The 57671-nt window shown below is 50.6% G+C and carries 43 protein-coding genes (2 of these 43 cut by a window edge); 36 read left to right on the forward strand and 7 right to left on the reverse strand.

Annotation, left to right across the window (positions count from 1 at the left end; genetic code table 11):
* The 30 genes from DP091_RS15150 to DP091_RS15300 all read left to right on the forward strand — a co-directional run.
* Nucleotides 1-902, forward strand: the 3' portion of a protein-coding gene (locus tag DP091_RS15150; protein WP_113059080.1) for a glycosyltransferase. Its footprint begins 238 nt before the window's first position; the window shows 902 of its 1140 coding nt (coding positions 239-1140); the start codon falls outside the window, past its left edge; it ends in the stop codon at nucleotides 900-902.
* 1 nt (nucleotide 903) lies between these two features.
* Nucleotides 904-2280, forward strand: a complete 1377-nt coding sequence (locus DP091_RS15155; protein ID WP_113059081.1) for a sugar phosphate nucleotidyltransferase — start codon at nucleotides 904-906, stop codon at nucleotides 2278-2280.
* A gap of 34 nt (nucleotides 2281-2314) precedes the next feature.
* Complete coding sequence (locus tag DP091_RS15160; protein ID WP_113059082.1) at nucleotides 2315-3652, forward strand: UDP-glucose dehydrogenase family protein; 1338 nt, start codon at nucleotides 2315-2317, stop codon at nucleotides 3650-3652.
* 74 nt (nucleotides 3653-3726) lie between these two features.
* On the forward strand, nucleotides 3727-4713 hold the full coding sequence (gene gmd / locus DP091_RS15165; protein ID WP_113059083.1) for a GDP-mannose 4,6-dehydratase: 987 nt from the start codon (nucleotides 3727-3729) through the stop codon (nucleotides 4711-4713).
* On the forward strand, nucleotides 4710-5696 hold the full coding sequence (locus tag DP091_RS15170) for a GDP-mannose 4,6-dehydratase (protein WP_113059084.1): 987 nt from the start codon (nucleotides 4710-4712) through the stop codon (nucleotides 5694-5696). The genes gmd and DP091_RS15170 overlap by 4 nt, the downstream gene beginning before the upstream one ends.
* 49 nt (nucleotides 5697-5745) lie before the next feature.
* Nucleotides 5746-6918 (forward strand): nucleotidyltransferase domain-containing protein, encoded by a 1173-nt coding sequence (locus tag DP091_RS15175; protein ID WP_113059085.1) that lies wholly within the window; start codon nucleotides 5746-5748, stop codon nucleotides 6916-6918.
* Between the two features lie 111 nt (nucleotides 6919-7029).
* On the forward strand, nucleotides 7030-7320 hold the full coding sequence (locus DP091_RS15180) for a lasso peptide biosynthesis PqqD family chaperone (protein ID WP_113059086.1): 291 nt from the start codon (nucleotides 7030-7032) through the stop codon (nucleotides 7318-7320).
* 2 nt (nucleotides 7321-7322) lie between these two features.
* Nucleotides 7323-7826: a lasso peptide biosynthesis B2 protein gene (locus DP091_RS15185; protein ID WP_071219236.1), complete on the forward strand. Its 504-nt coding sequence runs from the start codon at nucleotides 7323-7325 to the stop codon at nucleotides 7824-7826.
* Entirely contained in the window at nucleotides 7823-9628 is a 1806-nt protein-coding gene (locus tag DP091_RS15190; protein ID WP_113059087.1) for an ABC transporter ATP-binding protein, read from the forward strand. Before DP091_RS15185 ends, DP091_RS15190 begins: the two co-directional genes overlap by 4 nt.
* Before the next feature lie 396 nt (nucleotides 9629-10024).
* Complete coding sequence (locus tag DP091_RS15195) at nucleotides 10025-10225, forward strand: cold-shock protein (protein ID WP_006207692.1); 201 nt, start codon at nucleotides 10025-10027, stop codon at nucleotides 10223-10225.
* 100 nt (nucleotides 10226-10325) lie between these two features.
* Nucleotides 10326-10568, forward strand: a complete 243-nt coding sequence (locus tag DP091_RS15200; protein ID WP_071219234.1) for a cold-shock protein — start codon at nucleotides 10326-10328, stop codon at nucleotides 10566-10568.
* A 65-nt stretch (nucleotides 10569-10633) separates the two neighbouring features.
* Entirely contained in the window at nucleotides 10634-10861 is a 228-nt protein-coding gene (locus DP091_RS15205; RefSeq protein ID WP_113059088.1) for a helix-turn-helix domain-containing protein, read from the forward strand.
* Between the two features lie 351 nt (nucleotides 10862-11212).
* Entirely contained in the window at nucleotides 11213-11671 is a 459-nt protein-coding gene (locus DP091_RS15210) for an Hsp20/alpha crystallin family protein (protein ID WP_113059089.1), read from the forward strand.
* Between the two features lie 156 nt (nucleotides 11672-11827).
* Nucleotides 11828-12532 carry a PspA/IM30 family protein gene (locus DP091_RS15215; protein WP_181469822.1) on the forward strand — a complete coding sequence of 235 codons (705 nt, stop codon included), beginning with the start codon at nucleotides 11828-11830 and terminating at the stop codon, nucleotides 12530-12532.
* 27 nt (nucleotides 12533-12559) lie between these two features.
* A complete protein-coding gene (locus DP091_RS15220; protein WP_113059091.1) occupies nucleotides 12560-13591 on the forward strand; it encodes a TFIIB-type zinc ribbon-containing protein in 1032 nt (343 codons plus the stop codon).
* Nucleotides 13588-14376, forward strand: coding sequence for a TPM domain-containing protein (locus DP091_RS15225; protein ID WP_113059092.1), 789 nt, complete (start codon nucleotides 13588-13590; stop codon nucleotides 14374-14376). The genes DP091_RS15220 and DP091_RS15225 overlap by 4 nt, the downstream gene beginning before the upstream one ends.
* A 21-nt stretch (nucleotides 14377-14397) precedes the next feature.
* The gene (locus tag DP091_RS15230; protein ID WP_113059093.1) at nucleotides 14398-15447 is read left to right on the forward strand and encodes an SPFH domain-containing protein; all 1050 of its coding nucleotides are present in this window, start codon (nucleotides 14398-14400) and stop codon (nucleotides 15445-15447) included.
* 482 nt (nucleotides 15448-15929) lie between these two features.
* Nucleotides 15930-18155, forward strand: coding sequence for an AraC family transcriptional regulator (locus DP091_RS15240; RefSeq protein ID WP_113059095.1), 2226 nt, complete (start codon nucleotides 15930-15932; stop codon nucleotides 18153-18155).
* A 174-nt stretch (nucleotides 18156-18329) separates the two neighbouring features.
* On the forward strand, nucleotides 18330-19265 hold the full coding sequence (locus DP091_RS15245) for an ABC transporter permease (protein WP_113059096.1): 936 nt from the start codon (nucleotides 18330-18332) through the stop codon (nucleotides 19263-19265).
* Nucleotides 19266-19449: 184 nt separating this feature from the next.
* Nucleotides 19450-20316, forward strand: a complete 867-nt coding sequence (locus tag DP091_RS15250; protein ID WP_113059097.1) for a carbohydrate ABC transporter permease — start codon at nucleotides 19450-19452, stop codon at nucleotides 20314-20316.
* Nucleotides 20317-20422: 106 nt separating this feature from the next.
* The gene (locus tag DP091_RS15255) at nucleotides 20423-21967 is read left to right on the forward strand and encodes an extracellular solute-binding protein (protein WP_113059098.1); all 1545 of its coding nucleotides are present in this window, start codon (nucleotides 20423-20425) and stop codon (nucleotides 21965-21967) included.
* A gap of 309 nt (nucleotides 21968-22276) precedes the next feature.
* On the forward strand, nucleotides 22277-25177 hold the full coding sequence (locus tag DP091_RS15260) for a DUF4855 domain-containing protein (RefSeq protein WP_113059099.1): 2901 nt from the start codon (nucleotides 22277-22279) through the stop codon (nucleotides 25175-25177).
* 369 nt (nucleotides 25178-25546) lie between these two features.
* Entirely contained in the window at nucleotides 25547-25735 is a 189-nt protein-coding gene (locus DP091_RS15265; protein WP_076322526.1) for a hypothetical protein, read from the forward strand.
* A gap of 366 nt (nucleotides 25736-26101) precedes the next feature.
* Nucleotides 26102-27208, forward strand: coding sequence for a BMP family lipoprotein (locus tag DP091_RS15270; RefSeq protein ID WP_113059100.1), 1107 nt, complete (start codon nucleotides 26102-26104; stop codon nucleotides 27206-27208).
* A gap of 389 nt (nucleotides 27209-27597) precedes the next feature.
* The gene (locus tag DP091_RS15275; RefSeq protein ID WP_113059101.1) at nucleotides 27598-29130 is read left to right on the forward strand and encodes an ABC transporter ATP-binding protein; all 1533 of its coding nucleotides are present in this window, start codon (nucleotides 27598-27600) and stop codon (nucleotides 29128-29130) included.
* Nucleotides 29123-30178 carry an ABC transporter permease gene (locus DP091_RS15280; protein WP_113059102.1) on the forward strand — a complete coding sequence of 352 codons (1056 nt, stop codon included), beginning with the start codon at nucleotides 29123-29125 and terminating at the stop codon, nucleotides 30176-30178. The genes DP091_RS15275 and DP091_RS15280 overlap by 8 nt, the downstream gene beginning before the upstream one ends.
* Nucleotides 30179-30184: 6 nt before the next feature.
* Nucleotides 30185-31138 carry an ABC transporter permease gene (locus DP091_RS15285; RefSeq protein ID WP_113059103.1) on the forward strand — a complete coding sequence of 318 codons (954 nt, stop codon included), beginning with the start codon at nucleotides 30185-30187 and terminating at the stop codon, nucleotides 31136-31138.
* Nucleotides 31139-31320: 182 nt separating this feature from the next.
* Nucleotides 31321-37587 carry a 5'-nucleotidase C-terminal domain-containing protein gene (locus DP091_RS15290; RefSeq protein ID WP_113059104.1) on the forward strand — a complete coding sequence of 2089 codons (6267 nt, stop codon included), beginning with the start codon at nucleotides 31321-31323 and terminating at the stop codon, nucleotides 37585-37587.
* A 428-nt stretch (nucleotides 37588-38015) separates the two neighbouring features.
* Nucleotides 38016-38504 carry an RNA polymerase sigma factor gene (locus tag DP091_RS15295; RefSeq protein WP_113059105.1) on the forward strand — a complete coding sequence of 163 codons (489 nt, stop codon included), beginning with the start codon at nucleotides 38016-38018 and terminating at the stop codon, nucleotides 38502-38504.
* Nucleotides 38505-38572: 68 nt separating this feature from the next.
* The gene (locus DP091_RS15300; RefSeq protein ID WP_258394536.1) at nucleotides 38573-39490 is read left to right on the forward strand and encodes a hypothetical protein; all 918 of its coding nucleotides are present in this window, start codon (nucleotides 38573-38575) and stop codon (nucleotides 39488-39490) included.
* 137 nt (nucleotides 39491-39627) lie between these two features.
* On the opposite strand, the gene DP091_RS15305 is transcribed toward DP091_RS15300, so the two are convergent.
* Nucleotides 39628-39879 carry a helix-turn-helix transcriptional regulator gene (locus DP091_RS15305; RefSeq protein WP_258394537.1) on the reverse strand — a complete coding sequence of 84 codons (252 nt, stop codon included), beginning with the start codon at nucleotides 39877-39879 and terminating at the stop codon, nucleotides 39628-39630.
* A gap of 101 nt (nucleotides 39880-39980) precedes the next feature.
* Nucleotides 39981-41897, reverse strand: a complete 1917-nt coding sequence (locus DP091_RS15310; protein ID WP_113059107.1) for a beta-N-acetylhexosaminidase — start codon at nucleotides 41895-41897, stop codon at nucleotides 39981-39983.
* 388 nt (nucleotides 41898-42285) lie between these two features.
* On the opposite strand from DP091_RS15310, the gene DP091_RS15315 reads away from it, so the two are divergent.
* Nucleotides 42286-47244, forward strand: a complete 4959-nt coding sequence (locus DP091_RS15315) for a pullulanase (protein ID WP_113059108.1) — start codon at nucleotides 42286-42288, stop codon at nucleotides 47242-47244.
* 217 nt (nucleotides 47245-47461) lie between these two features.
* Here the strand turns inward: DP091_RS15315 and DP091_RS15320 are convergent, their stop codons facing one another.
* The 4 genes from DP091_RS15320 to DP091_RS15335 are packed head-to-tail and all read right to left on the reverse strand — an operon-like array spanning nucleotide 47462 to nucleotide 51898.
* Nucleotides 47462-48238 (reverse strand): PHP domain-containing protein, encoded by a 777-nt coding sequence (locus DP091_RS15320; RefSeq protein ID WP_113059109.1) that lies wholly within the window; start codon nucleotides 48236-48238, stop codon nucleotides 47462-47464.
* Between the two features lie 34 nt (nucleotides 48239-48272).
* The gene (locus DP091_RS15325) at nucleotides 48273-49082 is read right to left on the reverse strand and encodes an energy-coupling factor transporter transmembrane component T family protein (protein WP_113059110.1); all 810 of its coding nucleotides are present in this window, start codon (nucleotides 49080-49082) and stop codon (nucleotides 48273-48275) included.
* The gene (locus DP091_RS15330) at nucleotides 49057-51015 is read right to left on the reverse strand and encodes an ABC transporter ATP-binding protein (RefSeq protein ID WP_113059111.1); all 1959 of its coding nucleotides are present in this window, start codon (nucleotides 51013-51015) and stop codon (nucleotides 49057-49059) included. The genes DP091_RS15325 and DP091_RS15330 overlap by 26 nt, the downstream gene beginning before the upstream one ends.
* Nucleotides 51008-51898, reverse strand: coding sequence for a DUF8171 family membrane protein (locus DP091_RS15335; RefSeq protein ID WP_113059112.1), 891 nt, complete (start codon nucleotides 51896-51898; stop codon nucleotides 51008-51010). Before DP091_RS15335 ends, DP091_RS15330 begins: the two co-directional genes overlap by 8 nt.
* Before the next feature lie 195 nt (nucleotides 51899-52093).
* On the opposite strand from DP091_RS15335, the gene DP091_RS15340 reads away from it, so the two are divergent.
* The 4 genes from DP091_RS15340 (at nucleotide 52094) to DP091_RS15355 (ending at nucleotide 56895) form a co-directional block, all read left to right on the forward strand.
* Complete coding sequence (locus tag DP091_RS15340; RefSeq protein WP_113059113.1) at nucleotides 52094-52936, forward strand: MurR/RpiR family transcriptional regulator; 843 nt, start codon at nucleotides 52094-52096, stop codon at nucleotides 52934-52936.
* Nucleotides 52937-53371: 435 nt separating this feature from the next.
* Nucleotides 53372-54115 carry a hypothetical protein gene (locus DP091_RS15345; RefSeq protein WP_113059114.1) on the forward strand — a complete coding sequence of 248 codons (744 nt, stop codon included), beginning with the start codon at nucleotides 53372-53374 and terminating at the stop codon, nucleotides 54113-54115.
* A 15-nt stretch (nucleotides 54116-54130) separates the two neighbouring features.
* Entirely contained in the window at nucleotides 54131-55819 is a 1689-nt protein-coding gene (locus DP091_RS15350) for a vWA domain-containing protein (RefSeq protein WP_113059115.1), read from the forward strand.
* A 53-nt stretch (nucleotides 55820-55872) separates the two neighbouring features.
* Nucleotides 55873-56895, forward strand: coding sequence for a toxic anion resistance protein (locus DP091_RS15355; RefSeq protein ID WP_258394538.1), 1023 nt, complete (start codon nucleotides 55873-55875; stop codon nucleotides 56893-56895).
* On the opposite strand, the gene DP091_RS15360 is transcribed toward DP091_RS15355, so the two are convergent.
* Nucleotides 56876-57076, reverse strand: a complete 201-nt coding sequence (locus tag DP091_RS15360) for a hypothetical protein (RefSeq protein WP_258394539.1) — start codon at nucleotides 57074-57076, stop codon at nucleotides 56876-56878. The two genes, DP091_RS15355 and DP091_RS15360, sit on opposite strands and share 20 nt — an antisense overlap.
* Nucleotides 57077-57140: 64 nt before the next feature.
* On the opposite strand from DP091_RS15360, the gene DP091_RS15365 reads away from it, so the two are divergent.
* On the forward strand, nucleotides 57141-57671 hold the 5' portion of the coding sequence (locus DP091_RS15365; protein ID WP_258394540.1) for a phosphotransferase enzyme family protein. Its footprint extends 417 nt past the window's final position; 531 of the gene's 948 nt are visible here — the first part of the coding sequence; the start codon lies at nucleotides 57141-57143; the stop codon falls past the right edge of the window.

Raw genomic sequence — 57671 nt, forward strand, 5'->3', positions numbered from 1 at the left:
TACGGTCTATAAACGTGAAGAGCTACGATCTTATTCTTAGTTCCAGTAGTGCTTATGCGAAGGGGGTTCGGAAGGGTAGGCAGAGTCTTCATGTCTGTTATTGCTATACACCGATGCGCTTTGTCTGGGATTTCGATACGTATATGGAAAGCATTCAGGTACCCCGTTTGGTTAAAAGAATTGCGAAATGGCTGATCTATCCTTTGAAGAGATGGGATAAGAATAACTCTGAACACGTGGATCGTTTGATCGCTATTTCCACAATCGTGAAGGAGCGGATTAAACAGTGTTATGGAGTAAATGCTCCAATCATATTTCCTCCGGTAGAAGTTAGCCGATTTAGCGTCAAGGAAGGGGAGCCGGAGGATTATTTTCTTGTCGTCTCTCGATTGGTGTCTTACAAAAAAATAGACTTGGCGATTGAGGCGTGCACACAGAGCGGGAAGCGTCTGATCGTAATTGGAGATGGACCGGATCGGCAAAGGCTGGAGCAGCTTGCTGGAGATACGATCACTTTTCTTGGAAGAAAAAGTGACGAGGATGTTGTCCGCTACATGCAGAATTGCAAGGCATTGATATTTCCCGGTATTGAGGATTTTGGCATAACTCCTCTTGAAGCCAATGCGTGTGGCAGACCGATTATTGCCTACTATGGAGGCGGAGCGCTGGATACCATTATAGCTGAACAGACAGGATTATATTTCAAGGAACAGTCGATTAACTCCTTGAAGAGTACGATTAACCGATTTGATCAATATAATTGGGACCCACAGTATATAAGGCAGCATGCAGAACAATTCAGCGAATACATATTTATCGAACGGATGCAATCCATTATTGAATCTTCGTTGAAATCAAGAGAGATCAATTCGACCATTCCAGAACCGGAGGGAAGTTATTAGCATGCATATTGTTCTATTGTCAGGAGGCAGCGGAAACCGATTGTGGCCGTTGTCTAATGAGACACGTTCCAAGCAGTTTCTTAAAATATTGAATAACGCAGCTGGCCAACGTGAATCGATGGTTCAGAGGGTATGGAATCAGCTTGGCAAGATGAACTTAACTCAGACCGCTGTTGTCGCAACCGGTAGATCGCAAGTTGAGCTGCTTCAAAACCAGCTTGGACATGAGGTGGAAATCATCGTTGAACCAGAGCGAAGAGATACGTTCCCGGCTATTGCCTTAACTGCCGGTTATTTATACTCCGTGAAGGGTGTCAGTCTGAATGACGTTGTCATTGTGCTTCCTGTTGATCCTTTTGTTGAGGATCATTTCTTTGAGAAAGTAACGGAGCTGGAAGCATTAATGCTTGAAACGGAAGCTGATCTTGGATTAATTGGGGTTTCGCCAGATCATCCCTCCTCGAAATTTGGTTATATCATACCGCAGTCTGTATCGCAGTTAAGCAATGGGATGGAATATTACAGGGTTAGCCATTTCGTTGAGAAGCCTGAAGAACAACACGCTGTTCAACTGATGGAGCAATCAGCCCTTTGGAATTGCGGTGTGTTTGCTTTTCGGCTCGGTTATCTCATCAATCATCTCATAGAGCAGTCTCTTCCCATTCAATACGATGAATTACTTCTGCAGTATAAACGAATGCAAAAAACGAGCTTCGATTATGCTGTAGTGGAGAAAACAAACAATATTGTGGTTATGCCTTATAGCGGCTTGTGGAAAGACTTAGGCACATGGAATGTGTTGACAGAGGAAATCAAAAACCCATTAGTTGGGCGGGGCACATTGAGCGAGGATTCTTCCAATACACATATTATTAATGAGCTGGATATACCAATAACCGTCATAGGTGCTCATAATTTGATCGTTGCTGCTAGCCCGGACGGGATTCTTGTATCTGAGAAGAATGCCAGTATGCGGCTTAAAGAGGTAGTCAAATTTGGAGATCAACGGCCCATGCATGAAGAGCGCCGCTGGGGACGCTATCGTGTACTGGACTATACTAAATATCCGAATGGGTGCGAAGTATTAACGAAGCGCATTTGTATTCTGGAAGGGCAAAATTTAAGCTATCAATACCATATGCTGCGCAGTGAAGTGTGGACGGTAATATCCGGAGAAGGTGAAATGATACTAAATGATGATGTCCGCCATATTAAAGCTGGCGATGTCATTGTCATTCCGATCGAAGCGAAGCATAGCATAAAAGCCCTAACAGAGCTTGAGATAATTGAGGTTCAGTCAGGTAGTGAGCTCATTGAAGACGATATTGTAAGACTGGCCACTAGGTGGGAGGAAATCATTCATATTGTTTCTGTGTAACATGGATTTTCACTACGCATTGGAGTGATAAGAGATGAAATTAACAGTAGTTGGAACCGGGTATGTCGGATTGGTCTCGGGCGTATGCTTCGCTGAGCTTGGGAATGAAGTTATATGCGTCGATAAAATCGAACAGAAGATCATGCAGCTTAATCGTGGAGAGGTACCCATATATGAACCAGAGCTTCAACAATTAATCGTTACGAACCAAGCAGCAGGCAGATTAAACTTTACAACAGACCTAAGTGAATCGGTCAAGAGCTCGGATATTGTAATTATTGCAGTAGGAACGCCTTCCCTTCCCAATGGTCATGCTAATCTGAGTTACATCGAACAGGCAGCCAAAGAGATCGGTCGAGCCATGAATGGTTACAAAATTATCGTAACGAAAAGCACGGTTCCAGTTGGCACCAACGAGAAGGTTCGGGAGATCATTTCGGAATACACGAATGAATCGTTTGATATCGCATCTGTTCCTGAATTTTTACGTGAAGGAACAGCGGTCTACGATACGTTGAATCCCGATCGTATCATCATTGGCACCGACAGCGAAAGAGCGGAAAGACAACTGGTTGAGCTTCATAAAACGTTAACCTCGGATATCATCGTAACCGATATTCGAAGTGCCGAGATGATTAAATACGCCTCGAATGCTTTCCTGGCAACCAAAATATCTTTTATAAATGAAATTGCGAATATATGTGAAAAAGTTGGAGCTGATGTGACGAAGGTAGCCTCTGGTATGGGCTATGACAGACGCATCGGCTCTTCATTTTTGAGAGCGGGCATTGGTTACGGTGGCTCTTGCTTCCCTAAGGATACACAAGCACTTATTCAAATAGCGGGACAGATGGATTATGATTTCAAGCTCTTGAAGTCCGTTGTTGAAGTTAATCGTGATCAACGATTTAATGTGGTCCGAAAGCTCGAGACCTTACTGGGTGATTTATCAGGTGCGACAATCGGCATTTGGGGGTTAGCGTTCAAACCGGAGACGGATGATGTTCGCGACTCTCCCGCATTCGAAATTATTGCTGCCTTGCAGGAACGGGGAGCTAGAATTAAAGCTTATGATCCTATTGCATCCGACAATTTCAGGAATCACTCAGATTTCAAACAGATCGTTTATTGTCAGGAAGCGAAGGAAGCGGCTTGGCAGGCAGACGCACTCTGTATTCTGACCGAATGGAAGGAATTTGAGCGTATCTCGTTAACCGACATTGCCACATGGTTGAAATCACCTTACCTGATTGATGGAAGGAATATATATACAGAGGAGCAGTTGGCCAATACCCAGCTTGTTTATTACTCGGTTGGCAGGCCCAATATGCGGGGTGGGATTAAAGAGAAGGCACCCTCCCTTGCCCTGTAGGTCAATGATTGTATGTAAAACACATGTACTCACCATCCGTAATTATAAATTATTGATAAAGGGGAAGATTTATCGTGACTAAGAATGCACTCGTTACTGGAATAACTGGACAGGACGGCTCTTATTTGGCGGAATTACTGCTGGAGAAGGGCTATAAGGTTTATGGACTGCGTAGAAGAACCAGTACACCAATCATGGAGAATATCGAACATATTAAGCATGAAATTGAATTTATCGATGGTGATTTATTGGACCAGGGTTCACTAATGAATGCGGTGCGCATTTCGAATCCGGATGAAGTTTATAATTTGGCAGCCCAATCCTTCGTAGGCACTTCCTGGATTCAGCCTGTACTGACAGGACAATCAACAGCGATTGGTGTCACGAATATGCTCGAGGCTGTACGCTACGTTAAGCCAGAAGCAAGATACTATCAGGCATCAAGCAGTGAGATGTTTGGTAAAGTGGTGGAAACACCTCAGAAGGAGACAACACCATTTTATCCGCGCAGCCCTTATGGTGTAGCGAAGGTGTACGGGCACTGGATAACAGTTAATTATCGTGAAAGCTATGATATGTATGCTTGTTCCGGTATTTTGTTCAACCATGAGTCCCCTCGCAGAGGTGTCGAATTCGTTACTAGAAAAGTAACAGACGCGGTTGCAAGAATTAAACTGGGTCTCCAATCCGAACTACGACTGGGTAACCTGGATGCCAAACGTGATTGGGGATTTGCAGGCGATTATGTAAAGGCCATGTGGCTTATGCTGCAGCAAGACAAGGCTGAGGATTTTGTTATTTCAACAGGAGAAACCCATACCGTAGAGGAGCTTGTCTCTATTGCCTTTAGTCATGTGGATCTCAACTGGAGAGATTATGTTGTAATCGATGAAAAGTTTGTTCGACCGGCTGAGGTGGATTTATTGCTAGGGGATTGTTCAAAAGCGAAAGAGAAGCTGGGTTGGAGGTTGGAGGTAGGATTTGAGCAAATGGTTAAGATGATGGTCGATAACGATTTGCAGAAGATCTCCAGCAACAATAATTTACTGGTACATCGATGAGAGCCTTAATTACTGGAATTAGCGGTTTTGTTGGCAGGTACCTAGCGCAAAACCTAGTTGACCATGGTTATGAAGTATGGGGCACATCACGCGAGGTGCCTTCTTCCATGCTAGGTGAAGTGAATATCTTTAAGATGGATTTCTCTAATAATGAAATGATAACGAAAGTTATGGAACAAGTAAAACCGGATGTCATCTTTCATCTATCCGGTCAGAGCTCAGTCCAGTATTCATGGAGCCATATTAAAGAAACTTTTCAATCGAATGTGATGGATGCTATTGGACTATTTGAGGCTGTAAAGGATTCCTCCATAAGAAGCAGAGTAAGAATTATATCGATAGGCTCATCGGAAGAGTACGGATTGGTTAAAGATTTACCCATTGTGGAGGACGCAGATACGAATCCTGGCAATCCTTATGGGTTGTCCAAACTTACTTTGAGTAAGTTGATACACTCATATTGCAGCATTCATGAGATGAATATTATTCACGCCCGAGCCTTTAATCATATAGGTCCAGGCCAAGCCCTTGGTTTCGTGACAAGTGACTTTGCCAACCAGTTGATTAAGATAGAGCTGGGTAAAGCTGAGCCGGTAATCGCAGTAGGAGATTTGAGCAGTAAACGAGATTTTACAGATGTAAGAGATATCGTAGAGGCGTACCGGTTGCTTGTTGAAAAAGGTAAAGCGGGAGAAATCTATAACGTATGCTCCGGTAAATGTGTCTCCATCCAAGACATCCTTACGTTACTCGTATCTTTTTCTTCTAAACCCATTGAAGTTGTCGTAAACAAAGACAAATTAAGACCGAATAATGTACCTGAGTATTATGGCTCAAACCATAAGTTGATGGAGACGACCGGGTGGACCCCTTCCATCTCATTAGAAAATAGCTTGAGAGATATTTACATGTACTGGAGGAAACAGCACTTAGATATAACTTCTGATGAAGTACAACTGACATTAGATAGTCGGCAGATCTGATTCGAGGACTATACGACGAACAAATTTACAAAGATAGGGGGTGGATACCTTGATTATTGAAGATGCCGTTAAGCTGGATTTGAGTGATATCTCCAAAGAACTATCTTTTTTACTTTATCTTCTCCGTAATAACACGCATGAAGAAATTCTCATAAAGCAATATGCATCGGATATCGATTGGGAACTTTTCATGAAACTCGCGCTGCACCACCGGGTTTATCCCCTTGTATATCTGCGGCTTAAAGGGATGAATGAATCACTGATTCCGTCTGATGTTATGACATCTCTCCAGCATCATTATCATAACAACGTGATGAAAATGCTGCATTTAAGCAGGGAAATGAGTCAGCTTTGCGAGGCGCTCAAGGATAATGGGGTGCGTACACTTTTGCTAAAAGGCCCAATACTAGCCACTCAGCTCTACGGGGATCTGGCACATAGGACTTCGAAGGATTTGGATATCTTGGTGGATGTGGATGACGTGGAGAGAGTTGAACGGGTGTTGGGGCAGCTTGGGTATGAGTTGCAGGATGAGCGTATATTGGAAAATTGGAAGAAAACAAGCCATCACTTCTCCTACGAACATAAGAAACATTCGACGCAGATCGAAGTTCACTGGCGTCTTAATCCTCATTATAATAAGTCATTTTCCTTTGATTTGCTGTGGGAGCGCAGGAATGATGTAATGCTGTCCCATCAGATTTATCATTATTTAGGAAATGAGGATTTGCTTAACTATTTGGCCGACCATGGCGCCAGGCATGGTTGGTTCCGGCTGCGTTGGCTGATGGATATTGCAAGACTGCTTCCCATGATAAACAGCAGCGATATGAAGGCCCACTTAGAGCGGTATGGGGGACAGCAATATGTAGGGCAGGCCTTCATTCTTTTATCACGATTGTTCTCGGTCGACATTCCGCACGATTTGACTGTATTGACGATGAACTCCAAAGCCCATCGCCTTGCACAAAGCGCTCTCTACTATATTAAAAGGATCGTCAAATTGAACCCGGTTCCGGAGAAAAGCGTGGCATGGCGTTATAACCGTTACCTTTTCTCGTTAATGACGAGAAAACAGAAGATTTTGTATATCTTGAATAAGTTTCTGCCTAATTCGCGGGACGCTTCGGTGCTGCCACTACCAAAGTCACTGCATTTTCTGTATTATCCGCTTCGGCCATTTCTTTGGTTCTGGCGTCGTATGAAACAACCGTCGATTTAAGGGTGCGCATTATCGCTTTTAACATTGGATCGTAAACCATTTCGTATAAGAGAGTAGCATCAGAATATTGCTCAGACCAGCTTATATAGCTGAAAAAAGGGGGTTCTAATCATGAGTACGGAATTAATCACGACAGACGCGCTTGTTGTGCAATCCGAAGGTTTCCTGGTCAGTGATATGGATGGCGAGAAGGTGATGCTGAGCATCGAAAACGGCAAGTATTATAATCTGGGACGGATTGGCGGGCGGATATGGGAACTTATTTCGTCTCCCGTTACGATCTCCAATATGGTGGATCAATTGGTGATGGAGTATGAAATCGAGCCGGAGCTCTGCGAGCAGCAGGTCCGATTATTTCTCAAGCAGTTAGCCGCGGAAGGCCTTGTTCAGGTGGATAAATAGCAATGAGCCTTTACCGGAAAGCACGCCGATTCATGTCTTATCCTGTTAGCATGAAGCTGATGTTGGCAGAAGCTTATGTTTATCTGGCCTGGGGAAGGGTGTTCAAGCTATTTCCTTTCCAAAAGGTATCTCCGTCTCTGGGAGAACATATGAAGGAGACGCCGTATGTGGGCTATACGGAGCAGGAGCTTTCGCTTGTCCGCCAAATCTCAAGAGCCGTACATACCATGAGCCGTGTCACATGGTGGGAAAGCCAGTGCCTGGTTAAAGCCGTTGCGGCGATGAAGATGCTGGAGCGAAGAGGAATTCCGAGTACGCTTTATCTGGGGAGCGGAAGGGACGATAAAGGAATGATGGTGGCCCATGCCTGGCTTCGCTGCGGCTCTTATATTGTAACGGGGAGAGAAGGTCACGAACGGTATGCCGTCGTCGGTATATTCGGTAAGGATACGAGGGCCGGAGACTTGAACTTGAAGCGGTCATCCGATAAGGAGTTTTTACATTGAAGGATCTCTTATATTTTATCCGTAAAATGCATGGGATGGCCGGGTTTAAGCTCTACCTCAATATGAGTATGATTCTGGTCATCAGTGTCCTGGACGGCATCGGCATCTATTTGATCGTCCCGCTTCTCGGGGTCATTGGCGTATTCGAGGCCGATTTGAGCGGGGTGCCGCTCGTCTCAACCTTGATGGACCTTGCGGGTTCATGGTCATTGCAGCTCAATCTGCCGATGGTGCTGGCCCTCTATGTTGTGATTGTGGGCGGGCAGGCCTTGCTGCAGCGCAGCCAGAACCTGTTAAATGCAAAAATACTGCAGCGATTCATTCGCAAACTGCGCATGGAAACGTATCAAGGGCTGCTGCATGCCAAATGGGAATTTTTCCTGCGCCACCGCAGGTCGGATTTCAACCATGTCATGACTAATGAGCTCGGGCGCGTGAATCAGGGCACGTTTCTGTTCCTGCAGATGGTCTCGTCTTTCTTGTTCACGGTTATTCAGATCGGTCTTGCCCTATGGCTGGCTCCGCTACTGACTCTCATCGTCCTGTTGAGCGGCGGGCTCCTTGCCCTGTTCGGACGCAGATTCATCCGGCGCTCGAAGCGGATCGGCGAGCAGACGACAGAGTTATCAAAATATTATTTTGCAGGCATCAGCGAACATTTCAACGGCATCAAGGATATCAAGAGCAACCGGTTGGAGCCGTTTCATATGAACTGGTTTGACAGGCTGTCGCGAAAGATGGAGCATAACTTCATCCAATTTGGCAAAATCAATTCCTTGTCCCAGCTGATTTATCGGCTCTCGTCCGTCTTGCTGGTTGCCGGATTTGTGTATTTGGCGCTGGAAGTGCTGCGTACGCCTGCCGAGCAGCTGCTGATGATCGTACTTATCTTTTCGCGCTTATGGCCTAGATTTATCAGCATTCAATCGAGCACGGAGCAGCTCGTGTCGAATTTCCCGGCCTTCCGGGCGATTCGTGAGCTGCAAGCGGAATACGAGGAGGACAGGGAAATCGCCGGATTGGTTCCGATGACAGACGCCCAGCGACTTCAGCTGCAGCGTGGAATCGATTGTCATCATGTGGACTATCGGTACGATGCCTCTAGCCCCGTCTATGCTTTACGAGATATCAACCTACATATTCCGGCCAATCGCATGACGGCCATCGTCGGCAAATCTGGGGCGGGCAAGAGCACGCTAATCGATCTTCTTATGGGACTGATCCAACCGGAGAGCGGTCAAGTTCTTGTGGACGGCGTGTCTATGGAGGACGAACGTCAGCTGATGTCACTCCGAGGGGGGATTGGATATGTGGCGCAGGATCCTTTTCTGTTCAATGAGAGCATTCGGGATAACCTGAAGCTGGTGGCTCCCGATGCCTCGGATAACGAGCTGTGGGAAGCGCTGAGGTTTTCAGCCTCCGATGAATTCGTACACGGGCTTCCGCTAGGCCTCGATACCGTCATCGGTGACCGAGGTATCCGGCTGTCCGGGGGAGAACGTCAGCGGATTGTGCTGGCCAGGGCTATCTTGAAAAAGCCTTCGATTCTGGTATTGGACGAAGCGACAAGCGCGCTCGACAGTGAGAATGAGCAGCGGATTCAGGAAGCGTTGGAACAGCTGAAAGGGAGCATGACGATTATCGTGATTGCTCACCGGCTGTCCACCATTCGCCATGCGGACCAGGTCATCGTGATGGAGCAAGGGCGGGTTATCCAGCAGGGAGGTTATCAGCAGCTGTCCCAGGATCAAAAAGGCACTTTCCGGCAGCTGCTCAGTTATCAGACAGGTGCTCAGATGTAACCCCTGATGGGACCGCATAATAATGCTGGTTCACAATACGTGTTAGAAGCTGCAATTTTCGGCCATTTCCCGGTATTCTGCCGGGGAATGGCCTTTTTTTGCGTAAACATGTCTCTTAGCTAGCAGATTAAACTGACCACCGGCCTTATCATCAATCTCCCCATTAGTGGGCATCGTTTAAATTTATTTTATCCATGTCTTTTCTTTATTTGGACTTTTAGAAATAGACGTTTGCTATTTTGGATCGATTGGGGTATAATAAGTTTATTGGGATTTTGACCTGAGATTCACATATTGCAGAGGGTTATTATTTTGATTAGGAACCTTGTGCAATATGTGAATTTTTTGTTTTTTAACCAAAAATGAGAAAATCATATAAATTTAGGAGGTGTTTCTATGCAAACAGGAACAGTAAAATGGTTTAACGCAGAAAAAGGCTTTGGTTTTATCGAGGTTGAAGGTGGCGAAGACGTATTCGTACACTTTAGTGCAATCACTGGTGACGGCTTCAAGTCGCTTGATGAAGGACAACGTGTTGAATTTAACGTAGTTCAAGGCAACCGCGGACAGCAAGCCGAGAACGTTGTAAAACTGTAGATTCGTGAAAAGATCCCCAAACGTACCGTTTGGGGTTTTTTTTATAATAGAGCTCAAGCAGCATGAAGGCGTTAAAAATGTAGCTAAAGGGGGAAGTTCATTGTCTTATTCTTGGAATAAACCACTGGAAAATCTGCCGGAAGAGATGACCGCGATCTGGTCTTGTACGAAGGAAGGGTGTAACGGTTGGATTCGAGATAGCTTCTCGTTCAAGGAAGTTCCCATTTGTTCACAATGCGCGTCGTCCATGGTCAGCAGCAACAAAATTCTACCGATTCTTGTTTCGTCGGATCAGCAAATAAAGCTTTACCGTAAGAATCAGCGCAAGGATACTAAATCGTAGGGAGCAGCTCTTACGGCTCCTTAACCATTTTGTTATTCGTTGCGTTAAAGAAAGGTTGAGATCTCATGCAGGTGTTCGAAGATTGGAATTTAAAGGTGAAAAAAACGTTTAATGCAACCAGTAATGAAGAAGTATTAACCGTTTCTGAGGCAGGTCAATTGTTGGGTTTGTCCAAAGATCAAATGAAAAGCTATGTCGATCAGAATAAGCTGACCAAAGTTCCGATCATGAGAAGCGTGCATCGATACCTTTTGTTGAAAAGTGAAATCGATCGTATTGTGAATAAACGGTAACCTCAGCTGTTTGCTGCTCTGGCAAAAGACGGTGTCGAGGCAATCTTTCATGATGTATCGACTATCCTCAGGCTCCCATATATATAATGTGAAAGGCACCCTAAGGGGTGCCTTTTTCATGCTACGAAGATTCGCTACGATCCGGGCTGCTTGATGACGGTAGAAACAAAATAGTCCAAAGGTCAAAAAAGGTCAAATCAAAAGATCGAAACCCATTCATTCAAAAAATCGGCTGAAAATACGCTATTTTAGTCCTGATTTCTTCATAATCGGTTTTGGCATTAATGCGTGCAAGGCATATAATAAAGGTGTAAGGTCAAACAAGGTCAAATAAGAAAGGGGAAATCTATGATGTTTGATTTGATGCCATTTGGAAAGCGCAGAGAGGATGCCTTCGGACAGTTGGTGAAGTCATTTCACGATGTCTTTCACGATGCGTTTCAAGATGAGGTGTTTGCACCGTTCAAAGGTTCGATGATGTCATTCAAAACAGACGTTAAAGAGACGGAGCGCGCTTATCTGGTTGAGGCGGAGCTTCCAGGCTTTCAAAAAGACGACATCGAAATCAGCTACGCTGACCCTTACTTAACGATCAAAGCCATTCGCAAGGAGGATAACAGCGTAGAGGATACGAAGCAGCAGATCGTCCGAAAGGAACGCCGTTATGGCGAGTATGTGCGCAGATTTTACGTGCAGAACATAGCCGAGGACCAAATTGTCGCTTCCCTGAAGGATGGAGTCCTTAAGCTTGACATACCGAAGCAGCCGAATCCCGGTAAGAAGCGTATCCAGATTCGGGATGATTTCTAATATAAACACCCTCCGATATTGGGTCGGAGGGTGTTTTTTTTGTTAGACATAGCAATAAATTTACATATATTCCATCGAATTTCGGCAATTGAAACCTTTTGTCGGTATATAGGGTATTATAGGTTAAATGTAAACTTTTCGAGGGGGACACTCATGGTGGGAATCTTATCGAGGTTTAAGGATGTTATGAAGGTGAATGTGAACGCGCTGTTGGATCGGACGGAAGATCCGGAGAAAACAGTTGATACTTATATGCGCAGCTTGAATACGGACTTGGGTAAGGTGAAAGCGGAGACTGCTTCCGTGCTCTCGAATGAGCGAAGAGCGAAGCGGGCGCTTGATGAGTGTAGTAGCGAGATCAAGAAGCTGCAGCGATATGCGGAGAAGGCCGTGGAAGCGGGAAATGAAGGCGATGCCCTGAGGTTCCTGGAACGAAAAGCGGCTCAGGCCGAAAAGCTTAGCGAACTGCAGGCAGCCTACGAATCGGCTTCCGCAAACGCCGTCAGGATGAAACAAATGCAGGATAAACTGGTGTCGGACATGAGTCAGCTGGAAGCTCGTTATGTGGAGTTGAAAGGGAAGATGGCGGCTGCCAAAGTCCAGCAGAATATAAACGCCGGCCATGCATCCTCGGGCGGTGCGAATGCGGCATTCAACACGATGGAAGAGAAGGCAAACCGTGCCTTGGATGAAGCGCTGGCCCTGGCCGAGCTTCGCGCCGGAGCGAAGGAAGACGATCTGGACGATCTGATCGCTGAATTGGAGAAGAATATGAAGAAGGACGGAGCTGCTCCAATGGAGACTCCCTCTGCCCAGGATGAACTGGAAGCAATCAAAGACAAGCTGAAAAAGAAGGAATAATCATTTCATTGTTATCGAGGTGAAGAAATGCCGGTTATCGAATATAAATGCCCGAACTGCGGCAGCAGCATGGTTTTTGACGGCGATACAGGAATGTTGTCTTGCTCGAGCTGCGGAAGAAAAGATAATATCGAGGAAATTCCCGACCCGCTGAAAAAGCAGGTTTTCGTCGAGAACGAAGTGAAGGAGTATCACTGCAACAGCTGCGGGGCCGTCATCGTGACAGAGCCCGAAACCAGCGCTACGACTTGCAGCTTCTGTGGATCCGCCGTTGTACTCAGCGACCGGCTGAGCGGTGAGTTGGCTCCGGTCATGGTCATCCCGTTCTCGATTACCAAGGAAGAAGCGATGAAGGCTTTCAAGAAATGGTGCAGGAACGGTCTTCTGACGCCAAGCGGATTTATGACAGCGAATCGGATCAAGGAAATTACCGGGATCTATGTGCCCTTTTGGCTATATGAGTTACATAATCGGGTTGAAGTTCATGGCCACGGCACCAAGGTGAGAACCTACACACAAGGAGATTACCAGTACACGGAGACCCAGCATTTCGATATCTACCGGAAGATTCGCTTGAACTATGTGAAGGTGCCGATCGATGCTTCGGAGAAAATGAATGATGAACTGATGGATAAGCTGGAGCCTTTCCCCTATCAGCAGCTGAAGGAATTCAAGACGCCTTATCTCGCCGGGTATATTGCCGAAAAATACAGCCATGATGAAGAGCAGCTTCTTCCGCGTGCCAAGGATAAGATCAGCTCCTACATTGATTCGTATATTTCGTCCGCGGTGTCAGGATATACAACCGTGAATTATACCAACAAGCGAATCGATACCACCTTGAAACAGGCCGATTATGTCCTCCTTCCGGTATGGATGGTGCACTATGATTACAATAAATCGGAGCATACCTTTGCGATGAATGGCCAGACGGGAAAAGTGGTCGGCAAACCGCCGATTAGCAAAGCAAAAGTGGCTGCGTGGTTTGCAGGCATTTCGGGCGTGTCGTTACTGTCATTGAAGCTGATCTCCTGGGCGATGGGAGGAGGTTTCCTGTGAGAAGACGATATGTGGTAGGGGCTGTTCTGTTCTTCCTGGTTGCCTACCTGATGGTTTCGGCCTTGATGGTCAAAGCTGCGGATGATAAGCCATTGATCTTTGATGAAGCCAATCTGCTCAGCCCGGAAGAACGGGATGAGCTGAATGCGATGGCGAATGAGTACGGTGCTGAACGTGAGACAGACTTTATGATACTTACGGTTAACAGCGTTTCGAATGACGATTATGAGACATGGACGGAAAACTTTTACGATGAGTATGCACCCGGGTATGACAGGCGGCACGGCAATACCGCCATTTTGACTATAGTACTGGATACGCGTGATGTTCATTTGGAAGGTTATTATAAGGCTGAGGAGTATCTGGACGCTGGTAGGCTGACCAAAATACGTAGTAAGATTACGCCGGACTTGTCCAACGGCAATTATAAGCAGGCTTTTGAAAAATACATCAAAACCGCTCATCGGTATATGGGCTTTGAGCCTGGCGTGAACCCCGATAATATCCTGTTTAACATTTGGTTTCAGCTGGGAGCTGCCGCTGCCATCGGCGCGATCGCCGTGGGAGTCATGGCTTACCGTTCCGGCGGACGGGTGACGGTCGATCGTCGAACTTATGAGGATACCAGCACATCGAGGATACTGAACCAAGAGGACCGTTATATTAGAACAACGGTAACGAAGCGGAAGATCGAGCGCAACACGAGCAGCGGCTCGGGCGGCGGAGGCGGAGGCGGCGTCAGCAGTGGTGGCCATTCGCATAGCAGCAGCAGCGGGAAATTTTAAGGGAAGGGATGGATAACATCGATGGGATTTTTCAAGAACCAATTCTCTAATGTGGTGGAATGGGAAGAGTTTAGGGACGATATGATTTTCTGGAAATGGAGCAACCGGGAGATTAAAAAAGGAAGCAAGCTGGTCATTCGCTCCGGCCAGGACGCGATTTTTGTCAATAACGGCAAGATCGAGGGGATTTTTGAGGATGAAGGCGTATATAACATCGACTCGGATATCATTCCGTTCCTTTCTACTTTAAAGGGATTTAAATTTGGCTTTAACAGCGGGATGCGCGTAGAAGTCCTGTTCGTTAACACGAAGGAATTTACTGTCCGATGGGGGACGCAGAATCCGGTCCTCATTCCGACGCCGCAGCTTCCGGGCGGTATGCCGATCCGTGCCAACGGCACGTTCAATTTTATAGTGAATGATTATGTGACGCTGATCGATAAAATAGCCGGGATGAAAGAAAGCTACTTAGTTGAGGACGTTAAGATCCGGATCACTTCGGTGCTCGATCAATTGTTGATGAAATGGATCAGCCGCGAAGGCAAGGACATGTTCAATCTGCAGGCGAACGCCTCCGATATCGCGAGAGGGATTCAAGAAGACCTTGATATGGAAGTGATGGACAATGGGATCACGATCACCGGCTTCCAGGTGATGAGCTTCAATTATCCGAAGGAAATTCAGGATATGATCACCAAGACGGCTTCCCATGAAATGATCGGCAATCTGCAAAAATACCAGCAGGTGAGCATGACGGATGGGATCGCATCCGGCAAGGTGCAAGGCGGCGGCGCGGCTTCGGATATGGCCGGCATGATGATGGGGATGAACATGGCCAATGAAATGATGAAAAATATGAATCAGAACCAGGATCAGAATAATCCAAACCAGAACAATCAGAACCGGAACAACCTGAATCAAGGCCAACAACCTCCGGCCGAGAAGGAGCCAGCCGCTCCCGCGGCCGCATCCTCTTCTGAAGGAAACAAAAAGCCCAACTTCTGCCCGAACTGCGGCGCGAAGAATGAAGGGGCGAACTTCTGTCCGAATTGTGGGCAGAAGCTGAGTTGAGTTGAGTTCAGCAGCATGAATAGATAGATGCGCAACTTTGGGATTTGACATCAAATTGATGTCACGGTCACGGTTAAAATGATGCAAATGGTCGGTTTCTTCTACTGAATATGAATTGCCCATAAGCAGCACTCCTCGCTCATAAAGCGGAGGGTGCTGTTCTTTTATGTACGCTCTATCCGTTATCGAGTTATGTATCTACCTTTCCGCAGATGAAATTGTCTATGGGACTCATCCCCTTCCGGACTATATAGAGATAAATGGACCGCACTTCAAGGCCCAGTTCGTGAGTGCCGTTATGCGGGTTGACGGACATCAAATCCCTTATTCCTTGGGCAGAAAACTAGGTGCTGCAGCGCGAATCCGGAGAAATAGAACTTGACGGACAAATGAGAACTAGGCAAACGGAAAAGGGGTGCATTATGATAGGACATATTGGTCGTAAGAGAACTCCTAAAGACGAAGGGGGACAGGGGGATACTATGTTCAGATCGACATCCTGGCGCATATTTGTGATAAGCGGCATCTTTTTTGCAATCACCATCATACCGTTCTCGTTGTTTCTGGCCAACCGATTTTCTCATTTCGCTTATTCCCAGGTGGGGACGTTCAATCAGGACCGCATTAACGAAATGGCGGAGCGGGTCGAGTACATTTTGGCCAAGCTGAAATGGTACAGTCTGACCATGTACGAAGACCGTACCGTGCAAAACTGGATGTATGCTTCCCCCGACAATCTGCTGCAAAACGCCAGCACGATGGGGGTGTTGACGAAATATTTATCTAATGAACCTTATATTGAAACCGCTTACTTATTTAGCTTCCGTAAACGTGAGGTGATCGACTCCAAAGTTGGATTACTTTCGTTCGAGGAATTTGCCGATCAGCCGATGCTGCAGCGGATTGAGCGTACGCCAGGGACCTTCCTGCGCTATTTTGATCACCAGATAGGAAACAACACGTATTTGGCGCTTCAGCTTCCTTCGGCTCCTGTGCAGAAAAACCGCGACGGGTATCTTGTCGTCCTGTTCGACAAGAAGGAGCTGCAGAAGCATTTGATCTCAAACGATGAAAGAGCGGATACGCTGCTTTCGATCGTGGATGATCGAGGAAGATTGATTCTGGGGGAACAGGATGAGCGGCTCGAGGAGTCCATCGATAACATCCAACCGGGGCTGAAGCAAGGTTCATTCGAGTTGAACAGAGCGGGAGGGGCAGCGTTCGTTAACTATGCTCGGATGGAATCGCCAGAATGGACCATTATATCTGTTACTGAAATGAAGCAATTCCGCGAAAAGGCAGGGGCGTTCAAAACAGTCATCATCACCTGCTCGCTGCTGCTGCTTATCGCGCTGCTTCTGGTCGCCTATTGGAATTCGCGCCGTTTCGTCGGGCCGTTCCGCCGGCTGGCGGATCAACTGCAGCGGAAGCTTGGCGTGAAGGGGGAGAACGATTACGGTGTCATCGAGCAGGGCGTCGTTATGCTTCGCGATCACTATCCGCTGATCAAGACCGAATATTTGCGGCAATGGCTGCTGCAGGGACGGCTGACCGACAGCGCCAGAGCGGCGCTTGTCCGCGAATCGTGCCTGCTTGACTATGATTGGCTTCGATTGGCTGTGATCAAGGTCGATTCTTATTACGAGATATCCGAGCGGTACGATTTCGTCTCTCGCAAGCTGCTTAAGTATGCAATCGGCAATATCGCAGAGGAGCTGCTCGGCACACCTGAACGGCCGATTGAGGTGGTCGATTTTGGCACGGACCATCTGGTCGTGCTGGTTGGCGCCGCAAGCTCCTCCCCTGATCCCGAGTTGACCAAAGAGTTGAAGGAGCTTAGCCGTCAAGTCACCCGTTACGTCAAGCTGGACGTGACGATCGCCGAAAGCACAGCGCGGCACGTGCATGACGATTTGCGCAAAGTATACGACGATATGAACGAGCTGACATTATTCAAGTTTGTCAGCGGTGATGACAAAATCTACGTCGAACAAGACTTTGAACGGTATGCCGATTTACAGGCGCCGATCGACTCCGCCGTGCATGAAAGCTTGATCCAGACGATTCGAAGCGGCCAAGAGGAGAAGGTGCTGGCCATGCTGGACGAGGTGTTCACGCGCCTGCAGACGATGAAATATACCGAGTGCCAATTCCAGCTGAAGCTCCTTCTGTTTGCGATCGTCAAGTCGTTCAGCAAAGTGATGTCGATCCAGAGTGTTGAAGGGATTGAGCGCCACTTGAGGCAGTTCGTTACGCTTACTGATGTTCATGGATGGTTGAAGGAAGAGACCGGGCGGATGATCCGGCAGCTTAGCGATCAAAAGGGATTCAATCGCAAGGAAAAGCTGGTCAGGGAAATCATCGAGTACGTCCGCTACCATACCCATGACCCGATGCTGTCGGTAGACGATATCGCTGACCATATCGCTTTGTCGGCGAAATACGTCCGGCAGCTGTTTCACGAACATTATGGCATGCCTCTATCGAATTTCATCTTGAACGAGCGGCTCGGGAAGGTTAAGGAGCTGCTGGAGCAGACCAGCATGCAGGTCACCGAGATTGCAGAGCAGTCCGGTTTTCAGACGAAAAGCCACTTTTTCACTGCATTTAAAAAAGCGACCGGTATGACGCCAAGCCAATACCGCGATAGCAAAGCGGGCGAGCGGATGGAGCGGACGCGGGAGATAGCCGGGAACTCTGCGAATTAGAAAGGTCAGCGGGCGATTGAGAACCGGCCAGACCAATAACAACCGGCCTAACGCTCGCGAATCGGCCGCGCGAGAACCGAATCCGGCCAATGAGAACTAGGCAAGCAGAAGCCGTGAATGCTACGATGGCTCCGTTCGAATCCTGCAAGCCGCACAAGAAAGGAGGGACGCTCTTTGGAGCGACGTAGAAGGTTCGGCGGGTCGTTTGTGCGCGAGCTGTCGCGGAACCGGTATTTATACTTGCTGGCGCTGCCCGGCATTGCGTTTCTGGTCGTATTTGCGTATATGCCCATGGCTGGTCATCTGCTCGCCTTCCAGGATTACCGGCTATCCGATGGAATATGGGGGAGCGAATGGGTCGGATTTAAGAACTTCGAGTTTTTTTTCAATGGGAAAGACTGGCTGCGGGTGACGCTGAATACCGTTTTCCTGAATGCACTGTTTCTCGTAACCGGTCTCGGCAGCGCGGTCGTGCTGGCTATCTTTCTGAACGAAATTCGTAACCGACTGTTCAAGCGAATCACGCAATCGTTTATTTTTTTACCGTATTTCATTTCTTGGCTTGTCGTCAGCATGATGACGTTGACGCTATTCAGCACATCCGAGGGGCTCATTAACCGCGCGCTTGCCGCCCTTGGCTACGAGGGAGTGGACTGGTATTTGACGCCTGGCGTATGGCCGTATATCTTAACCGTCATTAGCGCCTGGAAGATTGCCGGCTATAATTCCATTATTTTTTTGGCCGTCATTACGGGTATCTCCTCGGAATATTACGAGAGCGCCCGAATAGAAGGCGCCAGCCGGATGCAGCAGATGCTCTACATAACGCTGCCGTTGATGCGGCCGACCGTGATGATATTGGCGCTGCTTGGCATTGGTCGTATTTTCTACGGCGATTTCGGCATGATTTACGCGATCATCGGAGATAACGGCATACTTTTTCCAACGACAGATGTCATCGATACGTATGCGTTTCGTGCGCTGAGGCAGCTGGGGAATTTCAGCATGTCCGCTGCTGTTGTCGTGTACCAGTCCTGCATGGGGCTTGTCACGATTCTGATCTTCAATGCGATCGCGCGCAAGGTGGACGCGGATTCAAGACTATTCTAAAAGGAAGGTTGGGCGAGTTGGCATGAGGCCGGATTCGGGCTTTTCGATCGCTGTTGTTCCCGAATCGTTATGATCGTATAGGCTCGTTAAGCGGATACATTCGGGAACAAAGGTGACCACCTGCGTTTCTCCAGCTCCGAACCGGCCCTTTGCTTCAGTCCCAGCCAGTTAAGGTGTGATCGAAGTGAGAGAACGGTTGTTTCTTGTTTTGATGTACGCGGTGCTGGGCGCTTTTGCGCTGTTTTGCTTCATTCCGTTCTGGATTGTGTTCATCAACTCGTTCGCCGATGAATCGCTTCTGCAGACGGCGGGGTACCAGTTGCTGCCGAGCAAATTCAGCCTCCATGCGTACAAATTTTTGCTTTCCGGCAAGCAGGTGCTTCTAAGCTACGGCATTACGATTATCGTGACGATCGCCGGCACGGCCCTGGGCGTACTCTTGACAGCTGCCTATGCGTACACGCTAAGCCACCGGAAAGTGAAGTACCGCCATATTTTATCGTTTTTAACCTTTCTGACGATGTTGTTCGGCGCAGGACTTGTCGGCTTTTACATGCTGATCGCCAACTGGCTGCAGCTGAAAGACTCGGTCTGGGCGCTCATTTTGCCCTATCTGCTTAATCCGTTCTATGCCTTCATTCTTGTCTCTTACTACCGGACGCTGCCGTATGAATTGAATGAAGCTGCGACTGTGGACGGCGCCAATGATCTCTATATTTTCTTTCGCATCATCTGGCCGATTTCGCTGCCTGTTATTGCCACGGTGAGCCTGTTTTACGCGCTGCAATATTGGAACGACTGGTACTTGTCATTGCTGTTTATCGACAATCACAAAATGCTGCCGCTGCAGATGATGATCCGCCAGCTTATGTCCAATTTGAATGTTATGGCTTATGTGAGCGGGAGCCAGACGCAGTACAACGTCGTCGTGCCGACCTATGGCATGCAGCTGGCGATCGTCTGCGTTACCATCGGCCCGATCGTGTTCGTCTATCCCTTCATCCAGCGCTTCTTTATTAAAGGTTTGACGCTTGGTTCGGTAAAAGGGTAGAGCGGCAAACGTGAAGGCGTTTGGCCGGTTCGAGCTTTCAATCGCTGCAGTTTATGAACCGGCTCATCTGCCTATTTTCTCTATTATTGATTCAGGGGGAATGACTATGAAAAAGCTATTGCCCATCGTGCTCGTGTTGTTGATCGCGCTCATCGCGATTGCAGGTTGTTCGGGCAAGAACGAAGGGGAAGGGAAGACGCCCGGACCGTCGGCCCATACCGGAGACAGCGCCGGCGGTGACGCCAAACTTGAAGAGGTGACCCTGAAAATCATGATTCCCGGCGATCGGCCGTCGGATATGGATATGGTCATCGCCGAAGCAGAGAAGCGAATGAAGGATACGATCAACGTCAAACTCGACGTCGTCTTCGTACCCTGGTCCGATCTGGCGCAAAAGACACAGGTGACGCTTGCTTCCGGCGAAAACATCGATCTCATCTTCGATGCGCCATGGCTGCATATCAACCAAATGATCGCTAACGGATTCTATGAACCGCTGGACGACCTGTTGGCCCAGTACGGCCAAACGGTGCTCGAGAAACGGCCGCAGCAAATGTGGGATTACAACAAGTACGGCGGCAAAATTATGGCCGTTCCGCTCGGCGTCAGCTACATGTCCGGCAATTCCTACATGGTGCGCAAAGATATTCGCGAGAAGCTCGGCGTACCGCCGATTAAAACCTATGAAGATTTGATCGCTTTCGCCTACAAGGTGAAAGAGCAGGAGAAAGGCATCATCCCGATGACCGCAGGCTCCGGCACTTATACATTTGTCGCTCACCATGCGCTGAACGATTACGAAACCCATGTCAGACCGACCCACGCCCTGGGCAACAGCCTGATGCTCTATTACAAGAACAATGACGGCAAAGTTTACAATTTGCTGGAGGATCGGGAACCGATCGAAACTTGGCTGGCGAACACGCACAAATGGTTTAAAGACGGACTGATCTTCAAGGACATTTTGACGACAAAAGATTTTCATCAGCCGATCTCGGCAGGCAAAGTGGCGATCGTCACGAACGGCGCGTTCGGCATCGGCGATTCCCTCAAGAACACGTTAAAGAACAATGTGCCGGACAGCGAGCTGGAGACGGTCACCTTCTTTAATCCGGAGAAGGGCGCGAACATCACCGACTTCAAACAGTGGAACTTTCTGGCCGTTCCGAAGGTAAGCAAGAATAAGGAGCGGGCGATTATGTTCCTGAACTGGGCGAATGAGAAGGAGAACTACGACCTGCTTTCTTACGGAATCGAAGGGAAGCATTGGGAAGCGGTAGGAGAGGACAAAATGAAAACCCTGGATACAGCTGGCTATTCTGCATTCGGCTATGTTTGGCTGTGGAATCCCGTCGATGAGCGGAGTGATGTGAAGGGCGAGAATGAGGAGTTGAACGCTGTGCTTAAGGATGCCGACATGTTCACGACCGATATTTTGGCCGGCTTCGAATTTGACAGTACCCCGGTGCAAAACGAGGTCAGCCAGTACAATACAGTCGACGGGCAATACTACACGGCGCTGTTTAACGGGGTTATCGATCCGGAAGATACATTGAAACAATTCGAAGCGGAAGCCGGCCCTGCCCTCAAAAAAATTCAGCAGGAGCTGCAAAAGCAGATTGATGAGTTCCTGGCGGCAAAGGCGAAGTAGACCAGAATCACCTGAACACGGATAAACCGAAGTTTGCTTATCCATGCTTCCGATCGCCCGAAGTGCGGAGTGTTTGGCTGCGCTGTACTCCTGCTGTTGTCCACTGGAAACTTCGTGCCGCTGGCGGCACTGGATGCGGCGGTGACGGCTTCCTCTTCGGAGGAAGCCGATCTTATACGCCTTGCTGCTTGCTTATGGCGGAATTCGCGAAAGGGGGGATTAAAATCTAGCGTTCACCCGGAACAGAAATAAGGGTTTAAAGTTTTTGATATTTCTGTACTCGAGAATAAAGAAAAGGAGCTGGTCTTGATGAATTTCAATAAAAAATGGTTATCCGGATTAATGACAGCCGTATTACTACTGACTCCGCTCTCTGCGGTTCAGGCGAAATCGCTTGTTCCGGATGTGGCTGTCCAGCAGGCGGCAGGTGCAGACCAGATAGAAGCAGGAAAGGATACAGGTCATCCACAGGTCGAACTAGATCAACTGACGGATGCTGGTGAACCTGCAGCGGAACAGGCACCACAAACAATAGACGAAAATCAAGCGGCAGCATCTTCGGCTGTGCAGGAGACGCAATTCCGCAATCTCGCGGCAGGCCTTCCGTATGAATGGTCTGAAGCTCCGGAAGCTTCGCATCCCGATGACGGATACAAGCTCACGGACGGAACATACGGCGCATTGGATATGAACGACCCGGCATGGGTAGGACATCTGCGCGGAAAGACGCGCGAAGTCGTGTTCGATCTCGGTGAGGAAAAGTCCATTGGAAAGATCACGGCTAATTTCTTTCAAGATTTTCCTGCGAATTCGATTCTCGTGCCGCTGTCGGTATCGATGTATGTCTCCGACGATAAGGAAAATTGGGGGCTGCTTTCCCATAACGCTACGCAGCTTCTGTGGGGAGAAGGACCGCCCAGACAGGAGACCTTTGAATGGGATGGCAGCCGGGATGGAATCAAAGGCGGGAATACGGATGACAAGCTGGCTTATGCCCGTTATGTGAAGGTGACCTTTTATATGCATCCTACACAGTGGGAATATATTGACGAAATCGAAATTATGGGTATGGACGGCAAGATTGAAGGGGCGGTAAAGGTTCCTGCCGAGCAGCCTCGTTTTTTGGAGTCGGGGGAAGCTACGGCCGGGATCCGGAATCTGAATCTGCTGTATAATGGACAATACGCGAATGGTTTGGGCGATTGGAAAAAGGAACGGATTATCCCTAATATCAGTTATGTAAATAAAGACGGCGAGCCGGTCGATTGGCTTTATGACGGCGTTCTATATCTCGGGATTGCTTCGCCTGCCGGTCGCGATTTCGGTCAGGGACAAACGAACCTGGACGATTGGAAATGGTATTTGGATAAAACCTTTGCAGCCACGGGCGATATGCAGCAGTTGAATGAGGCTGCCAAGGAAGTTGGGGCCAAGCTGAAACAGTCCGATCATCAAGTCAAGGTTGTGTTAATGATTCCGAATCCAGGGGAATCCTTAACCGATTTTGGCGACATTGACGGTAGCGGTTCCTTAAATTTCAACGACTCCGTCGTAGGCAAAGAAAAAGCTTCTGAAAACAGAGGAAAAGCGGTGCAGTGGTGGCTGGACCAGACCCGGCAAAGATGGCAGGCTGCCAACTACTCGAATCTTGAGCTTGTCGGCATGTACTGGATGCCGGAACAAATCGACATATCCGAATCGGGACCGGACATCGCTCGCATGGTGTCGGATAAAGTGCATGCCATGAACATGAAGGTTTTCTGGATTCCACACTCCTATGCTTACAAAATGTTTATGTGGAAAGACGTAGGGTTCGATGCCGCGGCGCTTCAGCCTAACTATTTCTTCGGCGGAATGGATTCCGACCGTCTGGACGATGCTACGGATACTGCAAAGCGATACGGAATGGGGAACGAAGTTGAATTTGATGACGGAATGCTGACAGATCCCGTACTTCGTCAGCGTTTTGTCGAATACTTGGATAGCGGCGTCAGATCCGGTCTGATGCAAAATGGCTTCAGAGCTCACTATCAAGGCAATAATGCAGTATACAACTTAGGGGTAAGCAAGGATCCAAGTTTGCGTTTAATGTATGACTGGCTGTACCAGTATTTGAACGGAACGTACGCCATCGATAGCAGTCCGGCGCCGGAGACGATGGCGGAGGTTGTACAGCGTTATGTCGCATCGAACGAAATCAAGCCGGCTTTTGGTAATGATTTGACGTATCGATTGCAGACCATCAAACTTCTTCTGGACGATAACAAGCCGAAGGAAGCCGTGACGTATATGCAGGATTTTCTCGCGCACATTCACGACCCGGCCGTCCAAGCGCAAGGGTTGATTTCGGTCCCGGCCGCAACGGTGCTTGATTCCTACGCCCAAGTTCTCATTCAAACCTGGTCTGACGGAGGGGGACTCAGCAATCTGGTTCTTGGCCAAAGCTATACAATTTCACAGCAGCCTAACAGCAACTATCCTGATTCCGGGAACGAACTTACGGACGGCCGATTCGGCGGGACGGATTACCGCACCGAGCAGTGGCAGGCCCATGCGGGAAGCGACTACCCTGACGAACGAAGCCGCACCATCACATTTGATTTGGGCAGCAACAAATCGATCGGGGCCATTAGAGCCCATTTTCTTCAGGATAAAGGGCCTGGCATCTATTTTCCTCAGAACGTCACTTTTTCCGTTTCATCTGACGGCGAATCCTGGAGCACGCTGGCAACCGTTTCTCCGCCACCGGCACAGGATGCTGCCTCGGCCGAGTTCGTGGGTTGGAGGGGAATAACAGACGGCGTGCCGGGGAAAGCGGGAGCCGATCAAGTATCTGCCCGCTACGTTAAAGTCGAATTCCCGGTCAACGTCTGGGTCTTCTTGGATGAAATTGAAGTTCTCGGCATTGACGGCCCGGCGGGGGGTGGCATTGCAATCGACGGCGCGAGAGCCATGGTGGATGCCGCTGCGAAGAAATTGACGATCGACGGGCTGGTCGTGAACGGCAGCCAGTCCCAAGTGAATTTGAAAATACTCGATTCGAAAGGGAAGGTTCGCTACGAAGGCCAGACGACCAGTACAGAAACGGGAAGTTTCGAATTCATGATTAAGCTTACCGGCAATTTAAAGGGAACCTGCGACGCCTATCTGTCTATGGATGGAATGTCGGCTCCCGTTAAGATTTCATTCGAATACAACAAGAAGGACTGATAAGTTATTCCAGACGAGCTCAGATTTCGATGGCATGTGGCCTGATTTCCTAGAAGTAGGATGAGGGGCATTCCATCACAAAATTTTGCCGTGCCACATTGATACACGATAACTAATGTTTCATAAAAAATGCCATGGTCGCAGCGCGAGATTTCCACGTTGTGATCGTGGCTTTTACTTTGAATCGGTATTGCTGAGCGCATGAGGAATATGAGACGCATCTCAATGTTAATGAACACATCTAATATAATGAAGGAGATTAATGTAAACGCATACTTATTCATGGTATAATGCATCTAATAGATTAGGCGATCTTAGTGATTTGGGGTTCTTATAATGCTGTAAATCTGGCTTGGGGGTGTTGCGAGGATGAGAAGGTATAGCGTGTGGCGTCCAATTATGCTAATTGCGGTGGCGCTGCTTACGAACAGCTTGGTTACGAATTTGGCGGGTGTATTTGGCATGACGCCGGAGTCGGCAAGCAGTTTAGGTGTAGTCGCCATGATTATTGCCGGATTAATTACGTATAATCGCATGATGAAATCCCGTCGCAAATGAATAATCATTCATAGCATTCATCGAAATGAGCAGCATGTTTGTAAGCACCTTGCCGAGGTGCTTTCTTTTCTAAAGCACAGTTATTTTTTTCCAAATGGAAGGGTCTGATCACTTGCACGCTTGGCGTATCACACCCGCTGTAACTCCCATGTTATCTATAAAAACCGTGATATCAACCGCGTGTTAACTGGGGGTTCCTATATCTACTAGAAATGGAATAAAACATGTCTTAAACGTTTCACCGCGGCACAGATGCAGTTTGACAGATTCACCCAAATTTATGTTGAAAAGGGTCTGTTTTATTAATATATTGTAAATAGCGCGAATCTAGTATTCGGGCATATATACCTAGGAGGGTTATCCTTAATGAAAAAAGGGGTCATATCTTTAATCAGTTTGGCGTTATCTGTCACTATGCTGGCAGGTTGCGGCGACAAACCAGCGTCGGAACCAAGCGGCGGCGCAGGCGGCGACGCACCTAAGGCAAACTTCAAGGTAGGGATGGTTACGGACGCAGGAACCATTGATGACAAGTCGTTTAACCAAGGAACATATGAAGGTATCGTGAAGGCCAACGAGGACTTCAAAATGGAGTATAAATACCTGAAGCCGGCCGGAACGACAGAAGCCGACTATTCAAAAGAGATCGGAAACCTGTATGATGCTGGATTTAAGTTCATTGTAACCCCAGGCTTCAAATTTGAAACAGCCGTGTTTAAAGCACAAGACAAGTATAAAGATGCTAAATTCGTTATTATTGATGGAACGCCTCATTCCGGCGACAGCAATCCAGTCGTTAAGGAAAATACCGTATCCATCTTCTTCGCTGAGCAAGAGTCCGGCTTCCTGGCTGGTGTAGCGACTGCGCTTCATGTGAAGGATGGACAAGCTGGATTTATCGGCGGCATGGAAATCCCTCCTGTACAGAAGTTCAACTGGGGCTTCCAGCAGGGTGTAGCTTATGCCAACGAGAATCTCGGCACGAAACTGGTAATTAACAAAGAGAACGTTGTCTACCAAGGATCTTTTGACGATGTTGCAGCAGGCAGCCAATTGGCGGCTCAAATGTATGACCGCGGCGTGAATGTGATCTTCGCAGCAGCAGGCGGCGTGGGCGTTGGTGCGATTAACGAAGCCAAGACTCGCGTACAGAACGGATCTGAAGTATGGATCGTTGGCGTAGACGTTGACCAGTATCAAGATGGCGTATATGAAGGCGACAAATCCGTTGTCCTGACTTCGGCCGTGAAGAAAATCGACCATGCGGCTTACGATATGATCAAAGCTGAAATGGAAGGTAAATTCCCAGGCGGACAGACACTTACGCTGGATGCAACTAATGACGGCGTCGGTCTTCCTGAGAAGAACCCGAACCTGAGCGATGACGTTCTTAAGCAAGTGGACGAAGTGTTTGGCAAAATCAAAGCCGGCGAAATTAAAGTAGCCGCTGAGCAAGGCGATTTGATTAAGTAATCCAAGATACCAAGGTCATCTACGACGTGGATAGACTTATAAGCAGCGATACTGCATGAAAAAAGACGGATTCCCTCCGTCTTTTTTTAAGGTATTAGAATTTATAAGTTATTTCAGCGAAGCGTAAGCAATGCTGTAATCGCATTTATATGTTTTGGAGCCCCCGCAAAGGATTTGGAACAAGCATCGAAGCATAGGCTCCACTTTGTGGGGCTATTTTAGGTATCAGACCGTATCACCGGCGCAAGCGATTGCATCCTGATATTGAATGGAGAATGATCTCTATGGAACTGCGTTCTGCTGTTTGGAAGTGAGTCGCTCCGCGTTTTTTTAAAACAATTTATGCATAGGAAGATATTCAACACAAAAGAAGGAGAGGACCCAAAACCATGGACTATGTTGTCGAGATGGTGGGCATCCGCAAGGAATTTCCCGGGATCGTAGCCAATGACGATATTACGATTCGGCTGAAAAAAGGCGAGATTCATGCGCTGCTCGGTGAGAACGGGGCGGGCAAGTCCACTCTGATGAGTATCCTGTTTGGCATGTATCAGCCTGACCGTGGCATAATCAAAGTCAACGGCAGGGACGTGCGGATCTCGAATCCGAATGTCGCGAACAAACTCGGAATCGGGATGGTGCATCAGCATTTTAAATTGGTCGAGCCATTTACCGTGACCGAGAATATTATTCTGGGCAGCGAGACGCGCAAGTACTTTTTCGGCTTGGATGTGAGATCGGCTGCCAAACGGGTCGAGGAACTGTCCAAGCGATACGGCCTCAACGTAGACCCTTATGCCAAAATCGAGGATATCTCGGTCGGGATGCAGCAGAGAGTGGAAATTCTCAAAATGCTGTACCGCGACGCGGAAGTGCTCATATTCGACGAGCCGACCGCGGTCCTGACCCCTCAGGAAATCGAAGATTTGCAGGGCATTATGAAAAACCTGGTCAATGAAGGCAAATCGATCATTCTGATCACCCATAAATTGAAAGAAATTAAAGCGGTTGCGGACCGCTGCACCGTCATCCGCCGAGGCAAGACGATCGGCACCGTGGAAGTGGCAGACACGAGCCGCGAGGCTATGGCCGAAATGATGGTGGGCCGCAGCGTCTCCTTTAAGGTGGATAAGCAGGAGAGCCGCCCGGGCAAGACCGTTCTCGAGATTAAATCGCTTACGGTCAAGAACAGCAAGAAAGTCGATGCGCTCAAAGGCTTTAGTCTGGACCTGCATGCCGGGGAGATTGTGGGTATTGCAGGCGTGGATGGTAACGGTCAATCGGAACTGATCGAAGCCATTACCGGACTTCGCGAGGCCGAGAGCGGAACGGTGAGCTTGAATGGTAAAACGCTCAACGGTCTATCTGTCCGTCAACGGAATGAAAGCGGAATCGGCCACATTCCGGAGGACCGTCAAAAGAGGGGACTCGTGCTGGATTATACCATTGAAGAGAATTTGATCCTCGAGGTGTACAACCGCCCACCGTATTCCAAGAACGGGCTGCTGCAGCCAGCAGCGATCCGCAAGCATGCGGAGCATATCATTCAGAGCTTTGATGTGCGTTCCGGAACGGGCGGCCGGTCGATCGTGCGTTCGATGTCCGGCGGTAACCAGCAAAAAGCAATCATCGGCCGTGAGGTAGAGCGCGATCCGGATCTGCTTATTGCCGTTCAGCCGACCCGGGGCCTTGACGTAGGCTCGATTGAATATATTCACCGTCGTCTGATCGAACAGCGGGATAAGGGGAAAGCCGTTCTACTGGTTTCCCTGGAGCTTGATGAAGTTCTGAATTTGTCGGACCGCATTGCCGTTATCAATAACGGTGAACTGGTAGGTATCGTTAAAACCTCCGAAACGAACGAAAGAGAGCTCGGACTGATGATGGCCGGGTATCAAAAAGAGGAGGCACCACATGAATAACAGCGTAAAATCGTTGCTTGCCGTCCTGTTCGGACTTATTGCGGGGGCACTGCTTATGGCGCTGACCGGACATAATCCGGTAGAAGGGTATAAGTATCTCATCCAGGGTGGACTCAAGAACCCGGAGCGGATCGGGAATACGCTGGCGACGGCGACTCCGCTCATCTTGACCGGCTTGTCCGTGGCCTTTGCCTTCCGTACCGGACTGTTTAATATCGGTGCCGCGGGCCAGATGCTGTTCGGTGGCTTTTGCGCGACGGCTGTCGGCCTCTCGCTGGACCTGCCGCGGGCTCTGCTCCTGTTGATCATGGTACTGGTCGGGTTTATCGGCGGTGCGCTATGGGCGGTTGTCCCCGGTTTCCTGAAGGCTAAATATAACGTACATGAGGTCGTATCCACGATCATGATGAACTGGACCGCCTACTGGACCGTTTATTATGTCATTCCGGGTTATTTCAAAGGGGCGAGTCTGGAGACGGAATCGCGTCAGCTTCCGCCGGAAGCCATGCTGCATCAGCAGTGGCTCAGCGATATGTTCCAAGGCTCCTATGTCAATCTGGGCTTTTTTATCGCGGTCATTGCTGTTCTGGTCATCGCTTTCCTTATTAACAAAACAACGCTCGGATACGAATTGAAGGCGGTCGGATTCAACCGACACGCTTCCGAATATGCGGGTATCGCTGTCAAGCGCAGCATCGTGCTGTCCATGTTCATCTCCGGCGGCCTCGCGGGCCTCGCGGGTGTTGCACAGTATGCGGGGAATGCCTCCAGCATGCAGATCGGCATTCTGCCGAGCCAGGGATTTGACGGGATTGCCGTCGCTCTGCTCGGAATCAACGCACCTATCGGTGTTTTGGTATCGGCGCTGTTCTTCGGGATTCTCTACTCGGGCAGAGGGTTTATGAATGCCATGACGGAGATTCCGCCGGAAATCGCCGATTCGATTATCGCCATCATTATCTATTTTGCGGCAACCAGCATCTTGATCGAACGACTATACCGTAAATTGAAGCTGCGTCGCGCGGCTAATAAAAAGCAGGGGGAGTAAGGACATATGTGGACAACGATTGAACAGATTTTTCCGTATGCCATCGCTTACACGATCCCGCTTTTGATTACCGCCCTGGGCGCGCTGTTCAGTGAACGAAGCGGGGTCGTCAATATCGGCCTTGACGGCTTGATGATTGTCGGTTCTTTCATCGGTGCCTTTGTCATATTCAAAATGCAGGCCCAATGGCCCGGCCAATCGTGGGTACTATGGGTAGGACTGTTGGCAGCGGCGGCAGCGAGTGCGCTATTCTCGCTATTGCATGCCTTTGCCAGCATCAACCTTAGTGCCAACCAGATTATAAGCGGTACGGCGATCAATATGATCGCGGGTGCCCTGACGATTTTCCTTGCCCGTAACATTACAGGGAGCGGCAAGATCAGCATCACGAATGGTTTTGCACCGTTTGATGTGCCCGTGCTGTCTAAGATACCGGTTATTGGGGATTTGTTCTTTACCAAAACCTATGCAACAACCTGGCTTGTTCTGTTAGTGCTAGTGCTCAGCGCACTGTTACTGTACAAAACGCCGTTCGGTCTGCGACTCCGGTCCTGCGGCGAGCATCCGCACGCGGCCGAAGCAGCAGGTATTAAGGTGCAGTCCATGCGGTATGTCGGCGTCATGATCTCGGGTGCTTTTTCCGGACTCGGGGGAGCTGCCATTCTGTTGACGTACTCCGGCGAATTTACGGGGAACGTGGCAGGACTCGGGTTCCTGGCTCTGGCTTCCCTCATATTCGGACAATGGAAGCCGCTCGGCATCCTGCTGGCCACCTTGTTCTTCGGATTTGCCACGACGGTAGCCAACGTATCACAGGTCATTCCGTCTTTGGCGGTAATCCCGCCGGTCATCCTCAAGATTTTCCCTTATGTGGTCACACTGATCGCGCTCGTGATATTCTCCAAATCCTCGAATGCGCCGAAAGCCGTAGGGGAGCCGTTCGATTCAGGTAAACGGTAACGTATTGCGCAAGTCGATGTAAGTCAAATAGAACCTCTGATATGCCTATCCAGCTTTGGGTTTAGGTCTATCGGAGGTTTTTTTACATCTAGCATACTTTAGGTTAGAACTCCCAAAACATATCTGGTATATATAGTAAATAAGGTAAGAAAATTTAATAGAATAGAGGAGTGAAAACCTGAATGCGCATTCGATTACATCGGTGCCAAAGGCCGTTAAGCATGCTTCTGGCAATCGTGATGCTTCTGAGTATCATCGTTCCTTTCAGCCCTGTGAAGGTGGCGGAGGCTTCCCCCCGGCATGACCAGGTTGTGATCAGCCAGGTGTACGGTGGAGGCGGGAATAGCGGGGCCACGTATACGCATGATTTTATCGAATTGTTCAATCCGACAGGCAGTCCGATCGACCTGACAGGCTGGAAGGTACGTTATGCAAGCGCTAGCACAGGTGCTTTTAACAACACGACCTCTTTAACTGGAACCATTGAGCCTTATGCCTATTATTTAATCCAAAACAGTGGTGGCACGACGGGTGCTATTCTCCCGACACCTGATTTTCAAGGATCATTGAGCTTAGGCGGCTCTAACGGCATAGTGGACCTGGTGAACACTGCGGGCGACCGCATCGATCTTGTTGGCTATGGAACTGCGAAATTATTCGAAGGCTCGCCGACAGCAGCTTTATCCAACAGCACGGCTGCGATCCGCAAGGAATTGACCGTTGGTCAAAATGATCGCGGCCTCGACACGGATAACAATGCGGCGGATTTCACAGTTACCACACCGGAACCTCGGAACAGCTCGAGTCCAGCCACGCCGGTCACGCCTGGCTCGGGCTTGGGAGCCGTAACGGCCAATCCGGAGCCTAATGCCTGGCCTGCCGGAACGGAGGTTACGCTGAATCCGCCTACGGTGGGCGCTTCCGTATATGCGGATGTGTATCTGTCCAGTGGAAATTCGGGATATCAGCTCGTGAATGGCCCGATCGAGATTAACGAGCCTACGCGGGTGGATGCCTATGCAGTCCAGGATGGTTTACCGGATGGACCGGTCTCCTCGTTCCAATATGATATTTTAACGCAAACGTCCGTCGCTGAAGCCCGCAGCAAGGCAAAAGGCGAGCATGTGTGGACGGAAGGCATTATTACCCATATCGAAGGCAGAGAGACCTACATTCAAGATGACACGGCCGGTATCGTGCTCTATGATTACCCGCTTAATGCCAGCGTTGGCGACCGGGTGAGCGTGGCCGGCGTGATGGAGATTTACAACAATCTTCAGGAGATCAAACCGCATGCCTTGCTGCCGTATGATGTAACGGGCGCAAATGCAGGAGTGCCGCAGGCTCTTCAAATCACCGGAGCTGATCTATCTGCAGCTTCGGGAGAGACTTATGAAGCGCGACTTGTCTACCTGGACGATGTCACCATCAAGTCCGAAAACAGACCTGGGGAATATACGGCCGAGCAAGGCGGTCATGAATTCATTATCTATTCCGGATTGTCCAAGCTGAAGACGGTGAAGACCTTCAGCCGCGTCACGGGTGTGGTGAAGCAGTTCGGCAACATCTATGAGTTAATTCCTTTAGGCGAGAATGCCTTAATCGAGGACATGTTCTCCGTGATTGCTAGTCCGGGTGCCGGACCGATAATCATTGGAGGGACGGTGACGCTGTCCAGCCCTACGCAAGGGGCAAGCATCTATTATACGCTTGACGGGTCAGTCCCGACGACAGCGAGTACACAGTACAGCTCGCCGATTCAAATAGACCGTGACACGACCATCAAAGCGATCGTTGTCTCGGGGGCGAATGAGAGCAAGGTATACGAATTTGCTTACAAAGCGACACAGCAGCCGCGTATCGCGGATATCCAAGGCGAGGACCATACTTCGCCGTATACCGGACAGACGGTAACCGATATTGAAGGTGTTGTAACCCAATACGGTTACACGTTCTCTAACGGCAATATCAAGGGATTCTATATCCAGGATCCGAAGCCGGATTCCAATCCGGATACCTCGGATGCGATTTTTGTGTATTCCACGGATCCAAGCCGGCCTCAAATCGGAGATCTGGTGAGTGTAACCGGAAAAGTGGCCGAGTTTAACGAGGGAAGCTCCAGCAACCTGACCTCTACTCAAATCGAGCTGCAGTCCATCAAGAATCTGGGTCAGGGTCAACAACTGCCGGACCCTGTTACCTTAGGTAAAGGCGGGCGCCCGATTCCTGCCGCCATTATCGATAATGACAGCATGACAACGTTCGATCCGGAGGAAGATGCCATCGACTTCTACGAATCTCTGGAAGGCATGCTGGTCAGACTTCCGCAGCCAACGATCATTAGTCCGTATTGGACAAGCGGCGGTACCTACAACATTGCGACCCGTGTCGAGAACGATATCGCGGATGTCATTACGCCAGCCGGCGGGCTGGTTCTGAAAGAGAACGGTAATTTCAACCCGCAGCGTCTCCTGATTGCTTACGGCAATCCGGGACAAGAAGTGGGCACCGGCGATACATTTGCCGATGATGTGATCGGCGTAATCGGTTATAACAGTGGCAATTTCAAGGTGATTCCGGCTAAAGGCGAATTGCCTGCAATCCACAGCAGCTCTTTTAAGCAAGAGGTATCCACGCTCGACGTGAAAGACGAACAGCTCAGAGTAGCGACGTATAATATCGAAAATTTCTATCCGGGCGTAAGTTCCGCCAAAATCAACAAGCTGGCGGAGTCAATCGTAAACAACATCAAGTCTCCGGATATTATTGGTCTTGTCGAAGTACAGGATAACAACGGGGAGCAGAACAACGGAACTACCGCGGCAGATCAAAGCTACCAGACCTTGATTAACGCCATCAAGGCAGTCGGCGGACCAACCTACAGCTTTACCGATATTGATCCGGTGAATAATAACGACGGGGGAGCGCCGGGAGCGAACATACGGGTCGGATTCCTCTATAACACCGATCGTGTCCAGTTATCGGACAGTGTAAACGGCAAGAAGGGATCACCGATTGAATCGGTGGCGTATGATGGGGCAAAGGATCAGCTGACTCTGAATCCGGGCCGAATCGAACCGCTGAACCCTGCATTCAACGCATCGCGTAAACCTTTGGCCGCGCAGTTCGAATTCCAAGGAGAAAAAGTGATTGTCATTGCGAATCATTTTAACTCGAAATCCGGAGACCAAGGACCTTTCGGCAATACCCAGCCGCCGGTTCTCTCCAGCGAAACGCAGCGCCATCAGATTGCAGCGGTTGTGAACAGATTCGTGAAAAGCGTTGTGTCTGCTAACCCTGACGCTAACGTCGTCGTTCTGGGAGATTTGAATGATTTCCAATTTACCGAGACGGCGGACATTTTGAAAGGCAACGAATTGGACAATCTGATCGATACGCTTCCGCCTGAGGAGAGGTATACCTACACGTATGACGGAAACTCGCAGGTGCTGGATCATATTCTCGTCAGCAAGAATTTGACTCGCTCTACGCAAGTCGACATCGTGCATCTGAATGCCGATTTCCCGGCCTCCAAGGGCCGCGTATCGGATCATGATCCCGTCGTCGCCCAGATCGACCTGAAGGAAGAAGCCGTGGACGGCTTCCCGCTGACCATTTTGCATACCAATGACACGCATGCCAATCTGGATACCGTAAGCTCGCCGGATAACATTGCGCGCCGGGTTACGGCAATCAAGGAAGCCAAAGCGAATGCGGTCAACCCTCTGCTCGTGGATGCAGGGGACGTATTCTCCGGCACGCTGTATTTTAATCAATATTTGGGGCTCGCCGATCTGGAGTTCATGAATTTGGTTCAATATGATGCCATGACCTTCGGTAACCATGAGTTCGATAAAGGATCCGAGGTGCTGAACGATTTCATCGAGCATGCGGAATTCCCGTTTGTTTCCTCGAACGTGAATTTTTCGGCCGATGCTTTATTGACCCAGAAATTCAAGAATGAAGTGACCCGGGATGCCAAGGATGCAAGCATCTACCCGGCCATCATCATGGAGGTAGACGGGGAGCAGGTTGGCCTCATTGGACTTACAACCGAAGACACGTCTAACATCGCTTCGCCTGGAGACGTCACCTTTGATGATTCGGTGCAAAAGGCACAAGAAACCGTAGCGATGCTGCAGAAGGAAGGCATCAACAAAATTGTCGTGCTGTCGCATCTCGGATATGACGTGGATGTCAACCTTGCGAAGGAAGTCGAGGGCATCGACATCATCGTGGGCGGTCACAGTCATACCAAGCTGGATGAGGCAGTTGTAGACCGTTCGGACAGCGAACCGAAGCTGATCGTGCAGACGGGTGAAAAAGGCCAATTCTTAGGTCAGCTTGAGGTCGTATTTGACGATGAGGGTGTCCTGCAGGAGTGGGATAGCCAGCTCATTTCGGTTGATGCAAAAGATAGCAATGAGCAGTATGTAATTCAGCCGGATCCCGAAGCCTTGCAAATTCTGAATACCAAATATAAGCCGGGCGTGGAGCAGTTAAAACAAACGGAGGTTGGTACGACAGAAGTGAAGCTGAACGGCGTTCGCGCCGATGTCCGCACGAAGGAAACGAATCTCGGCAATCTGATTGCCGATGGCATGCTGGATGCGGCGCAAGCGGCCGGAACGAATGCGGTCATCGCCCTGCAGAACGGCGGCGGCATCCGCGAATCTATTGAAGCAGGCAAAATCACGATGGGTGACGTCATGACGGTGCTTCCGTTTAACAATGATCTCGTCACGATTACGCTGACGGGAGCCGAGATTAAAGAAGCCATGGAGAACGGGGTTTCCAAGACGCCTGCTGCGGATGGCCGCTTCCCGCATATCGCGGGTATGAAGTTCTTCTATGATTCGACCAAACCGGCCGGGGAGCGGGTGCTTCGCATCGAGGTGAAAGGCAAGAACGGATATGAGCCGATCGACATGAATAAATCGTACGAGGTAGCGACGAACGCATTTACCGCTAAGGGCGGCGATTTCTATGCTTCGCTCGAGAAGGCCTATCTGGAAGGGCGCGTGAACCTGCTTTATAAGCCTGACTATGAAGTATTCTCGAACTATGTGAAAAAAGTAGGCACTATTACGGCCAAGACCTCGGCCGTCGAAGGACGGATTACGGACTTGAAGGGAGCGCCGCTTCCGGGAGGGCCTAATCCAGGAGGGCCGGGAGAGCCTGGACCCGGGAACCCTGGGAACCCGGGTACACCTGGTACTCCAGGACCGACAACGCCTCCCGTAAATCCATCGAACCCTGGGACGACACCACCAGCCGAACCAGGCAAGATCAAGGTTCCGGTTAAAGTGGAGAACGGTGCAGCTGCAGGCAGCGTGCACGGAGCCGCCATGAAGGAAGCTCTGAAACAGCCTGCAGGCGGAAAAGTCACCGTGGAGGTAACCAGCACGCAGCCAATCTCTTCTTCATCTGTTACCATCGAGAATGAAGCGCTGCGTGCATGGCTTGATCAGACAAGCGCGCAGGTGCTGGTGGTAGCAACGCCTTACGGAAGCTATGAGCTTCCGAAGAAGGAGATCGATCTTCAAGCGCTGGCAGCCCAAGCCGGCTCGGACATGAACAGCCTTCAATTGGTGGTTCAGCTTGCTATCGATGCGGATGCCCTTAAATCAGCGGCGTCCAAAGGATATAATGCATTACAAGCTGTGAGCTATACCGTGACGGTGAAGTCCGGTAGTGGCAAGACTGCCACGTTGGAAGCATTCCAATCGTATGTAAAGCGGTCCCTGAATGTCGACAAGTCGCATGCGTTGACGGATATCGCGGTTGTTCGGGTGGACGGAAACGTCATATACACGCCGATTCCATTTAAGGTGAATGGTCAACGAATCGATATCTATAGCCGCACGAACAGCACGTACCTGGTGTTGCAGAACCCGGTAACGTTCCAGGACATCGCGTCGCATTGGTCGAAGGACAACGTTGAATCGCTTGCGGCCAAAATGATCGTGACCGGGCGAACGGAGCAGACCTTTGTTCCGAACGCTTCGGTCACCCGGGCTGAGTTCGCAGCGCTTGTCGTCCGGGCATTGGGACTTTCTGCAGACGCTGCGTCAGGCAGCTTCCAGGATGTGGATTCATCCGACTGGTATGCCGGAGCAATCCAGGCAGCCGTCAATGCCGATATCATTAACGGCTACACGGACGGCACCTTTAAGCCGAATCGGACGATCACGCGCGAAGAGATGGCCGTGATGGCCTACAACGCGCTGGAGTATGCCGGATACAACCCCGCCGACACGGCAAAAGCCCATTTTGCCGATGCGTCCTCAATCGGTGTTTGGTCTCAGGCAGCGGTGTATGCACTGGCGGGTCTTGATATTCTGAACGGAGATCCGAAGCAGCGCTTCAATCCTAAATCGAATGCCACCCGCGGCGAAAGCGCCGCTGTGCTCCATCGTTTGATGCAGGATTTGACGTATGCCAAATAAACATGTTTATAGCGGCTGGAATGGTTAATGGATTTGTATTTGTGATATACGAGGGGGTCAACAGCAAATCTGCTGAAGAACACTCCAATCGATCAAAATACTGAAAATATAGAAATGGCGGTGCTAGGGATCATCCTTAGCACCGCCATTTTTCGCTTTTTTGGTTCGTTACACCGTTATTTTCGTAAATAGGCCGCACACCCATTTTGTGAAGATGTGGTTTTCCCTTAATTAAATCATTCCAAGAATTTTGGGGACAACAGCGATGGGAGGAACGATTCGTACACGGAGCGTCTCCTAACAGAAAAGGGGGCACGCCAGATCTGAGAGCTTTTGGGACATCTTCTTCTGTATGCCGAAAAATTTAAAATCAAAATGTGACCGATTCACGTCCATAACTGTGTTAAGGGTAAAAGGAGGTCTAGGCGATGCAGATCGATTCGCTCCGGCCGGGCGGAGATATTACGGAAACCTATGAATTATATGGCGATATGCTTTTTAAAATAGCGATGGTGTACCTTGGGAACAAACAGGATGTCGAAGAAGCCATTCAGGAGACGTTCATGAAACTGATATATAAAGCGCCCGACTTCAGGGACCAGGAGCATAAGAAAGCTTGGCTCATTCGGGTGATTACGAACCACTGCAAGAACATGCAAGGGAGCCTGTGGCGCAAGCGGGTAACCAAAATGGAGCATATGAACGATTATTTTGTCGAACCGTCGGAACGGACATTGATGGATAACGTCATGAGTTTGCCGTTCAAGTATAAGTCGGTCATCCATCTGTTTTATTACGAGGATTATTCCGTTAAGGAAATCGCCGGGATCTTGCAGATTAACGAGTCTGCGGTCAAGATGCGTCTTCAGCGCGGCAGGAAGCTGCTGCGCATGGACTTGGAAGGAGAGGACGATTAATGAATCGGAATGACTACAAATCATTGATAGATCGAATCCAACCTGACAGAGGATTGGAGGAGCGGATTATGAAAGGAATGAAACAAAATCAGCGTCAAACGACGAGAATGAACCGAATGGGGGTCGCTGGCGTCACTGCGGCCGTTATGTTGGGGCTGGTGGTAGTGGCTTCGCTGGTATTGAATCTTGAGAAAGAGCCAGCGGACAGCGATATTCCGGTGGTTCAACAAGGAACGGGGGAGAATACCCCGCCGACCGCGAAGGTTGGTCATGATCCGGTAATTATTCCAAAAATCGAGCTTCCGGGCGAGAGCAACGTCAAAGCCGACATGATCGGTTTGGTTGTATACCAAGGCAAGATCTACACCCAAACCGGTACGCAAATTACGCCGGACATCGCCAAGCAGCTGCGGGGCGACAAGCTTGGACGGTCGAAGTCGGGGATTACGGAATGGAGCTCCTCCGATGATTATACGGAGCTTGCTTCGACGATCGGCGAAATGGACATCTTCACGGTGAAGGGATATGACGCCGATTTTAGAATCATGTCCTACATGGAGCACGACGGGGAAATCTACGCCGAATTGTATGAGCATCTAAACGGGGTTACGGTGGCCAAGGGCGAGGATATTATCGGCAAGCTGAATCTGATGGGGAACATGACTTCGGTTCAATGGCAGGATTTCGACAGCTGGAACATGGGCGAGAACAAGCTGCGCGAGCTTTCCGCCGATGCAGAGGTGCAAGCCTTCGTTGAAGCTTTATATGAAGCGAAGCCGATAGCGGCAGAGCCTCTGTTTGAGCAAGGGATTTACGAGACCGGGCCTAGCGAGCAGAAATTTCTGTATATCCAGCTTCAGGACGGGACGGAAGTCCAGTTAAGACTGTTTAAAGGCGGCCAATATGTGCGATATGCCAATGCGCCTGTATTCTTTCAATTGGAAGGCAAGGCATTCACCACGCTGTGGGGGCTGATGGAGGAGTAGGTTGTCCTGTCGTTTATCGCAGCGTAAAAAAGGTGATGTAAAAAGCTAGAGGCTTTCCCTAATGGGATAGCCTCTTTTCGTTGCTGTAAGATCGATAACGGCGATTCCTTTATCATTTATCGTATGGCGGTTCCTTGTTATTCGCTTGTTCTCGATGATGGGCGATTCGCTTTCACGAATGCGCTCGGCGTCATTCCGAAATACCGGGTAAAGGCGCGGGAGAACGTAAACAAATCCGAATAGCCCAGGGATAAAGCGGTCTGCGTGATACTGGTTCCCTGGGCGGATAACAGGCGGGTCGCTTTCTCCATGATCAACTGCTGCATGTAGCGAGACGGAGAGATACCGTATCGGCGGGTAAACGCGCGGGTGAAGTGAATGCGATGCACGCCGGCCCAGAGGGTAAGCTCCTCGCCCCGGCGATTATGCTAAAAAGCCCCGGGAACCGGGGCTTCATCAAGTGTTGTCGATAGGTAAGCAGCTAAGACCCTTAAAAAGGATTCAGCACATGGTAGAACACGTTTGGCGAAGCCATGCGGTAGTAATGGCTGCACCAGCCGACGCCTTTGTGATTATCGCGGTTGGTCGTGCTGAACACCAGCCGTTCCTGCTCAAGCTCCTCGATTCGTGCCGTCCGTCCTTCAACGTATTCCAGAATGCGGAACGATGCGGTGTCCAGGCGGGTGATGACGCCGCCATAACGGATGTCGATGACCTCCCAGCCGAAGGGCTTGAACATCCGGTGCCACTGCGTACGGTGGGCAATGCGCAGTTCTTGCACGGCTTTGGAGATGGCAGGGAGCACGTTCTTGGCCATATGCCTTAAGGTATCGGCGTCCTTGGCATCATAGGCTTGCTTCAGCAGAATGCCAATTTCGCTCTTTCTTTTGAGAACGGCGCTAAGCTTCTCCGGCATCTCGAACAGATAGTCGAGCTCGGCCGTACTATCGCGCTTCGCGCGGAGGTTTTGCTCCAGCTCGGCATAGTGGTTAGAGAGGTCCAGGCCTTCGATCTGTTTGTCGAACATCCCGAGAAGCACGTCCTGATACAGCAAAAATTTCGACGGGTTGCTCTGTTTGGCGTTGTTCGGCTCCTGGCCGGGAATCTCGTCCAGATCCTTCAGCAAGAGGAACGCCTCCATGTCGATGCCCGTACAGAATTTCACCCGTTCCGCCAACTGTGCCGGGGAAGGCTTCTGTGCCGAGTAGGCATGCTCGGCATAAAGCTGCAGACCGAGCAGCGCCGCGAACGGATTTCCTTCGTTGCCGTCATCGCCCCACATCGTGGCGTATACCTCACGGATTCCTTCCTGCTTGCACACTTGAAGCGCAACATTCGAAGCGTTCAGGGACAACCCGTAGTTGACGCCGAATGTGTTAAAGATCCAGACGGCTCCGGCAAACACGAGGTTGCAGCCCAGCGGGCGGTGATTGGCGATCAGCTTCTCATAGTCCTCCGGCTCCATGTGGGTGTAGTCCCAGTACACCATGTCCACATCCTTCGGGATGCGGCGGGCCATATCCTCCGGAATCGAGGTGTCCTTGTCGTAATATGCTGCATCGCCGCCTCCGCGGGCAGCGAGCTTCAGGAACATGTCGCTCCACATCATCGGCTTCAGGCCGCGCTTGCGGACGGCAGCCAGGACTTTGTCCAGATGGGCGATCATAATGTCGAAACGGCTCACATAACCATTGTGATCCAAATACTTACCCCGTCCTAGCTCCTCCGCTTCGTCCATCCCGATATGAATCTTGTTGCTACGGAACGGAGCGCTGGCAGCCTCGATCATCCGTTCAATCAGGGAGTCGGTCTGCTCGCTGCCGACGAGCAGGGCACCCTTCGTATCGCGGTAATGCTTGATGGGCTCCCACTTCAGAAATTCCTCCAGATGCGCCAAGGTTTGGATGCTTGGAAAAGCCTCGATGCCGAATTGATCGGCATAATCGTCCAGCTCTTTCAGCTCCGCCTGCGTGTAGCGGCCGCGCATATAACCGAAATACGGCTCGTCTTTGATCTCATAGGTATCCTCCATGTATAACATCACGCTGTTCATTCCCATCAGCGCCATCTTGTTCAGCATGAGCTTGAAGCTGTCCACGGTCAGCACGGCGTTGCGGGACAGGTCGAACATCGGGCCGATCTGGTCAAATTGCTGACGTTCGTGAAGGTGGAACGAATCGCTTTGGCGGCTGTGTTGAACCAGCAGGCCGAGTCCCCGGAAAAATTGATGTTTTCTTCCGAAACGAATATAGGCGTGGTCTCGGTCCCTGCCGACCTCCAGATTGCCATCGGACAAGGCTACCTCAACGGGGATGCCGTTATCCCCAAGCTCGACCTCAAGCTCATCCAGCAGCAGCTGAATGCCTGGCATAACATCCGTAACAGCGCCCTCGAAACGAAATTTCATATGAAATCCCCCTGCATCCATGATTTTGCGAACATTAAACATTATATCATTATAATGTTTAATGTTATGGGAATCGTCGCGGGAAATCAATCTTTTGTTTGCGAAACTCGCTTGAGCCGCAAAATTCATTGTGAAGACAGGTCAAAAAGTGGTTGACGAGAAGGAGCCACGATACTACAATAAATGATGCAAACGTTTCCATTGTAATCGCTTTCAGAAATATTTTTCTCATTCTATATTTCGAACATATTCTCTAACTATTGTCAGTAATTGTCGTACTTTACTTGATGGGAGCTCAAACCTGTTTATGCAAGCGTTTGCGCAATGATTGGCATCAACATCGTATCAGCTGTACCTAATCCAAGAACAAGAGGAGGCTATTTGTTTCATGAGAATGACGGTTTCAAGCAAACGAACCTGGTCCATCATCATGATTGTTTCGCTGATTTTCTCCATGCTCAGCATTCCGCCATCAACGGCCGATGCCGATAGCGCGCCAAGCCAGGTTACGCTGGTGGGGACTCTGCAATCCGAATTAGGCCATAGCGGGGATTGGGATCCGGCTGCCGCCGCGACAACCATGAACGATATGGGGAACGGAGAATATAGGTTTACCGGCAGCTTGCCCGCGGGATCGTACGAATACAAGATCGCGATCGACGGCAAATGGGAGGAGAATTACGGCTCCGCCCATTATTCCAATCCCAGCGGAGCGGACAAGGACGGCAACATCCTCATAACGCTCGCTCAAGATTCCCAGGTTACCTTTTATTACAATCATGGGACTCACCGGATCGCGGATTCTACATACTACGCTCCGATCGAGGCGGATAAGCTTCCCCGAGTGATCGGCAGCTTCCAATCGGGCATCGGCGAAGCGGCCGACTGGTCGCCTGCGGATGCGAGATTAATCATGCAGGATTCCGATTATGACCATGTATACACGGTGACGGCCGACGTGTACGAAGGGGATCATGAGTACCAAATCGCTTTGGGCAGCGATGCGGCAAGTCCGGTTCACCCCGCTAACCGGGAGGCGCTTCAGCTGCCGCAGGACGTTAAGGTTACGTTCAGCTACGATGCGGCCAATCACGGCGTTGCCGCTCATTTCACGGTACCCGCCGATCCGGGAACGCCGGTGCCGGCTAACCATCTGCGCATCCATTACAACCGGGCTGACGCCAATTACGGCAGCGTCGGGCTGTGGATATTCGATGACGTCGCATCTCCGTCCGCCAACTGGCCGGCAGGCGCAACGCCATTCCCTGGCGGACAGCAGGACGCCTACGGGGCCTTCGTCGACATTCCGCTCAAGGACGGCGCCCAAAAAGTCGGCATCGTCGTTGTCGATCGCATCAGTGGCAATAAAGACGGCGGCGACAAGAAATTCACCCTAGCCTCGCCGGACATGAACGAAGTATGGCTCAAGGAAGGCTCCGATACGGTATACGGGTTTGAGCCAGTTGACCTGCCCGCGGATACCGTGCGCATCCACTATCAAAGGCAGGATGAGAACTATGATCCGTACGGTTTATGGTTATGGGGCGACGATGTCGCTGCGCCTTCGAAAGACTGGCCGACGGGGGCTACCATGTTCCCTTCAGGCCAAACCGACCGATATGGCGCTTATGTGGACGTTCCGATGAAGCCGGGGGCTCAGAAGATTAACTTCCTCGTGCTTGATCCGGCCAAAGGAGACGCCGGCAAAGACGGCGGCGACAAAGGCTTCACGCTCGTAGACCGATACCAGCATCTGTTCATTAAAGAAGGTGACAACACCGTCTACACATCTCCGTATGGGGAGGTGCCTACCGGGTTGGTCTCGGCCGAGGTATTGGCTCCCGGAAAGCTCCAGCTCGGATTTACCATGACCGATGGTTTGGAAGCGGATACGCTGAAGAATGAGCTGCAGATTAAGGATAAGGACGGCCATCCGGTTGCCATTCAAAACGTGAAGGTTACCGGAAACACGACCATCGAAGTATCGGCATCGTTTCAGCTGGATCAATTACCGCTAAGCGTAACCTACGCCGGAAAAACCGTATCCGCCTCCAACGGCTGGAGAATGCTGGATGAGATGTACGCTTACGACGGCGATGACCTCGGAGCGACTTATCAGGCTGGAGGAGCCGAGCTTAATTTGTGGGCACCGACGGCGACCGAAGTCACCGCAAATATGTACAGCAAGGATGATGCTACGCAGTTTATCGGCACAGTCGCCCTTCAAAAGGGTGATAAAGGGGTATGGTCGGTTCAATTGAAACCGGGAGACCTCGGTATCCAAGATTTTAGAGGATACTTTTATCAATACGAAGTGACCAACAACGGCGTGACGAAAACCGTGCTGGATCCATATGCCAAATCCATGGCGCAATTCAGAGTGAACACCAAGGGCGAAGTTGGACCGGACGGCGATACCGTCGGGAAAGCCGCGATCGTCGATTTGAGTCAAACGGATCCCGCCGGATATGATTTTGCGGACATTCCGGGCTACGAGCAGCGGGAAGACGCCATCATTTGGGAGATTCACGTCCGGGATTTCACGTCCGATCCGACGATTGAGAACGACCTGCATAACGCGACTTGGGGATCCTACGACGCGTTCAAAGAGAAGCTCGAATACATCAAATCCCTGGGCGTCACCCATGTTCAGCTGCTGCCCGTGATGGCTTGGTATTACGGTGACGAAGCGGCCATGAAGAACAGGGAGCTGGATTATTCGGCCAAAGACAATGAGTACAACTGGGGGTATGACCCGCACAGCTATTTCTCCCCTGACGGTGCTTACTCCGAGGATCCGACGGATCCCGAGCTTCGCATCAAAGAACTGAAGGCGATGATCAACGCCATTCACGAGGCGGACATGGGCGTCGTATTGGACGTGGTCTACACCCATATGGCCAAGGCTGATTTCTTGAATGATATCGTGCCGAACTATTATGCTTTCCAGGATGCCAACGGCAATTTCATCGGCGGCTTCGGCAACAATCTGGCGACCAACCACAGGATGGCCGAGAAGCTGATGGTGGACTCGGTGAAATATTGGTTCGACGAATACAAAATCGACGGCATGCGCTGGGATATGATGGGCGACGCCACCTACGAAGCCGTGCAGAACGCCTATGATGCCGCTGCAGCCATCAATCCGAAAGCGCTGTTTATCGGCGAGGGCTGGGTCACGTTCGGCGGTCATCTGTCGGATCCCTCCCTGGCAGGCAAGGGTGCGGACCAGAATTGGATGGATAAAACGGACGATGTCGGCGTTTTCTCCGATGAGTTCCGCAACGAGCTGAAATCCGGCTTCGGCAATGAAGGCGAGCCACGATTCATTACGGGCGGCGCGCGCGACATCCAAACCATTTTCAACAATATCAAGGCGCAGCCGAGCAACACGAAGGAAGACGATCCGGGTGACATGGTTCAATACATTGAAGCCCATGATAATTTGCCGCTGTACGACATTATTGCGCAGTCCATCAAAAAGGACCCGTCGATTGCAGCGAATGATCTGGAGATCCACAAGCGCATTCGCCTGGGCAACCTGCTCACCTTGACTTCGCAAGGAACGGCGTTCCTCCATGCAGGACAGGAGTACGGGCGGACCAAGCAATGGCTGGGCCCAGGGGTTCCCGAGCAGAAATACCATGAATTAGAGGACGAGGCAGGAAACCGTTTCGGTTATTTCATCCATGATTCCTATGACTCCTCCGACGCCATCAACATGTTCGATTGGGAGAAGGCGACGGATGAAGCCAAATATCCGGAGAGTAACAAGACGCGGGAATATACGACGGGACTGATCGAGTTAAGAAAATCGTCCGACGCTTTCCGCCTTGGCGATCAGTCGATGGTGAATTCGAACGTTACGCTGCTGCAGATTCCCGAAGTAAAGGCGCAGGATCTGGTCATTGCCTATAAGAATAAAGCGACGGACGGAACCGGCCATTATTATGTGTTCGTTAATGCGGATAGTCAGTCGAGAACGTTGACGCTTAACGATGATCTGAGCTCCGGCACGGTGGTGGTCGATAACGATGAAGCCGGCACGACTGGCGTCAAAGCAAAGTCCGGCTTCACGTTAACCTCCGGCTCGATCACGCTGGAGCCTCTGACGGCCGTTGTGATCAACATGAATGCTAAGATCGATGACGGCGGCAACGGCAGCAACCCTGGCAGCGGAAGCGGAAACGGAAGCGGAGGATCAGGCGGAAATCCGCCTGCCGATCCGGGAACGAAGCCGGATCAGGGTCAGCGGATCGTTAACGAAGAGTCGCTGCGCGGCGAGCAAGAGAAGGTGACGATTCAGCTGGGTGCCCAGGAAATCGAAGTTCTCTTGCCGCTGACGGCAGGGGACATCTTGGGGACGAAGCCGCTGGAACTGAAGCGTGACGGCGTGACGGTACGGCTGCCGTCCGCGCTGCTCAAAGCGCTGCGCCAGCTCGTACCGGCCGAGCAGGCGAAGGATGCGGTCATCTCGTTTAAGTTGGAGGAGGTTGGATCGCAGACGGCTGTCTCTCTCGTAGCCAAAGCAGCGGCTACCGAGAAAGCTAAATTGAAGCAGGGCAGCAAGATGTATGACTTGAGTCTCTCCGTTCGTACGAAAGACGGCAAGGCATATAAGCTGGAACATTTCATAACACCTGTAACGATTGGCTTTGCTGTTGACAGCGCCATTCACCGCAATCTGGGCGGCATCTACCACATCAAGGATACGGGTCAATTGAAGTATGCCGGCGGCAAGCCGGTAAACGGGCAGCTGACGGCTGAAGTGAGCCATTTCAGCTACTACGCCGTGTTGGAATACGACAAATCGTTTGCCGACCTTGCCGGTCATTGGGCGGAGCAGGCGGTAAAAGAGCTGGCAGCCAAGTTTATTGTGAATGGCACCAGCGATACGAAATTCAGTCCGCATCAGCCGCTGACACGCGCGCAGTTCGCTGCGATGCTCGTTCGTGCCCTGGGCCTTGAAAGCACGCAAGATACGACCTTCACGGATGTGGACGGCGATGCATGGTATGCTTCGGGGGTCGCGGCTGCTTTCCAGCACGGGCTGGTGAACGGCAGAGGCAAGGAGACGTTCGCACCGAACGCGGCGATCACCCGCGAGGAGCTGGCTGTCATGCTCTACCGTGCTTACCAGACCAAGGGAGACGCTTCTTCTTTAGAGGAAGCGCCGGACCTGAAAGATAAGCAGCAAATTTCTCCATGGGCACTCCAAGGGGTGAATGAAGCCCTGGCTCTTGGCTTGATGAAGGGGCATGCCAACGGCACGTTTACGCCTCAAGCCAAGACCACCCGTGCGGAAAGCGCGCAAGCCATGCTGAATCTGTTGGACCGACTGCAGTAATTCCGCCCATCCCGCTGATTCGCGCAACGCTGGAATGGGGTTAGAGGGCCGGTTCGGGCGGGAATGGCATGGGATCGAGTCGCAATATAGCAATCTCTCGGAAACGCAAGGAGCCTGGACATGGATACATGACCGGGCTCCTTTTTCGTACATGAATGTGCATGGATAATACTCAGTGGGGGTGCCTTTTGAACTTTGGGATTGTTTCAATCTTTACCTAGATGACGGCAGAGGCGGATTGGAGCCGGATGATCTCCTTCATGAGCTTTTTCAGCATGACGGATGCTTTGACCTTAATCGGCAGGCTGTCCGAGACATGAAGCTGGTAAGCGCCTTGCATAATGGCATCCTTGAGCTCGGCAGCAGACTCGCAAGGCATTTGCAGCTCGTTATAGACGCTTCCGAATTGGAGGCATTGATGCGTATCGCTTCCCGCTGTAACAGGCTTGCCGAGATCGGCAGCGAACCGTTGAACCTGATCTTGATTGGCTTCGCTGCCGTATTGGTACATATCCTTGGCATTGAGATCAAAGGCGTCCAGGCGGCTCAACTGACTGCGGGTGAGATGGTGGAGCGGCGTGCTCTCCCGGAACGGATGGGCACCGATCTTGAGCAGCGGGAAGGCTTCGGCTAAGTCCATCAGGTCATCAAAGGGAATGAAGGAGCCCTTCTCTGTATATCCATCCAGCTGGCGGCGGATCTCCAAAATATACTCTTTCCGGCCGATCAGCAGAATGTGGCCGGTTTCCCGGATGTCCACTTCCATCCCCGGAAAGATTTTCAATCCGCCTGCATCGTAGTATTCGCCATTGCAGGGAAACATCCGGTCAAGCTGCTGGTACACTTCTTCAAAATGACGCGTATTGAAATGCTCGGTCAGAGCGAGCGCATCAAGGCCGTTGTCCAGCGCCTCCCGAATCATCTCCTCATAATAAATTTTTGAGAAATCGGACGCTTTGGACAATTTGGCATGGGTATGAAGATCAATTTTCATATTCGAACACTCCTCGTATAAGTCAGTGGTAAGGTCAGCCGATCCAGAACAATAATGCGGTATATGCTGCCGTCCCGGACAGGAACAGCACATCCCGCGCGGACAGGATCAGGTGGGACAGCTTCAGCTTCTTGGCGGCCGGATTCTTCATGCCGTAGGAGAACCCGCGGGTCTCCAGCGCTTCTACCGTCGTGCGGGAACGTTTGGCGGTAGCCAGCATCAAGGGGAAGAAGGATAACACCAACAGTTTTAGATAATAGGCCGCGAGTCGCCAGTAGAGAAAACCTTGGCGTTCCGGAGCTTTTCCCCGCAATCGGTAAGACAGCATTACATTCCGGAATTCTTCGAACAATACGGGGAGAATCCGATAACCGTATGACAAGCTGAACGAGAAGGCGGCAGGCATGCCGAGCGCAAGCAGGCCGTCGCTGATTTTCTCCGGATCCATGCCGGAGAAGAGCGTAATGCTCGCAAGCGATACAACCGACAGCTTTAAGGTCAGCTTCAGCAGCGGCAGCGCGGAACTGATGTCCCCGCCGAAAAAGAGGGACACCATAAACAGCCAGCCGACCTGGCCGATCAAGCCGAGACATAGCACGAAGATGATGAACGGCGTTACTCGCGACAAAATGGTGGTAACCACCATCAGCAGAAACAATCCAGCCAGCACGGTGATGCTGGAGATGAACCAGGGTGCGACAGCGAAGAACAGGTACCAGATTAGCATGCATCGAGGGTCCAACCGGGAAAGTGAGGCATGGCCGCTTCCGTAGGCGGTATTCATCAACTCGAGTTGAATCCGTTCAATCGTAATCTTGTTAAACCAGTTGCGGACTAGCTGCATGGCAGTGAATCTCCTTTCCGCTCAGAATGCCGTACATATACTGTGCAAACTCGGCCGGCGAGCTGGTTGGGGGCAGGACGCCCAGCCTTGTCGATAAATCCATCATCTGGGTCGGTACGAGCCCGGCCCGGGAAATAAGCTCGGAATCGGCGAAAATCTCGGAGACGGTGCCGTCGCCGGCCACGACGCCTTGATTTAACACGATCACTCTGGTCGCCCATTCGTGAACCAGCTGCATATCATGGGTGGCGATGATGACGGTGCGGACATGACCCTCCAGTTCTTGCAGCGTACCCAGCAGCTCCTCGCGAGTGGACATGTCCAGATTGGCCGTTGGCTCATCGAGCAGAATCAGCCGGGGCATCATGGCGGCCCCTATGGCCAGGGACACGCGGCGCTGCTGGCCACCGCTGAGGAGACGGGCGTCCCGTTCCTTGAGAGACTGAAGCCGGAAATGGGTCAGCATGCGCTGAACCTTGTCCTCAGCTTCCGGGTGGCGGCGGCTCTTTAAGCCGTAGGCCACTTCTTTATATACATTATCTTCAATAAACATATCCTCTGGATTCTGGAAGACGTAAGCCACGTTAGCGGATATTTGCTCCATCGATAAATCCTTGGTATTCCTACCCATAATCGAGACGGAGCCGCCGGAAGGCTTGGCGATGCCGGCAATCAGCTTCAGAAGAGATGATTTGCCCGCGCCGTTGTTGCCTACAAGCGCGATGCGCTCCCCTTCATACAGGCGAAGATTAATGCCCCGGAGCACCTCATGCTCCGCCTTATGAATCGTTCGGTAGCGCAGTACGGAGCGATTAAAATGCACGAGCGTGCCATGCTCCGGATGACGTTCTGTTTCATCGCCCTGCAGGATGCGGGGCTGGTTATCATCCGGGTTCTTCACGGTGGTGTCAGCGGGTGAAATACCGCCAGCTCTAGCATCGGTGGGTGAATGATCAAGCAGAGACGGGGGAGCCGTGTGCCTGTGCAGAAGCTCTCCAAAATAGACCTCTGCTTCCTCAGCCGTAATAGGGTAAGGCTGCTGCAGCTGATATCCGGACAATCCCATAGAATGAGAATTGGAGCCGACCATTATCGAGTGTCCATCCTGCAGACTACCGGGGGCAATGCCGCCATTCAGCAGAATCGAAGACAGCTGTACCGCTGCCTTGGTCACCTGGGGTGGCTGGATGCCCAGCCGCTCCAGATCATCGAGGCTGTTCAGCGCTTGGACTACCGGGCGCTGCCACAGTACTTTCCCTTGCTCCATCAGGCACACTTCCTCGCAGTAATCGCCAATAAACTCTGTATGATGCTCGATCACGATAACAGTCTTCCCATGGACCTGATTTAATTGGCGCAGCACATTATATACTTGCTTGGCATGCTGGGGATCAAGCTGGGATACCGGCTCATCCACCACGAGAATATCCGGTTCCAGCGAGAGGGCTCCCGCCAAGGCGAGCAGATGCTTCTGCCCGCCGCTCAGCTCCCAGATATAGCGTTCCTTCAGATGGGTTAATCCGCACATATCGAGTGCCCTGGCGCCCATGGCCCGGTAGTCCGGGAGTCCGTAATTCAGCGGAGCGAAGTTGGCTTCATCCATGACCGTCGGACGGACAAGCTGGTTATCGAAATCCTGATAGACATACCCCACCATCCGCGACAGTTCGGAGACTGTCCGGTTCTCGGCGGAAACCCCGCAGATTTCAACGGTTCCTGTGAAGTCGCCTGAATAATAGTGGGGAATCAATCCGTTGAACAGCTTGCAGAGCGTGGATTTGCCGCAGCCGTTTCCTCCGATGATCGCCGTAAAGCTTCCGCGGCGAATATGCAGGGATGCCTCATTCAGCACGGGCTGCTCCGAACCGGGGTAGACGAAGGTGACGTCTGCGATTCGGATAGCCGGGGCTTCATGCAAGAATGGTTTATGCATAAGGCAGGTTCCCCGACTTCTTCTCTTCTTGAAGACCGCGGTTTCTTCTGGTCCGCATGAACGTCAGAACCGCAATGGCAACGATGGCGGCTGCACCGATGCTGATCCAGATTGCGCCGATGCCCAACCGGTCTGCAAACCCGCTGTCCCACTCGCCGAAGTTCCAGTCCGTTTCCGAAAGGGATTCCGCTCCGAAGGCAACCAGCGCCAAAGCGATTCCAGCCAGGACCAGCTTGGGCGAGATGATGCCGGCGGCTTCGTATTTCGTAAGCTTCTGGCGGGGTTTGATGCCGAGCAGTGGCTCGATTTTTCCATACAACCTTGGAACCAGATATAATGTAGGCAGAAGAGCAAACAGAATGCCGGAGAACAGCACATCGTTCAGGAAACCGATGCCTTCGACAAGGACGACGCTTTGTGCAAGCCCGGGCACGGCTTCGAATTCTTCAACGCCGATCCACACCTTGCCGATGTCTACCAGAGAGCTGCACAACTGATGGATGATGACGCCCGACATGGCGGCGATGCCTACCTGAGCGCGATTGAGGGGGGTTTTGACCAAACGGCCGGCAACGTACATGGCAAAGGAGAAGGTGAGAAACTTCTCCAGCTCTCCGAGGCCGCCGAACTGCCCGAGCATGAGTTCGCCGAAGATGACCTCGCCGAGCGCAGCCCCCACAGCCGCATAAAAAGGATGGAACAGCATGCAGAGCGTCAAGGGGATGAACGCGAAGTATTCGACGGACAGCTCGATCGGACCCAGGCGGAACGCGGGGATAAGCTCAGTGAACATATTGGATAGGCCGTACAGCGACATGGACAATACAAAAATCATCATTTTTTGCGAAGACGTTAGGGTATATACGCGTGCATTGCTTGCCATTAAAAGAAGCCTCCTTGGGAATGGATTTGTTATCAGTATAGGAGGCGATTATTAAAATGAACGGAGCACTATGTCAACGCATTGTAATATTTTTTACATAGTTGTAACTATGAAATAAAATTTACATAACAATCACGGCGTATGATGAGTTCATACCGAACGCTGAAGACTGATCGTAGAAGGAGTGCAGCAGCATTGAAAAATTGGTTTTCCGATAAATCCGGATTTTCGCCGAGTCAGCTCAAAATTGCCGATTTTATCGAACGTTATCCTGAGGAGATGCTGTTCATGACCGAGCAGGAAATCGCCGATCGGCTTGGCACCAGCATCGCGACCGTATCCCGGTTTTGGCGTGCCGTCGGTTACGATAATGCCAAGGCGTTTAAGCTCAAGCTGCGGGAGTCCTCGGATTCGACGCCTGCGGTGAAACTGGAAAAGACGATATCCCGGCTGGACGCGTCCAGTCTGCCGGTGAAAATGCTGGAACAGGCGAAGCACCATCTGCAAGATACGATAGAGAGGATCCATCCCGAGGAGCTGGAGGAAGCAGCCGGATTGATGGCTTCCGCAAGACGTGTCTATATCTATGCACCAGGTCCATCCCTGATGCTGGGTGAGCTGCTATCGTACCGTTTATCCCGGTTCGGCATGTCGGTTCGAATCATGGCCGGAAGCGGCCATGAACTGCTGGAATCGCTGGCGCACCTGGAAAGCGAGGATGTCGTGCTGATCTTCAGCTTCACCCGGATGCTCCCGGAAACGGAGGTCATTCTGGACTGCGTAAGCCGCGTGCAGAATGCGGCGATCATGATCACCGACCGGGAGGACTTCCGTTATGGAACACCGGCGCGAATCTCGTTTTTTGTCAGTCGGGGGGATATGGGCGAGTTTCATTCCATGGTGACGCCGCTATTGCTGATCGAGCAGCTCATTCTGAGCATCGGCATGCTGAATAAGGAGAAGGTGCTGCGCAGGCTGGATTATTTAGGTGAACTGCGGGCCCGGTATGCGGATAAGCTGCCGCGAGGCAAAGCTTAAAGTCTGCTCGGAAGCGGCCTTTCTATTTCTAAGCAGAAGTCTTTCAGGCAACTCCTGAAGGACTTTTTTTGTGCCTTTTGTCGCAGAATCATTGGATTATTTATGTAATTTTGATATAGTTACCCTACCTCTATGATCTTGCTTGCCTCGGCTTGGCCTCTCTGCTTCCACAACAATTTCTCTGTGTCCGCCATGGCTTTCCAGACACGGGCGATCATGCCCGCATCATATTAGCTAGGAGATTATCTGATACCAATACCAAATGTATGAATTGTGAATCGGCGGGCCTATCGCGTGAGGAAAATGCATCTAACTTCGAACTGAGACGTAGTATGTGTTATATCCTTCATTTACCTATGTTTTTACAATGTTTCAAAAGGCGGTTATAAGTCAAAATCAGTCATCGCTCTATAGGAGTAGGGGAGGTGTTAATTCTTGAATGGCTCGAAATCCGTGAAGCTGCTCCTGCTTATGGCGGTTATCGCGATCGTGAATATTGTCCTGGTCTCGCCCGGGCTGCTCGGATTCCAAATCGGCGGCGACAGCGCCTTCCAGTCGGCATTGATCATCACCGTATGGGTTGTCAGTGCTCTTGCACTCTTTTATGGCAGTTATGTCTTGTTATTCAAGCCTCCGGCTGCGAAGGCGATCCAAACGATTCAGACCCGTGAGGATTACATAGACGCGCTTCATCATTATCGCAACGTGAAAGTGCTGAAGAATGATATTGCCCTTGCCCTGGACCAATTGGAGCGAATCGAGAAAAAGAGAAACGCGCTGCTGAACGTCCTGGGACAGCGTTTTGAACAAACGGAGCTCAGTTACAAGAAATTCATGGCGGTCATTGATGAGGTGGAGAAGCTGTTTTATCTCAATATCCGGGGGATTCTGAACAAGCTGGGCGTCTTCGCCGCATCCGATTTCAACCGCATGGCCGATCAGCCCGAAACCTCCCAGCCATCCAGCAAGGTGGCGCAGAAAAAAACAGCTCTGTACCAAGAGTATCTGGCTTACGTAACCGGTTATTTGGAAGCGAATGAGGAGATCATGCTCAAGCTCGATAAACTGCTGCTGGAGATTTCCTTGCTTGGCAGCACCGATTACCGGGATGTGGAGGAGATGCCCTGCATGAAGGAAATCGATATGTTAATCAAACAAACCAAACTATATAAGCAATAAGAGAGGGAGATGATTATGCGAAGCAAGGGTAGTGCCTTTGTTGTATTTGTGGCCATTGCAGTGGTCGTGTTTGTTCTAGTGTACGCGGGGATCACGTTAACCTCCAATCTGGGCAAAAGCCAAGCCGAGGTCGATTCGGAAGGCGCCGCTAAAAAGATCAACAAAATCTACAAGGATATTGCCGTCACGACAGCCGACCCCATAAAAGGCCAAGTCGATCTGGACCCGGTGGCCGTAGCCGACTCCCTGCCCGATATATCCAAGTTTCCGATCTCGGTCGAGAATACGACGGACTTGTACGTTGAGATCTTCTCCTCGCCCGAGAAGGCAGGGCCTGGCATTGACGGATGGCTGAACGAAGTGGCAGAGGAATTCAACAAATCCAGGCCGGTAGTGAACGGCCAGCCGGTATCCGTGAAAATCCGCAATATTGCTTCGGGAACCGCAACCGATTACATAACATCCGGGAAGTACGTGCCGGACGCGTTTACCCCTTCCAATGAGCTGTGGGGGGAGATGGTTAGGGAATATGGCGTCAAAGCCGAGCTAGTATCCAAGCGTCTCACGGGGAACGTGACCGGCGTGGTCACCCGAAAGGCCAAATATGACGAGCTGGTGGAGAAGTACGGCTCCTTGAACGTCAAAACGCTGACGGATGCGATAGCGAATAATGAGTTGGCGATGGGGTATACGGATCCTTTTGCCAGCTCGACGGGTCTTAACTTTCTGATCACGGCCCTTGAAACGTTTGACAGCTCGGATCTGCTTAGCGAAAAAGCAGTACAGGGCTTCGAGAAATTCCAGGCGAACGTCCCTTTCACGGCTTCGACCACGATCCAGATGCGCGAGGCGGCGAAGTCCGGCATGCTGGATGCTTTTGTCCTGGAGTATCAGACCTATGTCAACGCGGCGGATATGAAGAGCGGTTATGTCTTTACCCCGTTTGGCGTAAGGCATGACAGTCCCTTGTATGCGCTCGGGAAATTGCCGAGTGAGAAGCTGGAAATCATTAAGAAATTCGCGGCGTTTGTCGAGCAGGACAAATACCAGAAGATGGCCGACAAAAAAGGATTCAATGGTCTGAATGATTACCGATCCGAGCTTGAAGTTGTTGACAGCAGCCTGCTTCCGTCCGCCCAGAAGCTGTGGAAGGAGAAGAAGGACGGCAACAAGCCGGTTGCAGCCGTGTTTGTGGCGGATGTGTCGGGGAGCATGGACGGCGAGCCGTTAAACCGCCTCAAGGAATCGCTGTTGACGGGACAGAAATATTTGGGCCGGGACAACAGCATCGGCTTTGTATCGTATTCCACGGATGTCACGATTAATCTGCCGATCGGGAAGTATGACTTGAATCAGCAGTCGATGTTTGTCGGGGCGATCAACAGTCTTGAAGCCAGCGGGAATACCGCCACCTTTGACGGCATTGCGGTGGCGATGAAGATGCTTCAGGACGAGATGGCGGCGAATCCGGACGTGAAACCCCTGATTTTTGTGCTGAGTGATGGAGAGACCAACGTTGGGCACTCTCTTGACGACATTCGGGAACTGATCCAAGCCTACAAAATTCCGGTGTACACGATTGGCTACAATGCTAACATTCAAGCGCTTCAAAGCATCTCCAGCATCAATGAAGCAGCCAGCATCAACGCGGATACCGACGATGTCGTATACAAAATCAGCCAGCTGCTGAATGTGCAGATGTAGCATCATCACAAGCGTTATAAGAGTTACACAAGAAACTTGGAGGAGGGGTTATATTGTCATTTACGATGGAAGTCATAAGTCCCGAGGAGATCAAGACGGCGATTGAGGAGCAGGTGAAGCCTGAGCCGGAAGAAGTCACGCAGCTGAAGGAGCTGGCGGCTAACAATGTGCAGGCCATCATGGAGCTGGATATTGAATCGCTCGAGAAGCGAAGACAGGTGCTGCAATCCATTGAAAGCTTTGGCATCAGCACGATGAGATCCTCCTCGGAGAAGAATGCGCTCCTGCAGGTTCAGGTGGGGAGATTATCGAAAACCGGGGATGAAGGCGGTCAAGTTGCTAAAGGGTTAACGGAGCTGCAGCTGCAGCTGAAGGATCTGGATCCGAGCGTTGTGGATTTTGCGAAAAGCGGGCTCCTGGGCATGGTATTTAACCCGCTGCGCCGATATTTTGCCAAGTTTCAAAAGGCGGATGCCGTCATTTCGGACATCATCATTTCTCTTGATAAAGGAAAAACCGTATTAAAGAATGACAACACCACGCTGGAGATTGAACAGCAAACCCTCCGCGAGCTCACCAAAAAGCTGCAAAAGGAAATTCAGCTGGGCATGCTCATGGACGCAGAGATCGAATCCCAGGTCGAGGCGGCTAAAATACGGCAGGAGTCGGAGGATAAAATCCGGTTTATTACTGAAGAAGTGTTGTTTCCGCTGCGCCAGCGCGTGATGGACCTGCAGCAGATGCTGGTCGTGAACCAGCAGGGGATCATGGCTATTGAAGTGGTCATCCGGAACAACAAAGAATTGATTCGCGGCGTGGATCGGGCGAGAAACGTAACGGTAACGGCGCTGAAAATCTCGGTCACGGTGGCTAGTGCCCTGTACAACCAGAAGATTGTCCTGAAGAAAATCGAGCTGCTGAACGAAACCACGAACAACCTGATCAGCGCCACTTCCAAAATGCTGAAGGATCAGGACTGTAGCGTAGGCGGAGACATCATCAAATCAAGAGTGTGCGGTTACGAGACTGCACACTCTTTTTTATTTGGACAAAGCCTTAGGCACGCAAATAATTAAGCAGGATCCGCTTGAGAATCGCCAGCTGTTTCTCCGGCGCGAGGTCCTGCTCGACCACGAGGATGTTTTTCTGGAGGGACAGCATTCTGGCGAAAATGGCGAACGTATTCACGATGGTGGACAGCGTCTCGGAAATCGGAAGATTGGCTTGAACCGATCCGTATTCAATGCCTTGCTCCACAATGGTCGCTTTTTATTACGTTATTTCAAGTTGATCACCCGGATGGTGAAGGGAGGCGATGCAAATGGAACGAAGAAGGGAACTTATGGCCGCCGTTGTAAGCAGGTTCGGACTCTTGGAGCGAGATCGACTTCAGACGCATTTTTCCGAACACAGCCTTGTCTGTTCTTATCGTAAGGGTGCGGAGACCGTGTATGTACGCTTGACCGACGAGTCCCATAAACCGTATGCAAAGATTGCAGGCGAGGTGCAGTGGGTGGAGTTTCTCGGGAGAAACGGCGTTTGCGTTGCGAGGCCGCACTACTCGGCGGCAGGAAATCTTGCGGAGCGGATTCGGACGGAGGATCATGACTATACGGCGGTCTGTTATGAGGAAGCCAAGGGGCGTCCGGTCGGGGAGAACGATGCCAATGAGAGCTTATACAGGCGAATGGGCCAATTCATGGGGCGCATGCACGGCATCGCCAAGAGGTACATCCATCTGGATCCCGTTACAAGACGGCCTGATTGGTCGGATGAGGCGGAAAAAGTCCGGCGTATTGATTTACCGCCATCCGAGAAGGAGATCACCCTTGGTTATCAGGCATTGCTCCAT

The organism is Paenibacillus sp. MDMC362, assembly GCF_003269305.1.
Taxonomy (GTDB): domain Bacteria; phylum Bacillota; class Bacilli; order Paenibacillales; family Paenibacillaceae; genus Paenibacillus_AQ.

Coding starts and splice junctions, on each gene's coding strand:
- DP091_RS15290 (WP_113059104.1), top strand. CDS start 31,321: ATGCGCATTCGATTACATCGGTGCCAAAGGCCGTTAAGCATGCTTCTG.
- DP091_RS15185 (WP_071219236.1), top strand. CDS start 7,323: ATGAGCCTTTACCGGAAAGCACGCCGATTCATGTCTTATCCTGTTAGC.
- DP091_RS15295 (WP_113059105.1), top strand. CDS start 38,016: ATGCAGATCGATTCGCTCCGGCCGGGCGGAGATATTACGGAAACCTAT.
- DP091_RS15260 (WP_113059099.1), top strand. CDS start 22,277: ATGAATTTCAATAAAAAATGGTTATCCGGATTAATGACAGCCGTATTA.
- DP091_RS15255 (WP_113059098.1), top strand. CDS start 20,423: ATGAAAAAGCTATTGCCCATCGTGCTCGTGTTGTTGATCGCGCTCATC.
- DP091_RS15240 (WP_113059095.1), top strand. CDS start 15,930: ATGTTCAGATCGACATCCTGGCGCATATTTGTGATAAGCGGCATCTTT.
- DP091_RS15205 (WP_113059088.1), top strand. CDS start 10,634: ATGCAGGTGTTCGAAGATTGGAATTTAAAGGTGAAAAAAACGTTTAAT.
- DP091_RS15275 (WP_113059101.1), top strand. CDS start 27,598: ATGGACTATGTTGTCGAGATGGTGGGCATCCGCAAGGAATTTCCCGGG.
- DP091_RS15350 (WP_113059115.1), top strand. CDS start 54,131: ATGCGAAGCAAGGGTAGTGCCTTTGTTGTATTTGTGGCCATTGCAGTG.
- DP091_RS15155 (WP_113059081.1), top strand. CDS start 904: ATGCATATTGTTCTATTGTCAGGAGGCAGCGGAAACCGATTGTGGCCG.
- DP091_RS15180 (WP_113059086.1), top strand. CDS start 7,030: ATGAGTACGGAATTAATCACGACAGACGCGCTTGTTGTGCAATCCGAA.
- DP091_RS15170 (WP_113059084.1), top strand. CDS start 4,710: ATGAGAGCCTTAATTACTGGAATTAGCGGTTTTGTTGGCAGGTACCTA.
- DP091_RS15335 (WP_113059112.1), bottom strand. CDS start 51,898: ATGGCAAGCAATGCACGCGTATATACCCTAACGTCTTCGCAAAAAATG.
- DP091_RS15325 (WP_113059110.1), bottom strand. CDS start 49,082: ATGCAGCTAGTCCGCAACTGGTTTAACAAGATTACGATTGAACGGATT.
- DP091_RS15285 (WP_113059103.1), top strand. CDS start 30,185: ATGTGGACAACGATTGAACAGATTTTTCCGTATGCCATCGCTTACACG.
- DP091_RS15330 (WP_113059111.1), bottom strand. CDS start 51,015: ATGCATAAACCATTCTTGCATGAAGCCCCGGCTATCCGAATCGCAGAC.
- DP091_RS15220 (WP_113059091.1), top strand. CDS start 12,560: ATGCCGGTTATCGAATATAAATGCCCGAACTGCGGCAGCAGCATGGTT.
- DP091_RS15280 (WP_113059102.1), top strand. CDS start 29,123: ATGAATAACAGCGTAAAATCGTTGCTTGCCGTCCTGTTCGGACTTATT.
- DP091_RS15300 (WP_258394536.1), top strand. CDS start 38,573: ATGAAAGGAATGAAACAAAATCAGCGTCAAACGACGAGAATGAACCGA.
- DP091_RS15210 (WP_113059089.1), top strand. CDS start 11,213: ATGTTTGATTTGATGCCATTTGGAAAGCGCAGAGAGGATGCCTTCGGA.
- DP091_RS15230 (WP_113059093.1), top strand. CDS start 14,398: ATGGGATTTTTCAAGAACCAATTCTCTAATGTGGTGGAATGGGAAGAG.
- DP091_RS15265 (WP_076322526.1), top strand. CDS start 25,547: ATGAGAAGGTATAGCGTGTGGCGTCCAATTATGCTAATTGCGGTGGCG.
- DP091_RS15270 (WP_113059100.1), top strand. CDS start 26,102: ATGAAAAAAGGGGTCATATCTTTAATCAGTTTGGCGTTATCTGTCACT.
- DP091_RS15310 (WP_113059107.1), bottom strand. CDS start 41,897: ATGAAATTTCGTTTCGAGGGCGCTGTTACGGATGTTATGCCAGGCATT.
- DP091_RS15320 (WP_113059109.1), bottom strand. CDS start 48,238: ATGAAAATTGATCTTCATACCCATGCCAAATTGTCCAAAGCGTCCGAT.
- DP091_RS15315 (WP_113059108.1), top strand. CDS start 42,286: ATGAGAATGACGGTTTCAAGCAAACGAACCTGGTCCATCATCATGATT.
- DP091_RS15195 (WP_006207692.1), top strand. CDS start 10,025: ATGCAAACAGGAACAGTAAAATGGTTTAACGCAGAAAAAGGCTTTGGT.
- DP091_RS15160 (WP_113059082.1), top strand. CDS start 2,315: ATGAAATTAACAGTAGTTGGAACCGGGTATGTCGGATTGGTCTCGGGC.